A 57671-nucleotide genomic window follows, 5' to 3' on the forward strand; every position below is an offset into this window, starting at 1 on the left:
CATTAGAAAAGGTCTATAGAATTGCTCTCGTAGCAGTTTTAGAGACCTTTTTCTTATATTTCTGGGGATTTGCTCATAGTTTAAGCTGAACACGTTTCTTGTCTTCACGCAAACTATGGATTTCCAGATATGATAGAAAGATTTTATAATGAAGTTATTGAAAGGTTGGATGTAAGATGGAGAAAGCAACTTTTGCAGGTGGGTGCTTCTGGTGTATGGTGACTCCGTTTGAAGAGCAGCCGGGCATTCATGGCATTGTGTCAGGATACACTGGAGGAACGATTCCCGATCCCACCTATGAGCAGGTTAAAACAGGAACTACAGGTCACTACGAGGTGGTGCAGATTACGTTTGAGCCTGAGCTGTTTCCTTATGAAAAGCTGCTCGAATTATATTGGCCACAAACAGACCCTACCGACGGGGAAGGTCAATTTCAGGACCGGGGCACACAGTATAAACCCGCAATTTTTTATCATACAGAGCAGCAACGTGAGCTTGCGCAACAGTCCAAGGAGCAGTTGGCACAAAGTGGACGCTTTGATAAGCCAATTGCAACGGAGATCCTTCCGGCTTCGATTTTTTATCCAGCAGAGGATTATCATCAGGATTACCACAAGAAAAACGTGAAGCACTATAAGGAGGATCGGGCTCAATCGGGCCGTGATGAATTTATTGATAAGAACTGGTAAGCGGCTTTAACATACGTTTCTACGCACGATAAGGCAGATTAGAGAGTATTCCATGGTCTGCCTTATACATATTTAGACGAGGTTACTCACACAATGAAGGGACAGAGAAGGAGGCTGACCCGCAATGAGTACACGACGGAAGCTGCACATGAGAAATATAATAAAAAAGGCTTTAAAGGCATCTCGCGCTCGGAAAGAGCCAGCTTATGTACCTGTATTCCATTCAAGCTCCAAAATACGAAGAACCGTAGTTCTCTGTATTTCGGTATGCATGTTATTCATGGTCTGTAGTACTGGTGTTGCAGAAGCAATAGACAAACAGGACGAGCGGCAAAAGATGGTTGCTGTCATTATTGATGATCTTGGAAACAACATGAAAGGGACTGAGCAAATTTTAAATTTGCCCGTTAAGATTACCGTTGCTGTGATGCCCTTCCTGCCTACAACCAAGCAGGACGCAATGGAAGCACATAAGCGCGGTCATGATGTCATCGTCCATCTTCCAATGGAGCCAAAACAGGGAAAGCCCGAATGGCTTGGGCCCGGAGCAATTAAGGCTAATATGACGGATGAAGAAGTGCGCGCGAAGGTGACAGCAGCCATTAAGGATGTTCCTTATGCGATAGGAATGAACAACCACATGGGTTCCAAGGTCACTTCAGATAAGCGCATTATGTCCATAGTTCTTGATGTTTGTAAGGAGCATGGACTATTTTTTGTCGATAGCCGTACTAATTATTGGTCAGTGGTGCCTGAACTTGCCGCTAAAAAGGGAATGCCTCCGGTACGCAATAATGTTTTTCTGGATGATGTTCATACCCTCGCCCATGTGAATCGGCAACTTACAAGAGTGGTTGAATGGCTGGATGAGCACAATACCTGCGTAACAATTGGGCATGTCGGCGTGTCGGGCATGTACACGTCCTCCGCTCTTCATTCGTCGGTTCCCAAGCTAAAGGAGCAGGCCAAATTTGTGGGTATTAGCGATTTGGTGCGAGCTGTATGGGGATGGACGGGAGACCCAGCCATCAATACTACCATGCCGTCAGATGTGCAATAATGCCTTCGGCAATAGCTCCGGCAATGCTTTTTTGGCCACGATCCTCAGAAAGCATAGCTCTGTCCTGTTCGTTACTGATAAATCCGGTTTCCACAATGACAGCAGGATGCTGGATTTTATTCAAAAGATAAAAGGGTTTTCCGTACACTGTTTTTCTATTCATGCAAAATAAGCGGTTTAATGAATGCTGAATCCGTTCAGCTAACAGATAGCTGCTGCCTTCATCCTGATACAGCACAATGGGTCCCCGTTTTTCGGCACGTTTGGTCCAATTGACATGCAGGCTTACAACCAAAGCGGTGGGCAGTTGTTCTGTTAGGCTTTTACGTTGGGCGAGGTCTTTAAGATGCCGGGATTTGGACTGTAGCCAACGGTTGTCGTCACTCAGTGCGTAATCCTTGTCCCGATTCAGAACAGCAGGATATCCCTGGGATCGTAAAATCAAGTACAGCTTTTGAGCAATGGCGAGATTGATGTCTTTTTCCAAAATTCCTTTGTGACTTGCTCCACCATCCACACCGCCATGACCTACATCAATCAGGACAACGGGCTTGGCAAAAGCGTGATAGGACGAATGTACGTTGGGCGGAACATCTGTATACTTGTTCGGTTCGTTACTTTTATCGTCGGGCTGAGCAGCTATATAGGTAAATGGGGCAAATACAGCACTGCAAAGGATGCATAGACTCAATCCCAGCCTTGTCAGCCCTATCTTGTTTAACTTTTTATTCCGCACGTTCTATTCCTCCAGTGGACGAATTGATTATTTACTGATTGAAGATAGTATGTTCCATTTAAGGGAAACCATGCATAGTTATTCCCACAAGGGTTAGACCTTTTGGAAAATGAGCAAGCTAGTTGTATCTGCACCTAACGTGTAAATCCGATATTTCCAAGCAACGTAAATGGAAAGGATGGGCGCAGATTGAAGGAGGTCATGGAGGATGGCGAAGAGTGACGAACTGGTGACGTATATTACGCAGCGGATTGTTCGCTATATGGAAACGCCGCGTGATGTTCGGCGCAGTCAAAAACAAGCCAGAGAGCCGTGGGGGAGCAAATGGTTTGGCATGTTGCCTCTCGCTCTGAAAATGTGGATGAAATCCACACGCAGAGGGCGAAGGGAGCGACATTAAGCTCGCCAAAGAGACCACAAGAGGCATAGGGTATGCCATTTTGAGGTCTCTTTTTATGTTGTAGAGATCATTCCGAATCATTATCATGTTTCTTTATAACTAGGAGTCCAAACGATAGAATTCGCCAGCTGATAATAACTTTTTTAATGGTACAAATCGGGAAAGTCCATGATGGTAAGTTAACGCATATAAATTGGATTGGGACGGATGATCTGGGGATATCCAGGACTGATACCCACTAATAGATAAGGGACCTCCAAAGGCAAAATTGATACCTGTGGCAGAAAATATAATACGCAGCGAAATACTCAGTGTATCCATAAATTGGCCTGTGTTACGGACGGAAAGCTTTTGTTTGGGTTGAAGCCACCCCAGGTCGTCATAGGGATCGAAAGGAGCAGACAAGACCGTAACCGCCTGCGCCTGTGTTTTCAAAAAGGGTACAGATGAAGAGAATGCGTTGTTTTGGAGCTTATGTTTCCAACTCCCATCTGCCACTTCTACAGGTAACGGATCGCCAGTTAGAGCATCAATACATATTTGGCTGCCTGTAGAGGAACGCACCAGCCAGTAGGCTAGTAGCGGTTCCTCATACATAGGTGTGATTTGCAGCTTGTCGATAGATGAAAGATCGGTTTCTGTGAGCGACACCAGAGATTGGCGAAGTACATCCATACTATAAGGTCCACCTGGACCATTCCCATATTCGTTGAGTTGATATGCGCCATTTGAGTCTGATCCGATAATCAGGTAGCCGATGTATTCTCCTGCGCGGTTTACTTGAACGAGCCAACTATGGGTTCCAGGTCCGAGCGGATGATAGCTCAGCTCAGCATCTTTCCACAAGGAAAAAGGGGGTTGGGACGATAAGGATTGTACCTTGTTGTCCGCAGCTTGTTTTACGCCCGTAGGTACGCCTTGCTCCTGTGTAGGAAAACTTGCTGAAACGTCATCCTGGGAAGGGGAAGGAGTAGCAGGACTCGCGGATTCCAATGGAGGAACCCGCGAGCTATCGTTGTAAAGAGACTCCGAGTTTAAATTGTTGTCTTGAGCGACTGAGGGAGCCGCATGAATGGAAGTGAGCGGACAGACTGCGGACAGGCCGATCAGAACAGCTGCGATCATACCTATGCTATAGTGCCCGGAATGACTCTTCTTCAATGGTATCCACCTTTCTGTCGGCTTGATTGCCCGACGGAGGCATTCTTTTTTATCCAGCATACAGCCTGTCCCATAAAAAGACTGCTGCACCTTGTCGGCGTAAATGTCATATCCAGGTTCGCTTTTTGCTGTCGATACATAGGGGACATGTTTAACCAAACTTGTGGTTACAGCAGCGGAAACTGATGTAGGCTGAAGCAAGATGTTACAAGCTGACGATATCTCTGCAACTTTCCTGCGAAGGAGCGAGAGATATCGGTTACCGCAGATGAAATATCCCGCAGTTAATGGCGGATACGAGTACCTTTGGCTCATATTGCCATACCATTTCTTTACGGCGGGCTTGATGCTGCTCGGATATGGCTTCTTTTTTTTCCTCTTCCTCTTTCTGCTCCTTGATTAGATCTTCGTAGTAGTGGTCAATGACCTCCAATTCCTCGCGCAATCGTTCCTTCGCCTGCTCAGCCCAACCATAGTCTTGCTGACGGAGTTGTTCAGTGAGGTAGCTTTCAAGCGAGGTGGAAGCTTCCGGGACAGATAGCTTGGCAGGCTGTACATGCATATTGCCCGCCAGCAGCGGGCTGAGCTGCCGGGTTTCGAGCATGGCGCCAAAATCGGTTACAATGGTGCCGCTTTTGAGCGAAATACCTAGCCAATGAAGTTCCTCACGCTTCAAATCGCAAGCGAATTCAATTTTATAGCAGATGCTGAGCCAAGCTTCATAGACTACGGGAGAGCGGGCAGACAACTGACGGGCATCAGGCTGCTCAAACAAATAAACATATTTTCCTCCATCCCGTGCGGCTTCAAAAATTTGGTGCAGCCGACGGCTTCCATATCGAAGCTCCTCCTGCAAAATACGTCCAGGTCCCAATTGTGGTAACGTCGGTACATGACCGAAGTAACGCCCCATGACCTGATCTTGTGCTGCGTTGCCTGATGCTGGAGTTGGGGGTGTATGGTCCGCTAAACGTTCCTGTTCTGTGCGATAGGCTTCCCCATCAAAGATGAAGGTGAAGGACATCGTCTGCGCTGGAACGCCAGTACGCTCCACGTATCCCCAATAGTAGGGCCGGTTTGTTAAGGCTTTATCCGCTTCTGGAGAAAGCTTGACGGTTACATGGTGGGGTGACCTCTCAATGACACTGCATCCGGTAGCTTCCAGATAGGTGTGGACAAAACGCTGGACTTGCTGTGCATCCATGGTCAAACTAGCGACCTCCCTTCACACTGCGTCGAGCTTTACCCGGAGGAACCGTATTGCCTGCTAAGCCTAATAAGTTCTCGGTGTTTGGCTGGTCTGTGCGCAGTTGTTCCATTTCCTGTTTGATGGAATCCAGCGAGTGGCCCAGTTTTTGCATTTTTTTGCGAATTTCATCATCGCTACTGGATTCAAGCATGATTTTATACAAACTTTTTTCAATGGATTCTTTCTTCTCAAACTTCTCCAGAATAACGTCCAATCCGCCAATGACCATCTCAAACATATTTATTTTTTCATGCAGCAGATGTAGGATATGCTCCTCAATCGTTCCGGTTGTGGACAAGTTGAAAATATTAACATCATGCGTCTGTCCAAGTCGATGCACCCGTCCGATCCGCTGCTCCACGCGCATGGGGTTCCACGGTAAATCGAAGTTAATCATATGGTGACAAAATTGCAGGTTAATGCCTTCACCACCCGCTTCGGTGGCAATCATGACCTGAATGCGCCCACGGAACAGATCCATCATCCAATCCTTGCGTCCACGGTTCATACCGCCTCGGTAAGGAACAGCAGATAGGCCACGGTCACGGAAATAGTTCAGCAAATACTCCTGTGTGGCTCTGTATTCTGTAAAAATGATCACCTTTTCGTTCATCTGACGGATAAGCTCGAGCGCCTTTTCTGCTTTGGAATTGGCCTTGATCGCTTTAATGTGTGCAACCAAATCCCAGACACGATCGCGTAGGGGAGAGTCTGGAGCCATTTTTTTAGACAAATTGACCAGCGTCACGAACACAGCGTCCCGGCTGCTGCACACTTCCCGTTGAAGGGTAACGAGAGACAGCATGCTACTTAAATTTCCGCCATTCGCCTGGTATTGCTCTTTGACAAAAGAGGTTACCCCATCGTACAGCGCTTGCTCTTCCGGCGAAAGTTCCAAGTGAATATTGGAAACATTTCGTTTGGTGAATTGAACTGGGCCTTCTCCGCGACGATTGCGGATCATGACTTTAGACAGCTCATCCTTGAGCTGATCTTCATTTTTGGGCAGACGTTTATCTACAACAAAGTTGGCTGAAAAATCGCCATGTCTTCCCAATTGACCGGGCTTGAGCAGTGTAATCAGGTTAAACAGCTCAGACAGATCGTTTTGTACAGGTGTCGCTGTCAGGAGCAAACAATATTTTTTACGCAGCTTCATAATGAACTGGTAGTTGGATGTCTTTTTATTTTTCAGCTTATGGGCCTCGTCTATAATGAGCAGGTCATAATCGGTATCTAGCAGGATGTTACTATGGGGCTCTCGCTTGGCAGTATCCATAGAGGCCACGACAACCTCGGAAGACCAAGAATACGCTTTTTTCTGGGCGACAGCGGGAATACCGAATTTGCTGTTCAGCTCACGCACCCATTGTAGGACCAGGGATGCGGGTACAAGAATAAGCACTTTGGAAGCCAGCCCGCGAACCAGATATTCCTTTAGGATCATTCCAGCTTCGATCGTTTTGCCCAGGCCGACTTCATCGGCAAGAATGGCACGTCCGGACATTTGAAACAGTACCTTCCGAGCGGTATCCAGCTGATGGGGTAGTGGAGTGAGGTCTTGCAAATGCTGTAGACATTGAAGCTCATCGAAGTTCGGCACCAGTTTGACTTTTTCTGCCTCAATGGCCAGCTGATACAGATTCCAATCTCCCCAAGGGCCACCTTTGCGTAGGCGTTGGTCCAGCTCATCCTGCCAGCTTCGATCAAATTGCACCGGAACAGGCAGTGGCGCTTGATTGTGTATGTGCGGGGAACTTGTCGATTTGGCTTTCATGATGATTCCCTCCCTCCTGGTAGTAGCACAGTTGAAGCTCTTGGTTCTGTCACATACGTGGCATCTATTTTTGCACAGATCGTAGATGTAGTATGGACGGAAAATGATATCTTCATAACAGGAGGGATGAAATCCTTTAGCTGCCTTCCATTAACTTTTGGAGTTTGCTTTCCGTTGAGGTTTGCGCATTGGGGGTGTAGATACTGCAACGGAGATCAACACTGCCTTGTACCTGAAGAGAAGTTAGGTCAAATAGCATTTTGCCAGCCTTCGCATGACGAAATTCAATGAGCACCTCCGGTGCAGAGCTTACTTCGCTCTGATTCCAAAGCTCGTTAAACTCCGGGTAGGCCTGGCTCATATTTTGTATAAATTGTGCATACCAGGGATCTGTCACGTATTGCCCGTAATAAGCGCGGAAAATAGCAAGGAACCCCTTTACAAAGTGTTCCCAATTCACAGCTAGACTTTTAAACTCCTTTTTGGTGAATAGCAGTTCAATCATATTGCGTTGCTCATGTGGTAGCTCGGCAAAATCCATAAAAACATGAGCAGCAGCGGCGTTCCAGCCGACAATATGACAGCGCCGATCTGAAATAATAGCAGGGCAGTAGTGTAGCTCTTGTACGATCTTTTGCAGAGAGGGGGAAATGACGGCTTGCTCTGCAGGAGCAGGAAGGCTGTGAGACCCAGCCTCGATCGCCAAATCATACAAATATTTGCGCTCGTCTGTGTTCAACTGCAATGCGGCAGCAATAGCATCCAACACAGAGGCGGACACCTTAATATCTCGTCCTTGCTCCAGCCAGGTATACCAGGTCGTACTGACACCAGCCAGCTGAGCGACTTCTTCTCTGCGCAAGCCTGGTGTTCTCCGACGTGATCCTTGGGGGAGACCGACCATATGTGGGTGTAGGCGGGCTCTTTTTGTTTTTAGAAAAACAGATAGTGCTTCCAGACGTGCTTCCGTTTTCATAGGTATTTTCTCTCCATTCAATGGGTATATCCGAAGTGAGCCAATAAGGCGTGTACTATAGTAGTGTTCATTATACCAGGATAAACAAACACTTGTAATAGGATAAGACGAGGGTAAAATGAGGATTATAAGTAAGTCACCGAGCAGGAGGAATGAATAGCTTATGCAAAGAGTAGTGATAACAGGTATGGGTGTCGTTTCCCCACTGGGTAATGAAGTGGACACGTTGTGGAAGAATTTGCTGGAAGGCAATTCAGGTATACGTAAAATTGATACATTCGATGTGTCCGATTTGAAAGCACAAATTGCTGGACTGGTACAGGATTTTGATGCAGAAAAGCAATGGGGACGTAAAGATGCTAGACGAATGGATCGGTTTACTCAGTTTGCATTATATGCGGCAGAGCAAGCGCTCAAGGATTCCGGTCTGGAACTGGATCACACCGATTTGGAGCGTGTCGGTGTTTATGTGGGATCGGGAGTCGGCGGTTTGGATACGTTGGTGGACAATGTAGATGTACTGCTACAGCGTGGACCGGGCAGAGTTAGCCCGACGCTGGTACCCATGATGATCTCAAATATGGCTGCTGCTCAAATTAGTATCGCGTTTGGAGCGATGGGACCTACGCTTTCCCCCGTGACGGCTTGCTCTATTGGGAATACAGCAATTGGAGAGGCGTTTCGGACGATTCGTACAGGAGATGCGGATGTCATTTTTGCCGGTGGAGCTGAAGCAGCGGTGTCCCGATTGGCCTTGGCAAGTTTCGCTAATGCAACAGCCTTGTCCACACGTAACGAGGAGCCTTCGATAGCAAGCCGGCCGTTTGATCAAGATCGTGACGGTTTTGTCATGAGCGAAGGAGCAGGCATCCTAGTACTGGAGTCGCTGGAGCACGCTACCCGGAGGGGAGCGGAAATCTATGGTGAGGTCATCGGTTATGGAGCGAGTTCGGATGCTTATCACATGGTTGCACCGCATCCCGAAGGAACCGGAGCTTACTTGGCGATGAAAGCGGCCCTTCGTTCGGCTCACATCTCCCCGGAAGAAGTGGACGTGATCAGTGCCCACGCAACGAGTACAGCTGTAGGGGATACCGCTGAAACTTTGGCAATCCACAAACTGTTTGGCGACTATGCCTATCAGATTCCGGTTACTGCGAATAAGTCCATGCTGGGTCATATGCTGGGAGCTGCGGGCGGGGTCGAAGCGATTGCGCTTGTGCAAAGCCTACGGGAGGGCATCATTCCACCAACGATGCACCTGGACAATCCGGACCCGGCTTGCGATCTGGATTATGTGCCTCACGAAGCGCGCAAGGCTCTACTAAATATTGGGCTATCTAATTCTTTCGGCTTCGGTGGTCATAATGCGGTCATTGTGCTGAAGCGCTACGAATCATAATTTGTAAGGAGTTATTGAAACCTCAGGCATTCTATTCGGCTGGATAGAGTACCTGAGGTTATTTTAATTGAAGAATAACAGATTCATTTTAGATCCGGATTTTGCAAAATTCGATACTAGTGGCTCTGAAGTGCAAGATATAGACGAACTAAACCATTTCGATCTATATCTTGTTTATTGAAAGTCGCTCAATGGATTTTTGCTAAATCCCAAGATAAGAGATAGAGTAAGATGAAGGAATACGATGAGGAGTTCATGGCTTATTTTTATTAATGGTGAAAGGTTTTGAAAAAATGAAAATTGACCGATTGCTTTCTATCGTCATTTTGCTACTAAAGAAAAATAGAATACAAGCGAAGGAACTGGCTGATTTATATGAGGTTTCGATCCGGACGATCTATAGAGATATTGAAGCGATTAGTATGGCAGGTATTCCGGTGGTGACTTATCAGGGAGCCAATGGGGGGATCGGCTTGATGGAAGGATACCGCCTGGATCGCAGTATGTTGACGGATCATGATGTCAAGGACATTGTAATGGGGCTGCAGAGTTTGTCCTCGTCGTTGGGTGGCCCGAATGTGTCGCGGTTACTTCATAAATTTGAAAGTATTATACCAGAGTCTGGGAAAGAGCAATTTAGTGTCCATACCACACAGTTTATCGTCGATCATTCGGGATGGGGAAATCGGGCTGCGCAGGAAGGCAAATTGATAAAGGTAAAAGAAGCAATGAGCCAAGCGCGCACTGTCGCCTTTACCTATCGAAATGCGGGGGGAGCCATTACAGAACGGAATGTTGAACCGCATACGCTCGTTCTGAAAGGACAACAATGGTTTGTATATGCATATTGTCCCGATAGGGAGCAGTTTCGTCTATTCAAGCTTTCCCGCATGAGTGACCTTGTGGTTACAGAGACCGTTTTTGCTCGCAGGGATCTTTCTTATGAAGTGTTGCCGTGGAATGAGGGGCGGATGGAGGTATCCAGGGCCGTACAACCATTTACGCTACAATTTAACCGTAACTCAAGGCATCTGGCGGAGGACTGGTTTGGCGTAGAAGCATTGACCGAGCAGGAGGAAGGGATCTATACGGTCTCGGTCCCGTTTCCTGAGGATGCATGGGCGTACGGATTTATTTTAAGCCTGGGACCGGATGTGGTTGTCAAAGAACCAGCCCATTTGCGGGATAAGATTCATAAGATGGCGCTGCGTATTGCGTCTAATTACGAAGAAGTTCGGGAATCATAAAGGAATTCTTAGATTAAAGTAAAACAAACCTGACCCATAGTTGTCAGGTTTGTTTCGTTATACTGGTGGCATACCTGATATCAGATAGCGAAAGGGGATTTACGAGGATGGATAAAGCTTGTCAAAGTTGTGGGATGCCGCTGGAGCATGAGGACCAATATGGAACGGATGCACAACATCATAAAACGGATGAGTATTGCAAGTATTGTTACAAGGAAGGCGAATTTGTACAGCCTGAATTGACTATGGAGGGGATGATTCAGCAGTGTGTGCCTATCCTGGTAGAAGAGGGGATGCAGGCAGAAGAAGCGACTTCGATGCTGCGTAATTACCTACCGCATTTGAAAAGGTGGAGGTCTTTAGAGGATACAGAGCTTCAACTTGATGGACCCATTCGGGAGGAATACCGAGGTGAAATCCATTTAATTGGACTAAAAGCACGTACAAATAATCAGAAGGAACAAACATCTCACGGGATCATTCCAAACATGTGGGAACGTTTTTGGAGCGAGGGTGTGCCAGGTCGGATCAGGGGGCATGAAGGATCTGCTTCCGTCTATGGTTGCTATACTGACTATGAAAATGGAGCTTTGGGCGAGTATACATTCTTTATCGGGAAGGAAGCGGCTGTTGATTTCCAAACTCCTGACGATCTTGAAGAACTTGTTATTCCGGCTGCACGCTACGCCATTTTTCAGACAACTCAGGAACCCTCTTCTATCTTCCGTGTATGGCAGACGATCTGGGAGTGGGCTGCCACGGGACAAGGGGAGCGGACATACACAGGTGATTTTGAAGTGTATGGCAGTCCTGATGAACCTGTTTTGATTTATATCGCAATCAAGTGATGATTTTGTCGTGACAGAAGAGAACCACCCGGTCATTGTCGTGGACCCGGCGGTTTTTTCTGATTCAATCCATAGCATTCTCCCCATCAAGTTGAACGTCGGGTCACAGCCCAAAAGATGAGAGCCAGAGCACTGACACCAGCTCCTAATAGACACACCCCGTTCCATCCGGCATAGATGTACATATGAGTGGAAGCAATAGCCCCGGTGGCGCTACCGATGGAATAAAATATCATGTAGCCTGCGGTAAGTCGGCTCCGTGCCTCAGGGCGAACATTGAAAATCAAGCTTTGGTTGGTGACATGTACAGCCTGTACGGCCAAATCCAAAAGTATTACGCCAAGAACTAAAGCGAACAAAGAATGCTCGGTGTAGCGGATAGGTAACCAGGACAGCAGCAATACAACGAGTGCGATACCTGTCGTCCGTTGTCCCAAGCCTTGATCAGCAAGACGCCCTGCTCGTGCTGCTGCTAATGCTCCGGCGACTCCAGCCAGGCCAAAGGCTCCGATGGCTGTATGTGAAAGAGATAGAGGCGGGGCACTGAGAGGTAACACAAGCGAAGTCCACAATATGCTGAATGCCATAAAAATGAGCAATGCAAGGACAGCGCGAATGCGTAGAATTCGTTCTTGCACGAACAACAAGATAACCGATCGGAGCAGCTGCGGATAGGAAAGTGTCGCACTCGTGGGTTCGTTCTTTGGCAACACCCGCAACAGAGCTACAGCCATAAACAGCGTAAGTATAGCAGAAACAAGGTAAACTGAACGCCAGCCTGCCAGATCAGTTAATACACCGGCCACGGTTCGTGCAAGCAGAATGCCGATAACGACTCCACTGGTCACCAGACCTACGACCTTACCCCGTTCAGTCGGATTAGCCAAGGTAGAGGCGAAAGCCACGAGTGTTTGAGTAACTACAGCCAGCAGTCCAACCATTGCCATTCCCATAAGCAGTATTGTACGAGTAGGAGCAAAGCTAACCACGCTTAATGCCAGCACGGACAGTAGCATTTGCCCAGCAATCAGCCGCCGTCGATTCAAAAGATCGCCAAGCGGGACGAGCAGCAATAAACCCAATGCATAACAAATTTGCGTGATGGTAATGACCATGCCTACCGATGAGTGCGTAATGCCAAATTCATTTGCCAGCGCATCCAGCAGTGGCTGTGCATAGTAAATGTTAGCGACAGCGAGCCCGCAGGCTATGGCAAATAGGAGTGCCACAGATCGGGACAGGGAGGGAATGGGGGCTGTTTCGGTAGCATTTGCTACCGTTTGATGAGGGAGGAGTACCGCTTTTTCTTCTGACGTCTTCATTTTCACATACCACATCGCTTTCTGTAAGTTACATACCGTTAAGTATAATATACCGATTGGTATGTAATTAATTTAGGTCAATATAACTCGTGCATATATGTTATGTCAAGAGTTTATCCTGTACATATTTGACAGTTCCTTTTCGTAATCATACAATCCTAATATACTGAACGATACGAAAAGAAGGAGCTGCTTATGGTTCGACCACGGGAATTTGATGAAGATCAAGCGTTGGATGCAGCGATGCAAATTTTTTGGGAAAAAGGATTCGAGGCTACCTCTTTAAGCGATTTAACCTTAAAAATGGGAATTCAGCGTCCTAGCATTTACGCTGCTTTTGGAGACAAGAAGCAATTATTCGAAGCCGCGCTGCGCAAATATACGCAATCTCATGCAGCTTGTGTAAGGGCTAAACTGCAAAATAGTTCATCTGTAAAAGAAGCATTTTACAATTTTTTTGGAGGAGTGGTGGCAGAAGAGTACGAGGAGGGACCCAATAAGGGATGCTTTTGCATCAACACGATGGTAGAATTAGCCCCTCATGATGAAAAATTCGAAATTTTAACTAGAGAACATCAAATGTATCTTTCTGCTGTCTTTCAGGAGACCCTCGAACGTGGTATTCAATCTGGGGAGCTTGAGGCGACTATGGATGCACGGGCTTTAGCGCATATGTTGGTCTCTTTGTTAATCGGGATTACCGTGATGATGAAATCACGCCCAGAGCGTTCTTTTGTGGATCATGCGGTTGCGACCGCACTTATGTTGCTGGATGGGAAATAGAGATGAAGGGAGGGGAGCGTGGATGCCACAGATAAAGGCCGTTCAAACCCCGATTGGAGTATTGTATGGACGAGATGCGATCTATTTGGACCATGTGCATATGAATTATTCGAAGAAGGAGCTGATTTTAAAGGGAGAGATTAATGGGGGGCTGGCAACGGAAGCAGCAGATGATTTTGTGCCTTATGAACTGATATTTACAGAAGTCTACTACTTCAACATGATTGAATTGGACGTCGCTTTGCACATGTCTGAACGGGAATATACGCAGGGCAGCAGCTTTGATGAGCTTATAGATACGCCGTTATTAGCTACAGTAGCAAGCGCACGGGGGAAAAATCTAAAGCACTATATGTTGAAAACCTATGACGATATAGTAGAAATTGCCTGTAGAGACTATAAGATGACTATATAAACGAGTTGATTTTTAGAAGAGGGAGAGGATCAATGGATACCCAAATTGAACTATTGAACGTGACAATACGTGTGTTGCAAGGGGATATTACCCGTTGTAAGGCGGATATTATTGTCAATGCAGCCAATACAAGCTTGCTGGGTGGCGGTGGCGTAGACGGCGCGATTCATAGGGCTGGCGGTCCGGCTATCTTAGAAGATTGTGTAAGTATCAGAAACAAGCAGGGTGGATGTCCCGTAGGAGAGGCAGTTTATACCACAGCTGGCAAGCTGGATGCCCAATATGTTATTCATACCGTCGGCCCTGTGTGGAATGGTGGCGACCATCGGGAAGAGGAGCTATTGGCGAAATGCTACCATAATACACTCCAATTAGCTTTAAAACTGAATGCACGAAGCATTGCCTTTCCGAATATCAGCACAGGCATCTACCGTTTCCCCAAAGAAAAGGCGGCGGATATTGCTATACAGGAAGTGACACGTTTTGTACGTGAACATGCCGGTTTGAATGAGATTATTTTTGTTTGTTTTGATGCGGAAAATGCTCAGTTATACAGCCGTAAGTTACAAGATGGTGTTAAGGATATTCAAAAAGATACAGTTGAAGAGAGAATACATGAATAGAAATTAGGGGGGGATCATGAATGCATGAGGAGCAAAACCAGGAACATTGGCCGGTGTGGGCTACGGAGCCTGTAAAAATAGTGAATCCTGATCCTGCCTGGTCAGAGCAGGGCCTAAAGATCATTCACCAGTTGCGGGAGTTATTACTGCCGTTTAAGGTGACGGAAATCGAACATATAGGAAGCACGGCAATTCCCAATCTTTCCGCTAAGCCCATTATTGACATAATGGCAAAATTAGAATCTTGGGATCAACTGGAACAGATCGTGTCTACTTTACAACCAGCAGGCTGGAACTATGTTCCGCCTGAATTGGACGGTCGGGAATGGAGAAGATTTTTGGTTAAAGTGGAACAGGATCAAAGAAAGGGACATCTGCATCTCATACTGAAATCTGATGAGCATTGGGATCGGCAGCTATTGTTTCGGAACCGACTTCGTGAACAGCCTGAGCTGATTCAGCAATATGATGTATTAAAAAGGCGGCTGGCGATGGAAAATCAGCATGATCGTGAAGCGTACACGGATGCCAAGACTGATTTTGTGCAAAACGTTCTGAATATCGGACATCCTAAAGACTAGGACGACCGGACATTCCGGGTACTTTCCGACCAAGCGCTGAAGTCTCCGACATTTGTTATTGCCGTGTAGGGGAATGGCCGGAAGGCTTGCCAGCACACCAGAAAAAGCTTATTCAGAAGCTGTTACAGTAGGGTTCATCCAGTACTCATGTTCATTTCAAGATAGGAAAAATCGCATTTACAGGCGCTTCAAAAATGCGCTAATGCGCTCTAAAGCCATTTCCAACTGATCTCGCGATGATGCATACGAGCAGCGGATAAAGCCCTCGCCGCCTGAGCCAAATGCGGAACCGGGTACAGTAATGACTCCTTCTTCTTCCAGCAACCGCTTGGCAAACTGCTCTGAGTTTAACCCTGTGTGCATAATGGAGGGAAAAGCATAGAAGGCACCGTTTGGTTCGTGACATGGCAGTCCTGTCTGACATAGGCCTTCAACGAACCATTTTCTACGCAGATTGTAGGACTCCATCATACGATCTTTTTCCTCCAGCCCGTTACGCAGGGATTCAATAGCGGCAATTTGCCCGATAATAGGAGCGCACATGGCGGTATATTGATGAATCTTCAGCATAGCTGAAATCAACTCTCTGGGGCCACACACATAGCCGACCCTCCAGCCTGTCATCGCAAATGCTTTGGAAAAGCCGCTGATGAGCAGGGTGCGCTCTTTCATTCCTGGCAGAGCAGCGAAGCTTACATGCTTCTGTCCATAGGTCAGTTCAGCATAAATTTCGTCTGATATGACGACAAGATTATGCTCCTCAACCAGGCGGGCAATCGGTAGCCAATCCTCATAGGTCATCACCCCACCCGTTGGATTATTCGGGTAACAGAGAATAAGCACTTTGGATCGTGGAGTCAGCTTGGCTTGAAGTGCCTCAGCTGTCAGCTTGAACTGCTGATTCGCAGAGGTTTCAACCGTTACGGTATGTCCTCCGTTCAGAAACGTGATGGGCGAATACGAAATATAACATGGAGCCGGAATGAGTATTTCATCGTGTGTTGAGATGAGGGCGCGTAGTGCCAAATCTAGGGCTTCACTGCTGCCAATGGTAACCATGATTTCATCTGTCGGGTTGTAGGATGTGTTGAAGTTGCTCTCCAGATACCCGGCAATCTCCTCACGAAGCTCAGGAAGACCGGCATTTGGTGTGTATGATGTTTTGCCATTTTCCAGTGCTGTGATACAGGCCTTTCTGACATGTTGAGGGGTTACAAAGTCGGGTTCACCGACACCAAGCGATACAATATCTTTTCTGCCTGTACTATATTCGAAAAACTTACGGATGCCTGAAGGCGGCATTTCCCGTACAGCTGGAGTCAAAAAATCGGTTATAGATACTACTGTCGATACATTTGTCATGATGATTTCCTCCTTTTTGAAAAACAAAAAAACCCGCCCCTGTAAAAGGGACGAGTTTATACCCGTGTTACCACCCTAGTTTCATTCCATAGGAAATGACACTCTGTTCACGTATCCATCAATACGTGTTCCGGTTAACGCTGGAAAGGCGGCAGAGCTTACTTCAGGTTCAGCCCGCTTCTCAGAGATGGCGTTCGGCTACCCTCGGAATGTTGGCTTTCACCTGCCCCAACTCTCTGCAAATCCGCTGTATAGCTTACTCGTTCTCGTCATTGAAATTTGTTACTGTATCAAGTTAGGTGTAATTATAAGCACAACATTTCAGGATGGCAAGTCTTTTTTTCATAAACTTTAAAGACATATCATCATTATTGACGACTGGAAAATAACGTATATAGTGGTATCAAGGGGATTGTGCCCCAGATTTCAATGTGTTATATGACTATATTGCCAGAGAGGAATGGTATCCATATGAACGTATTTGAACGCTTTAGCGATGAAGTTTTGCCGGCGGATTGGAGCTGGATCAATGAGCCGACAGAATGGAGATTTGATGATACCAAGTCTTTGCAAATTTTTGCACCTTCACAGGCAGATTTCTTTAGGGATCCGTCCGGCGCAGCGACTAAATCGTCCGCACCCTTTTTGCATACAACGCTTCAAGGTGATTTTACAATATGGACGAGGGTTCGTGTTGATATGAAGCAGCCTTATGATTCAGGATGTTTGATGATAATGGCGGATGATACCCGCTGGGCTAAGCTGTGTTTTGAATATTTCGAAAGCATTCCATCTATTCTTAGTGTGGTCACTCGGGATACATCTGATGATTGTATCTCTGGGGCGATGGACGTGTCCAATCCGTATTTACGAGTGGCACGAGCTGGAAATTGCTTTGCATTTCATTATTCATCAGATGGTCAGCATTGGAAGCTGGCGAGATATTTTGGGATGAATGTTCCTAACCAGCTAAAAGTCGGAGTTGTTGCTCAATCTCCCGTGGGGGAGGGCTGTGCTGTTACCTTTGATGCCTTGACGATAACAAACCATGTATCTGAGGACATACGAAACGTGGAGTAAACAGACAAAGACCCTCTTTCTTAATATGAAAGCGTTATAAAATTAGGATTAGAAAAGACGTATATACGCAACTCAGGCAGGAGGTAGATGGAAACTTGCTGTTAAGAAGGAAGGGTTACAAGCTGCCCAGTTTGTTGGGAGTGCTGCTTGTAGCTACGTTGGGCTGTTTCGGGCTCATTATGTATTTACAGTCCACAAGCGGAACGAGGATGTATCAATTTCTGTACTGGGATATATTCCTGGCCTGGGTTCCGGTCTTTATCACTCTCGGCATGATGGCTTTATCCAGACTGCGAAGTACAAAAGTGAGGAGTATTCTTTTATTTTTCTCTTTAATTGTATGGTTGTTTTTTCTGCCGAATGCTCTCTATTTGGTGACTGAGTTACTTCATGCGTTTCGTTTTTACGATGTGAATCCTGATACACGTTTTTGGTTGAACACCCAATTTTGGTTAATCTTATTTACGTCTTTTTCAGCAGCAGGGCTTGGCCTTTTTCTTACATCCCTTTGTGTGTTGGTGATCCATCATATGCTGAGGAGGATTTGTTCAAAGGGGCTCGCATGGGCTGTAGTTTTGGTGTTGTTGTGGCTGGACAGCATAGGCGTATATATAGGCAGATTTGCTCGCTGGAATAGCTGGGATGTGTTGTTGCAGCCACTGGTGCTCCTTACGGATATTTGGAGATGGGGAGTATATGCTGGACCTAGGCTTCATTTGCTGTCCTTTTGCTGGCTGGTGTTTGGGATAGCAGTCATTTTTTATTTATTGATCTATATCTCTTTAAGTGAGGATCAGGATGTTTAGGCCGAGGACATGTATTCCATGAATACAGGCTTCGGCCTATTTTTACATGTGGCGAGTCAGGAGTTGGCGTTGTCCTCCCCATGCACATCGTAAAGCACGCGCACAAGCAGATCCTGACTGAAATTCCCGAATCTTTTGCCAAAAATAGTGAGTCCTCCTTTGTTTTCTGATTCATCGGTTACAGATAGACGGAGTGTAATGTCGCTTTTATAGTTAAGGTTAATATCATCTATTGTGACCTCGGAAATGCGGCACCCGTCAATGAAGCTGCCTTGTTGATTGATGCGAATTAATTTGAGCATACCATATTGATTCAGATGCGGTGGCCACCAATCTGGATTGAGAACCCCCGGCACTTCTCCAAAATCTCCGGCGCTGGTCCAGTGCCCAATAGGGATACCGTTAATGTGAAAACAAATGTCGGAGGGATATTCCTCACAATAGCAGGGTGCTTCTGAGCCCAGTTCTGCGGAGAATTGAATTTCTTTAAAGGATTGATTCGCTTTCAGATAGTTGGGGATACGGTATTCCAAAAAGCCCTCAGCCATCCAGATCATTTCCGATTCCAGCCGCCCGGGATCTGCAAAATAGCGTGGATCATCAAAATCGCCGATAATGCTGTCTCGGGTCACCAATCCACAAGTGGGGGACGCTTGATAGTTACTATAATGACCTACGCGAATCTCAACCTCATACACATTTTTTTGTTCTCTACTGCGCAAATCTACCATCAGTTTATCCTTGTTCAAATAGCACATTTTTCGGGTGCCGTGCTTGCCGCTCACGGTATTGATCTCCACAAGGCCGCATTCTTCCAATTTTCGAATATGCATTGTAATGGTACCGTTGCTCAAATTAAGTTTGTTAGCAATGTCATTCATACTTTGTCCCTGGTAGGCAAGTAACTCGAGAATTTGAATGCGGATTTCTGAACCCAGTGCTTTAAAAATATCTAATCCTGACATTAAGTCCTTAATATAAATCATAGCTATAGACCATCCTTATCTATAAAAATTGTGATGTAAGCGCTTATATATTTACTTTGATTTATGTTAAAATAAAATCAAAAAGAAGTAAACTGCTTTTTTGTAAATTTTTTTTACTAAATAAAGAGGGGAGCAAATTAAACTCCGAATTAAGAATTACTTCAAAAATAAATCGTACTTAAGATTTATCACTGATTATTTCGATAAAAGTTAACTTAAATACGATTTAATTTTGCTTTCCATGTTACTCTAATCTATGTTTTATAATTATTTAAAAAGATTGAAAAATACATTGACGAACCGAGGAAAGGCATGCTATATTTTGTTTGTAAACGAATTCATTATTGATAAAGTAAAATGTTAATTATATGGCACATGAGAGGGATGATAATCACAGCGGCAATCAACAACGGGTTGTGTACCGCACAGTTAAAGATTAGGCCGAGTGGTATAAAGTTATTTTAACACTAAATGTATGCGGTTTCATTTAAATTTAGGAGGGGTCGCGTTGATAAAGAAAAAAGGTTTTGCAATAACAATGGTTGTTCTGTTGTTAATGGTGGCTGCACTGGCTGGTTGTAGTGGGGGAAGTTCCAGTAGTGATGGAAGTAAGGAACTGACATTCATGTTCCGTGGTGGCACAGATGAACAAAAGGCTTATAAGGAAGTAATCAAGAAATTTGAAGCGGAACATCCTGGCGTAAAGGTTAAAATGGTCGTGACTGCAGCAGATCAATATGCCACAAAGCTTAGAGCTGCAATTACAGGAAACAATCTTCCAGATATCTTTTACTTTGCCCCTGGAGATGTGAAAGCTTATGTAAACAGTGGGGTGTTGAAGAATCTAACGCCTTACATTGAGAAGAACAAGGATATTAAACTGGATAACATTTGGAAATACGGTGTGGATTTGTATCGCTATGACGGTAAAATGGCCGGCCAAGGAGATATTTACGGTATGCCGAAGGATTTAGGTCCATTCGCACTCGGCTACAACAAAACGATGTTCGAAAAAGCGGGCGTTCCCTTGCCTGACAAAGACAAACCGTATACATGGGATGAATTTATCAAGGTTAGCCAAGAGTTGACCAAAGATACCAATGGTGACGGCAAGCCAGATCAATACGGTACAGGCTTTAACGTTCAGTGGGCATTGCAAGCCTTTGTATGGAGTAATGGGGCTGACTGGCTGGATGAGAGCAAAACTAAAGTAACGATTGATGATCCGAAATTTGCGGAAGCTCTTCAGTACTTTGCTGACATGCAAAACAAATATAAAATCACACCTGGTATTGAACAATCACAAACATTGGACACATACCAACGTTGGATGAAGGGCGAAATGGCATTCTTCCCGGTTGGTCCTTGGGATATGAGTACATTTGAAAAACTGCCATTCGAATATGATTTACTGCCGTTCCCAGCCGGGTCGACTGGCAAATCAGCAACATGGATCGGTTCTCTGGGTATCGGCGTTTCCTCTAAAACAAAATACCCGGATGAAGCTGTTGAACTGGTTAACTATCTGACGACTTCTAAAGAAGGAATGAAGCAGCTCGTAGATGCCAAGGTACAAATTCCGAATCTGCTGGACATGGCTGATGAATGGTCCAAAGATACGAAAACCAAGCCTAACAATAAACAAGAATTTATTGATATCGTAAATGACTATGGACGCTCATTACCAGGCAACTATACGTATAATGCAGAATGGTACGATATTTTCTTCACAGATATTCAACCTGTGCTGGATGGTAAAATTACGGCGGCAGATTATGTGAAACAAGAACAACCGAAGATGCAGAAACTGCTGGATAAAGCGGTGGAGCAAGAGAAAAAATCACAGAAATAATGCGTAAATAGAGGAAAAAAGGATGATGTTAGTGGCTGAATATCATGCTGCTAACATCATCTTCATTCCAAATTAGAAACAGAGGTGAGCCCTGTGATAACCAAATCTAATCTCTACCGCAAAGAGAAGGTATATGGATACTTATTTATTCTTCCACCTATTCTCGGTCTGCTAATCTTTACGTTATTCCCGTTTGTCTATTCATTATACGGCTCTTTTACAGACTGGGACGGATTGGGACAAATGAACTTTATTGGTCTCGACAATTTTAAAGATTTATTTAGCGATGAGCTCTTTTATAAATCGATGTACAATACTCTTTTCTTAATGCTAGGTATTCCAATCGGTCTTGTACTAGCTTTACTGCTGGCACTAGGTTTGAATCGCAAGATTCCAGGTACGACAACATTTCGTGTGATTTACTATATCCCGGTTATTTCTTCGTTGGCTGCCGTTTCTATTATGTGGAACTGGGCATACAACGGGGACTATGGTTTGGTGAACCAATTCCTCGAAATATTCGGTATTAAGGGTCCTAACTGGCTAATGGATAAGGATACGGTCAAACCGGCCTTGATCCTCATGACCGTCTGGAAGGGTCTCGGATATACGATGCTGCTATATTTGGCAGCCCTGCAAAGCGTATCTCGCTCTTATTATGAAGCAGCAGAGCTAGATGGAGCTAGCGGATTCCAAATGTTCCGCAATATTACATGGCCAATGGTGAAACCAGTAACTTTTTTCCTGGTCGTAACTAATATCATTGGTGGTTCGCAAATCTTTACTGAAATGAACATTATGACACCTACAGGGGGTCCGGAATACTCATCCGCCTCAATCGTCTTTTATATTTGGGACAAGGCATTTAAAAACCTGCAAATGGGATATGCCTCCGCGATGGCTATGATTCTCGGCATCTTCATTTTTATCGTAACTTTGATTCAATTCAAAATGAATGAAAAATCGTCCTTTGATGGGGATTGATTTTCGCGGAAAGGAGTGAGTCTGATTATGTCCCATAGTCAAAAAACGAAAGTTACCAATATCATTATCTTTATTGCACTAGCGATTGGAGCGATTGTGATGATCGCCCCGCTGCTTTGGATGCTGTCCACTTCAGTGAAAGAAAAGCAGGATGTCTTTGCTCTTCCACCAGTATGGATACCAGAGGTGTTCCAGTTTGGCAAGTATAAGGAAATTTGGGAAGCAGGGCCTTTGTTAAGCGGAATCAAGAACAGCGTGATTGTAGCTGTAAGTGTTACCGTTGTAGGTACCTTTACATCCAGTGTGGCGGCTTTTGCATTTGCTAAGCTGAGATTTCCCCATAAAAACAAACTGTTTTTGGCACTCATCGCATCTATGATGATTCCATACCCAACGGTTATGATTCCACAGTTTATGATGTTTTCCAAACTTGGCTGGGTTGATACACTTTTGCCTCTGATCGTTCCGGGTTTGTTCGGAAATGTAGTTATGATCTTTTTCCTGCGGCAGTACTTGCTTAGTGTACCGGATGCCATTATCGAAGCTGCGAAAATTGACGGAAGTTCTTATTTCCGACTCTATTCGTCGATTACGTTCCCGCTCATTAAGCCAGCAGTTGCGGCACAGCTTATTTTATGGTTCATGGGGATTTGGAACGATTATTTGGCACCGATTATTTACTTGAACTCACCAGAAACGCAGACACTGCAACTGGTTATCGCGAATTTCAATGCGACTTACGCCATTCAGACGGACTATCCGCTTATAATGGCAGCATCAATAATAGCCTTGTTACCTGTACTGATTATATTCTTGATCTTCCAGAAACAAATTATTGAATCGGTTGCTATTTCGGGTGTCAAAGGTTAATTGACACTTGGAGGGTACGCATGAATGATGTAAGGCAGTTACAATATGTAATGGGTAAAGGAAGGAGGAGAATAACAGTTATGGTTATGCTGCTCATGCTGGGTCTATCTGGCTGTGGGGATAACACTCCGGACCCTGTGTATCCGCAGGCTCCGCCTCCCGATCACTTGTATGATCAAAGTACGATTAACGATGAACAGCGCTGGACCATTAACAATGCACATGACCCGGCGATTATCAAAACAGATCAAGGCTATTATGTCTACTCAACGGATGTAAAGACAGGTGGAGAATTGAGACCCGGTGTCATGGTACGCAAATCGACTGATCTGATTCATTGGAATTGGGTGCAGTATGCACTCCCCGGCATTCCAAAGGAAGCAGAATCGTGGTCATCGGCAACCAATCTGTGGGCACCGGACGTCATCAAGATGGGTGATACCTATCGGATGTATTACTCTGCTTCTACCTTTGGCAGCACACGGTCTGCGATCGGATTGCAGACATCCAGCTCCCCGGAAGGCCCTTGGAAGGATGAGGGGCTGGTCGTTAAAACGAAAGAGCATGACAAGCTGAATGCGATTGATGCCAATCCGGTGCTGGATGCAGAGGGTAATCCATGGATGGTATACGGCTCTTTTTTCGGCGGTATTTATATTACACCGCTTGATCCCCAGACTGGAAAGCTCAAAGAATCTGGCTATGGTAAAAATATCGCTGCCAGAGATCGGGCAACTGAGGACGGTGCTGTAGAAGGACCATACATTGTGTACAATCCAATGTTCCGTAAATACTACTTGTTCGTCTCGTATGATTCTTTGTTTGAGGACTACAATGTTCGCGTTGCCCGTTCAGATTCTATCACAGGCCCTTATGTGGACATGAATGGACATGATATGGCAGATACCAACTATTTGCCTCAATACGAGATTGGAAACAAGGTATTGGGCGGTTATCGGTTCAGCGAAGGAGAAGGCTGGGTTGCGCCAGGTCACAATTCTGTCCTGAAGGACGGTGCGGATTATTATATTGTACATCATGCGCGAGGAGAAACGGACAAGAGCTGGCCGTACCTGCATGTACGCAGAATATTGTGGACGACAGAGGGCTGGCCGGTCGTCTCTCCAGAGCGCTATGCCGGCGAAAAGGAGCAGGATATACCCAAAAGGCTATTATCCGGCAACTGGGAGCGCATCGTGATAAAGCAGGAAGTAGACGGCCAGGTGGAAGCTGAACAGCTCCGTCTAGAAGATGGAGGGCGGGCAACCAGCGGTTCTCTTGAAGGTCACTGGAGCTTTGATGGCAGGCGTACTCTAACAATGGATTGGAGCAATACATCCGAAGGAACTAAGGAAGAATTGTTATTGCTTCCTTCATGGGACTGGGAGCTTGGTCGCCATACTTTAATTTTCACGGGTATGAATGAAAAGGGAATTTCCATTTGGGGAAAGCGTATCAGCGATTAATTGTATGAACTACATACTACACATAGAGGAGAGAATAACCATGAATCAAACTGTACCCTTTAATAATCCGGTCATTGAGCAACGGGCAGACCCTTGGATTTACAAGCATAGTGACGGATACTATTATTTCACCGGATCTGTACCAGAGTATGACCGCATTGAGGTTCGACGAGCAAGTACTATTCAAGGCTTGAGTACAGCAGAGCCTGTCGCAGTGTGGCACAAATATGAAACGGGCCCGTTAAGTGCGAACATTTGGGCACCGGAAATTCATTATATTAACGACAAATGGTACATTTATTTTGCAGCAGCTCGTACAACGGAAACGAAGGAAGGCCTGTTCGACCACCGGATGTTCGTGCTTGAAAATGATTCAGCTAATCCTCTGGAAGGGGAATGGGTGGAAAAAGGACAGATCAAAACCCGTTGGGAGACGTTCGCTCTTGATGCGACAACCTTCCAGCATAATGGAGTTTTGTATTATGTGTGGGCTCAGAAGGACCCTGACATCGTCGGTAATTCCAATCTGTATATTTCCGAAATGAGCAATCCATGGACGTTGCGCGGTGAGCAGGTGATGATCTCCACTCCTGAATATGATTGGGAAATCATCGGTTTTAAGGTGAATGAAGGAGCAGCGGTTCTGAAACGGAACGGGCGGATCTTTATCAGTTATTCAGCTAGCGCCACAGACCACAATTATTGCATGGGTCTGTTGACGGCAGATGAGAATGCGGATTTACTTGATCCGAAATCATGGACGAAATCACCTGATCCGGTATTCTGCACCCATGAGGAAACAGGACAATTCGGGCCAGGTCATAACAGTTTTACGGTTGCTGCTGATGGTAGCGATGTAATCGTATATCACGCCCGGAATTACAAGGAAATTACAGGCGACCCGCTGTATGATCCGAATCGTCATACACGTGTGCAGCCGTTCTACTGGAAAGAAGATGGAACACCTGATTTTGGTATTCCAGTACCAGATGGCGTTTCTGTTGATAAATAAGCGAAATCTATTATAGATGGTTGACGTGTTGCACAGCGGCACTTTAACTTTCTAGAAATCATAGGGGATTATGATTCGGCTGCGTATAACAAGAGTAATGAGATATCTTCTGAGCCTTCAGGCTGGAGGATATCTTTTTGATTTTGGGACGGCATGAAGGACTCTTTTCAAAAACTTCGATTTCTGCTATATTTAAATCGTAATATTTACGAATTGATCAAGGAGTGGAAATCTCGTGAACGAACGGATCGATCCGTTTACCGTTAAAAAGGTTGAATACCTGCTGAATGGCTATATTGCCCTAAAGGTGCCAGGCTACGTACGTTCTGACGTGCGCTCATTTATCAAATAGAGGATAACTGTTTGATCTTGATGGAGGAAAGGCCTTCTAATGAAACTGAGTTGTGGGATCGCACGGACATTGTCCAATTTCGCTGGGAAGAAAATCATTGGCATGTATATGCCCGGCAAGAGGCTGAAAGCTGGCAGTGTGTGAAAGAGATTGCACCTAATCCGTGCTTTGAAGAACAGCTCGAACAGGTAGAAATAGATCATGCAGGTATTTTTTGGACAGGTTAACGAAGTCCAGAATGATAAGTTCGGAAGATGGAGGTAGTGGGAGTCGTGTCGTTAAACTGTATATGGAAATAAACAGGCTGACCGTAATTCCTTATATGGAAGTTACGGTCATTTGTTTTGTCTGATGTGGCACTGTCTAGTGCACTTGAGGGTTATGTATGCGTTTGGAAAGTATGTCAAGCGGTTGATTGATACAAATGTTTAATATTTTCCACGAGGTGGAAGTTACAAATGTATGGTAAAGTGTAGTATATACAAGGTTTTAATCCAAATGTCTTATTCAAAGTCTCCTGTGCATACCGAATCCGAATCACACGAGGTGAGAAAAATGTTGCAATCGTTAAAAGCCATTGCTAATTACAGGAAAGAAAATGATCTGGCCTGGGATACACCGACTTGGTTAAAGCTGCTTGTTTCGGCTGAGGAGCGTATTGTAAATTTGGAACGCATTCGATCTATAGGTGAGTTAAAGGATGCCAATCCTGTACTGGATTACGTGGAGCGTACGTTGCTTATTTTGGACGGACTTCCATTGTCATTCTGGGTTAAAGAGCTACTGGAGGATGTATTGGTATGGTCTGAGACAGCCAAAGGAGGCACAGTCCGCGAACGGCTACGCTGGCAGCATGAGGGTATTAATTTATTTGTACATAATATCGGATCCTCCCAACTGTATGTCAGACAGGCCCAAGCGGAGTCCCCTGCTTACCCGCGCAATAGCATGACCCGAATTCTGATTGAGACGCATGGATTGATCGGGCAATATATACGGGGGGAAATTCCTTTTGCTGAAAATCGACTGCTGCTTGAAATTACTCGTAAAGGCTGGCTAAGCCCTGAGGAACTGGAGCTTGTTTTACGGGCCCTGAACGAGTGTATTATCGCCGGGGTGGAACCTGCATTATGGGATCAAGTACGCAGTGAAGTGGAGCAGCTGATCGGCTGGATTGCATGGGATAACGCACCTGTAGTCTGGAGTGTAAAGGAGCGACTGGAAAGGTTACGGTCGGTTTCCATTCATGAAGGGGAGCCGTTCGAGCAGGCTTACACAGAACTAGAGCGGGAGTTGAATGTAGAGAAGGCGCTGGCTCCGTTGGAGAATCGGACACTTTGGTATGTAGAATCAGCTTTGCAGGATTTTTCACTTCAAGAACTGGTAAAGGTATTTTTACTCACATTAAGGGATGGCACAGGGCAGGAACAGCCTGCGACCGTTCGCCATATCAGTTTCGAATCGCTCATGAATACGATGTACTATGACTATCGTGGTGTCAAGAAAATTAACGTATATAAAAAACGAATGATAGAAAAATATTTAAGTGCACTGTCTTGGCAGGACATTTCAAAAGGAAAACGGAAGCATAATCCTCATTTGAGTGTGATCGTAGAGCATAAAGAAGAGCTGCCGAGTACTGTATTTTTTAATTTTGTATTTTCATCTGCGGCTGAGAAACTGATTGACTTTTGTATTGAGGCAGAAAAAACGCCTCTGTATGACAAAGCAGTCCTGCTGCTGTTCGATCTGTTCGGATTACGGCGCGATGCGTATGATCGCTTTCACAATGAGGAAACGTACCTTACAGATATGAACCAGACCGTAGATTACAAAAGGGTCATTTTAGATTATGTGACTGGAACCCGCATACTGGATATTGGACCCGGCGGGGGTGTACTGCTGGATCTGATCGAACAGGAAAGACCAGATGCGAAGCCATTAGGTCTTGATATTTCTGTAAATGTCATTGAGGCACTTAAACGTAAAAAGCAATTGGAGCGCCATCGTTGGGATGTCATCAAAGGGGATGCGCTTCAGTTAGAGGAATATGTGGAAACGGAGAGTATGGACACGGTCATCTTCTCTTCAATTCTTCACGAGCTCTATTCCTACATTGAACGAGATGGGATTCGGTTCAATCCACAAACAGTGGAGGCAGCTCTGCAGAGCGCCTATCGTGTGCTTGCACCCGGCGGGCGTATCATCATTCGTGACGGGATTATGACCGAACCAGTAGAGCAGCGCAGACGAATTCGATTCTTGGAGCCGGATGGAATGGAATGGCTGATACGGTATGCGCAAGATTTTGCAGGTCGCCACATTGAAATAGAGCGTGTGGGGGAGCATGAGGCTGTTTTACCAGTGAACGATGCGATGGAATTTCTCTATACCTATACATGGGGAGCGGAAGCCTATGTGCATGAAGTGCAGGAGCAGTTTGGTTATTTTACCCCGTCACAGTATGAAGAGTGTATTCGTAGCACACTTGGATCACAAGCGATTATCCGCGTGAGCCGTCATTATTTACAGGAGGGCTATGCCGAGGCGCTGTCCAGACGTGTTGAGTTCATGGATGAGCAGGGCCAGCAGGTTTCTTTGCCAGACAGCACCTGTCTGATCGTGATTGAGAAGCCGAATAATAGGGTTGGAGTTGCTGAATGATTTTTAAATTGAACAAGAGAATGCCTTCTGATTTGTGCCAAGCACGATTAGAAGGCATTTTTTAGAAAGCTATGCATTCAAATATGACCGTGCAGCGTATACAGAAGCCAAAGGACCATTCATTCGGCAGGTGGTTGAGCGGGCGAAGCTTGAAAGATATAGGTAGGGACAGATGAATTCTTAGTCGCATGAACAAAGTGGGGGAATGATGAAGAATATGATGCTTGATGCACAGCTAACGCCGAATGGTTTAAAAGACAGAATGCTACTACTGTCAGCGCTGGACATTATATTGTCTCCAGAAGATTGGTTACGCACGTATCGTATGCGGTCTGAGTGGTCTGGTGATGTGTGCCTGGGTGAGGTAAACAATGGCGCTGGAGATACGATTCATATGCTATGGACGGGTGAAGGTGTGCTGCTGAAGGGGTTTGACCATGAATCCCCTGTAAGTTCTCATGCGAGAGACGATTATGAAGTCTGGCCGGGCATATATGACGGTGTGCCTGATGATATGATGGAGCTTTTGGAAGATGAAGCACTGGAGAAAGAGGACGTTACCTTTTGTATGTGGAGGGAAGCGGGAGATAAAGAGTGGCGTATGGGCAACGCGAACTTTCCTGAGGGATATGACGATGGCTCATCCTTTTTGTTGGGGAAAATTATAGTTACACCGGAGGAATATCAGGATTGGGCTGAGAGTTACTATGAGTTGCCGATTTCTCTAGGGGTGGTAAGCCAGATTTTCAACGGCGTTCCGATCACTGCACAGATGATCTCTGCGCTTCATCCACAGCGTAACGTTACGGAAGCGATAAAGGAGCTAAAGCAGCTTAGCGTTCAAGTGCATGAAAGCTAAGAATACAGATTTGTTTTTCTTGACAAGTTTTGTATATAATACAGGAGAAATGCTGGGTTAACCACCTCGAATTAAAGGAGCTGTGTTGAAGATGTCCAAACGTTTGATTCCTTACATCACGATGGATGGAAATGCAAAAGAAGCAATCGAATTTTATAAAGAGGCATTGGATGCTCAACTGCTTTTTATTCAAACCTTTGGGGAAATGCCGGAAAACCCCGATTTTCCCATTCCCGCAGAGGTCAAGGAACGTGTGGGACATGCTACCCTTAAAGTGGGTGAGACAGAGCTCATGTTTTCTGATACCTTTCCCGGGTCACCGTTTAGCCGCGGGAATCAGGTGAGCATCTGTATTACAACCGATAGTGTGGAGCAAGCTCAAAAAATGTTTAATGCTCTACAGCAGGGAGGACAGGTGGGAATGCCTTTGCAGGAAACCCATTTTAGTCCAGCTTATGGGAATGTAACAGACAAGTTTGGTGTCACTTTTCAAATGTTCACTGAGGCTCGGTCTTAAGAAATGTAAAACGGCTCGATTCCGCTACTTTAGCGATCTGGCCGTTTTTTTTTCGTGTATGCCCTCGTGCTCAATTCAATAATTATTTTAATATTGTTGAAATAGAAACAAAAATATACTATATTGTATTGTTAATGCACCAACTGGTGGGAGGACAGGCCATGAACAAAGAAGAACAGGTCATAGTGGGTTTCAGGGACTTATTTAACAAGATGGTTTGGCTTAATAAAGATAAGATGGAAAACAGCCTTAAGGGTTATAAGCCTTCTGAAGTACATTGCATCGAATACATTGAAAGAAATGCAGATTCCAACGTGACAAAACTTGCGGAGTCCCTTTATATGACTACCGGTGCCATAAGTAAAATAACTAAGAAGCTTATAAAAAAAGGCATTATCGAAAGCTACCAGAAGCTGGATAACAAGAAAGAAGTCTATTTTAGGCTTACTGAGGAAGGGAAAGTAATCTATAACATCCATGAGGAACTGCACAAAGAGTTTCAAGAGCGGGATAAAGCCGTATTTGAGCAGGTAACCGAAGAACAATTTAACAGTATGATTAGCTTCTTGGAAAAGTATAGTAGGCATTTGGATGCAGAAATAAAAAAACAGGGTATAGATATTAAGACGGAATAAATTTGAATAATGAAAATCAAACCATAGGCAGCCGGGCTCTATTGAGAACGGGCTGTATTTTTTTTGTTATTATTTTGTTGCCGAGGAAGCAAAATTGTGATACGATGTTTTTGCTTCCAAGGAAGTGAAATCGAAACCTTTAAGGGGAGAAATGAAGTGTTCAAATGTAGATCACACAATGAACAGAACACAGAACAAACCGTAGATAAACACGCTTTAATATTCGGCCTTATCTCTGTATTTCTTTGCGGAATAGGCTTCAGTATCATAACACCTGTCGTCCCATTCTTAGTGCAGCCTTATACAAGCAGTCCGGGAGAACAAGCTATAGTTGTTACGCTGCTGACCTCTGTTTATGCATTCTGCGTGTTTTTTGCGGCTCCCGTACTTGGAGCTTTGAGCGACAAATATGGCCGTCGTCCATTGCTCTTAGTATGCCTTTTGGGTTCCGCAATTGGGTACTTGGTTTTTGGCATAGGAGGAGCTCTATGGGTACTATTTGCTGGGCGCATCATAGAAGGGTTAACAGGCGGGAGCATAAGCACGATCTTCGCCTATTTTGCAGACATCATTCCTCCAGAAGAGAGAACCAAATACTTTGGATGGGTGAGTGCGGTTGTAGGTGTAGGCACTGTCATTGGGCCAACTCTAGGCGGATTACTTGCCAAGTTTGGTTATTCTGTACCCATGTATTTTGGAGCAATCATAACTTTATTGAACGTTGTTTATGGATTCTTTTTTATGCCTGAGAGCCTTGACAAGAAACATAGACTGAAAGAGATTACCTTTGTAAGACTGAATCCATTTACACAGCTTGCAAATCTGCTTTCCATGAAAAACTTAAATAGGTTACTTGTCTCTGCGTTCTTACTTTGGATACCCAACGGATCTTTACAGGCCGTTTTTTCACAATTTACAATGGATACTTTCAGTTGGAGGCCTGCACTAATCGGACTTATGTTTTCAATTATGGGTTTCCAAGACATCATTTCACAAGGTTTCATCATGCCCAAGCTTTTGATAAAACTTAATGATAAACAGATAGCCATTCTTGGAATGGTTTCGGAGATTATAGGTTACAGTCTTATTGCGCTATCTACTTTGTTCTCATTCTATCCTCTTTTTATCGCTGGAATGTTTATATTTGGTTTTGGTGATTCGATCTTTGGACCTTCATTCAACGGGATGCTCTCCAAGTCTGTCGATTCTAGTGAACAAGGAAGGATTCAAGGAGGTAGTCAATCTATTCAGGCTTTAGCAAGAATGATTGGGCCTATTATTGGGGGTCAAATCTATGTATCACTTGGTCATGCCGCACCCGCTTTTATGGGTATAATCCTTATAACAGCGGCAATACCAGTTTTATATAAGCGAACGCATGCTACCTACTTTCTTTAGGCAATAGGGTTTCAGAACTCAGGGACAAGTTCTGAAACCCTATTTGTTTACAGTTTTACGTAATTGTACTTATACGCCAAAATTAAAATCATCATCTGTCAGCGGCTCTACATTCATCGCCCGCACATAGCCGTTTCCTTTTTTAGAAAAGAAATCATGCTGCTTAGTATGGGTGCTGATGCCGTTGAATACAATGGGATTAACTTCTTCTTCTTCAAACAGTGGATCAAAGCCCAAGTTCATCATGGCCTTGTTGGCATTATAGCGCAAAAAGACTTTCACATCGTCTACGAGTCCAATAGGGGTGTAAATTTGCTCGGTGTATTGTTCCTCGTTGTTATGCAAGTAGCGCAGCAAGCCTACCAGCGTCTGGTAAAGATCACGTTGTTCTTCCTCGTCCAATTCTGCATAAATCTCCTGTGCCAGTACACCTACGTACACACCGTGAATACTTTCGTCCCGTAAGATCAAATCGATAATTTCTCCACTACATGTCAGCTTGCCCTGGCCCGCCAGATAAAGAGGATAGAAGAAGCCGCTATAAAACAAATAGCTTTCTAACAGCACCGACGCAGCCATCGCGAGATAGAGGTCTTTCGGTGTGTGGATATTCATATAATATTGACGAATGGTTTCTGCTTTGGTTTGGAGATGTGGATTTTCTTCCACCCAGCGGAATACACCGTCAATTTCTTCCGTGGAAGCTAGCGTTGTAAAGATGCTACTGTACGACTTGGCATGGATTTGTTCCATCATCGCCATAAAGCTTAGTACGGCTTTGCGTTGCAGTCCGTCCACATGCTCCATAATTTGCGGCATACCTACACCGCCTTGAATGGTATCCAGCAGTGTTAATCCGCCCAGCACCTTCATGTAGGCTTCTTTTTCGATATCACTGAGGGTTACCCAGGACATTTTATCGTCAGACAACGGGATTTCATCATCCGTCCAAAATTGCATGATGTTCTGGTTCCAGAACATCAGTGTAAAATCATCGTCCGAGCGATTCCAGTTTACGGCTTGTATACCTGTCATTGTTAGCATTCTCCCTTCAGCTTGCGAGATTCCCTAGAAACACACATTGAAATAGTGCAGGCGAATCATCGTATGCTTGACATACGGAAGCTGTATCCGCGAGGGTCTTGTCCAGCCCCGTAAAGGTCTGAACCACACGCTGGATACAGCTTCTAATGCAAAGCATCCATATCTATTTAAAATCTAATTTTTATACTACAGCTTGTTACCATTTATGCTTAGATGGAGCAGGTGAGGCACTCTTCCACAGACAGCTTTTTGGTGCGTGTGTAGTATAACGATTTAAGTCCTTTGTGTGCGGCGTACAGATAGCAACGTGCTAACTGACGCGTAGTCACGTCACTGTTCACATGAAGCACGGTCGAAATTCCTTGGTCCACATGCGGCTGGATTTCTGCAATCAGATCCAGCACTTTGAATTGGTCCATTTGATAAGCAGATTTATAGAAGAACACGTTATCCTTTTGCAAATAAGGCATTGGATAGTAGGTCGTCGAATTGGCATAGGTACGGGTTTCAATCTGCTCAACAATCGGCATAACACTGGATGTTGCATTTTGAATGTACGAAATGCTGGCAGTCGGCGCAATTGCCATACGATAGGCGTGGTACAGGCCATTTTTCATCACATCTGCTTTTAATTTGTCCCAGTCCGCTGTAGTCGGAACATAGATGCCCTTGAATAACTCTTGCACACGTGCAGTTGTTGGACGATAATCTGTGTTCAGGTATCGGTCAAAATATACGCCTGTCGCATAATCCGATTCCTCAAATCCATAAAAGCTTTGTCCAGCCGCTTTCGCGATTTCCATACTCTTTTCGATGGAATGATAGTTCATCGTCATGAAGAAGGTACGGACAAAGTCTTTTGCTTCATTGCTTTCATACGCAATTTTGTTCTTGGCAAAGTAGCCGTGCAGATTCATGACACCCAAACCGACGGAATGCATTTCACGGTTCGCTTTCGCGACACCTGGTGCATTAGCTACTTGGGTCATATCGCTGACCGAAGTAAGAGCAATCATACCCTCGTGAACGGATTCGCGGATTTTGCCATGCTCCATCACATTTACAATGTTCAGAGAAGCCAGATTACAGCTCACGTCCCGGCGGATAGTATCCTGTTGTCCGTAATCTGTAATTTCGGAAGTTTCCTGCAACTGGAAGATTTCCGTGCATAAGTTCGACATCTTGACTTGACCCACGTTTTTAAGAGCATGTGCCTGGTTCGCGTTACTTTTGTTCATGATATATGGATAACCAGACTCCAACTGAATCATGGCAATTTTCGTCAGCATGTCACGTGCGCTCATCGCTATTTTTTTCTTCACCCGATCGTCGGCGAGCAGCGTGTCGTACATTTCATCCAAATCCATGTCGTCCAGATGTGTTCCATAGGCTTTGAACACACTGTAAGGAGCAAATACATGCAGCGGTTCGTTATCTTGAGCCAGCTTGTAAAAGCGATTTGGCACCAGTAATCCAATCGAAAGTGTCTTGAGACGTACTCTTTCGTCAGCATTGATTTTTTTGCTATCCAGGAACTCCAGCACGTCCCATCCGAAAATGTTGTAATAGGCTGCCCCAGAGCCTTTGCGTTGCCCCATTTGATCTGCGTAGGAGAAGCCGTCTTCCATCAGCTTCAGCACAGGCATAATGCCTTTTGCTGCGCCTTCTACGCCTTTAATCGCTTCGCCGCGTGCCCGCAGCTTCGACAGGTTAACGGCAACACCGCCCCCGATTTTGGACAACTGCATGCAGGTGTTCAGCACATAGTTGATCGAGTTCAGGGAGTCGTCCATTTCGAGCAGGAAGCAGGATACCAATTCCCCACGGCGGCTTTTGCCTGCATTCAGGAACGTTGGTGTCGCTGGCTGGAGACGTTGCTCCATCATCGAGCGAGACAACAGGCGTGCCGTATCGGCGTTACCGCGTCCTAAATGCAGCGCGACAGCAGCAACCCGGTCAGGGTAATGTTCCAGATAGACTTTACGGTCGTTACTCTTCATTGCATAGTCGGTATAAAACTTGGATGCTGCCATATAGGAAGGAAATTTAAAATTATAGCTATGAGTGATATGGAAAATATCATTAATTTCGTCAGCCGTGTAGCTGTTATAGAAATTTTCGTAATAATCATTCTCAATCATATACAGCACTTGAGCGGCTGTGTCAGCAAACTTCAAACTCCGTTCCTGAACTTCCTTCATAAACTCTGCTACAGCCTCTTGGTCTTTTTCCAATTGGAAAAAGCCGTCTGTATCGCGTTTCATCAACATGTTGTTCAATTCAATATGCCGCAACTCGGCTCACCTCCTGTTTAAAACGCTCTACATCTCCGAACGTTCCAGATAATTCAAATTTACTAATCACGGGGACATTATAATGATCGGCAATCAAATCCGCACTTTTGGCAAATTTCTCACCCCAGTTACGGTTGCCGCTTGCAGCTACACCAACAAGGTTTTGAGCATTCTTTTTCAAAAAGGAAGATACCCTCTCAGGTATCTGCCCAAACCCAGTTGTATATGTAATAAGTACGTAAGGTTCTTCTATAGTCATTTGCTCCTCGATCTGAACCGCTGGAAGCTTGAGCTTGTTTATAAATCTTTTTACATTGCCGGTCTTGGAATCATATGCAATCAGCATGGTATGCAACCTCCTTAAACATTTAACGAAAAAAGAAAACGGCATTGCCTGGGATCTATTATAGATGGAATCCCTTGCTGGCTGCGCCATTTAAGATTTTTGACTCTATATTTACATGTATTTTCATACCTGTATCTTCAAGATATCGGGCATAAATACGTTTTTTACACTATATTTAGAGTACATTCTCTATTTTATATCTATATATAGTTTTGTCAATCGGTCTAGAGGGGATCAGAGGACCCAGATCGGGTAGAAGTCCAAGCGGGGTGCGGAAAAGAGCGAAAGAACTTTTTTTTCGTAAGTATGTTAAAAAAGTATTGGAGTTTTTGAGGGTGAAGATGTACGATTTGTCAATGGGCAATTGAATGGAAAATTTACATTTTACTGTAGAAAGGATGAAGTGAATGGGAAGTGATTCTATGGAAGTTCAATCGTTTAATACGATCTTTTTTATCGTATTTGGACTCATTGCTTTTGTAATGATTATGGGAATTGTCAAAACGATCGGAGCGGGCCTGTCCAATCAAGCAGCCGAACGGGTACAACGTTCATGTAAGGTTGTGGATAAACGGACGAGAGTGCGTGGGGGATCAGGCGATTTTTCAGCTTCGACCTATTATTATATCACCTTTGAGTTTGACGGGGGTGAGCGTAAGGAGCTGGAGGTGAAGGATAGGGACTTTGGTATGATTGTGATCGGGGATCGTGGGGAGCTTCATTATAAAGGTACACGTTTTCTGGAGTTTGTGAGAGTAATGGAAGCATAAAGGTGCTTAAACAAATACATAATCGGAGGGAAGATTACGATGCCGCATATCATTGGAAAACGAGTTGTATTGAGAGAATACCGTCAAGAGGATATACCAGATATCCGAAAATGGGTCAATGACCCGGAAATCACACGTGGTTTAAGCGACGTGTTTATCTATCCGCATTCACAGGTGAATAGTGAATCTTTTGTACAGATGATGATTGACGGCAACCCCGAGATCAAAGGTTTTGTCATTGCGCATAAAGACACCCTGGATTATATCGGACAACTGGACTTATTTAAAATCAACTGGGTGAATCGGCATGCCACCCTTGGAATTGTGATCGGGCGTGACGGTGATCTGGGCAAAGGTTATGGACGGGAAGCGATCCGGCTGTTACAAAAATTTGCATTTCATACGCTGAACCTACATCGACTGGAGCTGGAGGTCTATGCGTTCAATGAACGTGCACACCGTTGCTATTTGGCCAGCGGCTTCAAGGAGGAAGGGCGGCTGCGGGAAAAGCTATTCAGGGAAGGGCGATACTATGACATTATTCAGATGGGGATTTTGCGAAGTGAATATGAGGCTGCACAGCAATCGACGGAATCCTGAGAGTGCAACCTCATAAGCTATATTACTCCGTCAGCTTTCTTCAATTTTTTATGAGTGAAATCACGGGGACTACGCTCATCCTTTTTTTATTAGCTAAAGGACTTTCTTTGCAGAGTGCGAACTTCTTACTGGTTGTATTCTTTGTAAGTATTTTTCTGTTTGAGATACCTACTGGGGCTATTGCAGACAAGTATGGAAGAAAAATCTCTGTTATTTTGGGACTTTGTTGTTTTCTAGCCTATAGTGTATTGTTCGTTTCGACAGATCATATCGGGGTGCTTGTGTTTGCGCAAGTCTTTGGAGGTCTGGCTATATGTTTACAATCAGGTTCGTTGGAATCATGGGTTGTGGAAAATAGTGATAAGCCCATGGAAGTTCTTTTTACAATCTCTAACAGTATACAGTACATTTCAGGATTTATTTGTGGTCTGTTGGGGGCCTTTCTCGCAACTTTTAACTATTCACTTCCATGGGCGGTTAGCATTTTATCTATTATTGTATGCATTTTTCTATGCTTCTTTTATATGGATGAGGAGAATGTGGCTCATCGAAAGACGTCCACTACCCGCATTAAAACGATTATCGGAGAAAGTGTCCGTATCGGTTTTGAAAATAAGTCTATCTGGATTGTGTTTATGATTGACTTATTTATCAGCTTTTCAAACTCGGCTGGAAATACATTTCAACAGCCACGTCTGGTGGGCCTTTCCGAACAAGGGATTTGGATTATGGGGTTTATCAAGGCAGGGTATTCACTATGTATGACTTTGGGAAGCTACCTGGTTCGAAAGCTAGGCGCACGATACAGTGATGTACATATACTCATGTATGCTTGCGGCATGATTGGAGTATGGCTCATTTTTGCCGGTGCGTTCAACACATTTTATCCTGTACTGCTTACCTTTTTGATCTATGAAATGGGGCGCGGCATGTACCCGGTTGCCAAACAAATTTTTCTGAACAAAAGAATCTCTAATGAGTATCGTTCTACACTACTATCTCTGGATTCTGCGATTTCACAATTAGGCATGTGCATAGGTTTAATCATGACAGGGATCATCAGTCGTAATTTTACGGATTTGTCTTCCGATCAAACACCTATTCAAATATCTTGGGTAATGTGTGGGGGGATTGCGTTGATTCCTATCATCTTATTGTTTTACGTCAATCGTGTATCAGGGAAAAGTAATTCTTGGAAAGAAAAAGAAACCAAACAGAATATGTAATAATAGTTAATGTAGAAGGGCTGAACAGCATGGTCTGTCAGCCCTGTAATATTTCATTAAAAAGGCAAACCCTATTTTTCGCCGTACCACAGTTTCAGCCGATTTTGAATTAGGCCAGTATAGATTTCTTCAGCCTTTGGCACACCCGCCTGATCCAGCTCTTGGAGCATGCGGTCATACACAGCGTCGAACTGATCTGGCTTGGCGAGTACGGCCTCAGGAATGCGTTTGCGTACAATGTCCTGCGACTTTTGATAAATAACATTGTAATTCGTATTGGTCGGAACAGGCATGTTGTAGGCAGCCCCCCACTCTTTTACCGGAAAATCTTTTTCGTTCGGGAACAGGTCTTTCCACGTATGGGCTTTGTATGCCTGAAGGGACTCTTTCTCGGCTTGACTATAATTTTCGGTAATCATCTCCGGATAATTGGTTGTGTAATAATTGCCCGAAGGGTCCTTTACGCTATCGCCGTAATGTGGCCCCCATATCCAGTACAAACCGATACCTGACTCTCTGCTAAAAGAAGCGTTATCCGTGTTCTTACGTTGTTGCACATCCGCCGGAATGACTCGTTTGCCATTCTCTACGTTGTAATGCTGGCCTTCAATTCCCCAATTACGTAAAATTTGTCCTTCGTCGGAGGCCAGAAAATCCAGAAACTTGATAGCTCGCACCGGATTTTCACATGAGGTTGTAATTCCGATCCCGGATGCGGTATCGAAGCCGATGGGCTGGAGGGAATGGTCCTCGTATTTCTCATTTAAAGTGACTGGAAAATGGGCGTAAGTGAATTCATCCTTACCTGCTGCTTTGAGCGCATTTTCGGCATCTTGATAGTTCCATTCCTGATCAATGAGTCCGATGACACGGCCTGCGGCAATTTTGGACTTGTACTGATCACTTTTTTGCACAAAAGTATCCTTATCCAACAGTCCCTCATTGTACATATGGTTCAACCAACGGAAATATTCACGTTCTTCTGGGCGCTTGTAGTGAAGAATGGCTTTGTGTGTTTTAGGATCAATATAATATTCGCCATCGTCGGGTCCACCTGTAGCAGTAACAGCCGGGTTTGTCACTGTAATTTGAATTTTCCAGTCCTCGGCATCGAGTGATAGGGGGATGGTTCGCTGTCCATTGGTGGTTGGATATTTGGCGACATAATCTTTAAGTGCTTTTTCAAAATCTTGAACGGTGCGGATTTTAGGGTATCCGAGCTTCTTAAGTGCCTGGTGCTGGATTTCGAAGCCGGCTTGTGCATCAAACGCAATGTGATCCACACCCAGATTGGTCGGGATCGTGTAGATGGCTGGATCTTCACTACTATATTTAATACGATTAAAATAGTCTCCATACACTTTCTTAATGTTAGGGCCGTATTTGTCAATGAGGTCGGTTAAGTCAATGAGTGCCCCGGCATCGACTAACTTGCCAATGTCTGATTTAGGGTACACGAGATCTGGATATTCTCCGCTCGCTGCCATTAAAGCAAACTTTTCCTCGCCTCGACCATTGACAGCATGTTCGGCATTTAGCGTAACGCCCGTTTTCTTGATAATTTCCTGTCCGACAGCATCCTTCATGTTGTTCCAGTTAGAGCTGGAATCACCGCCAAAGAAAGTAAATGTAATGGGACTGGTGTCATTAGGATCTTCCTTTTCTGCCTTACCGTCTGTTCCATTCGCACAGCCCGTTGTAACGAGCAGCAGCAAAGACAGGAGTAGAATAGAGCTCTGTCGTACCGACCTGTTCATGAACATTTGCAAATCCCCCTTAATAAGTATGATTTACACAATGTAAGTGCTTTCAATAGTAAATTGTAGGAAATAAAGAACCTCACGTCAAGTCATTTATAATTGTTTGTTATGCAGTTTGTTTTTTTATTAAGCAAACATATTTTAATGAAAAGTGTGGATTTGTGTAAATCCATCGTTTGATGATCTAAAACAAAGTATGCTACGATGGTACCAGTTTATAGGCATACCTGTATATTTAGAAGACTAAGGTAGAAAAAGATTTCGAATAGGGTTGGGTGAGGAGATGCGTGGAAAAGTAACATTACAGGAAATTGCGGATGCGGCGGGTGTTTCAAAGTTTGCTGTTTCGCGTGCACTGTCAGGCAAACCCGGTGTAAGTGAAGAGACGAGGGCGCTGCTGGTTAAGCTTGCTGCCCAGATGGGCTATTTTCGCAGTCATCCCAAAATGACTGGGATAGAGCCTCGGGACACAGATGCCAGAGAATGGTCGGGTACGGTGCTGGTGTTATTTCCAAATATTCGGCACCAGAACAGGGAATCCAGGTACTGGGGACCTGTATTTGAAGGGATTTCCGAGCGTCTGAACCGTAAGGGGATGGATATGATCACGTTAACGGAGCCCTCGACTGAGGATATGTTTTCTCTACTGAACCCGGAGGCGATTAAAGGGATTATCACAGTAGGGACAATTTCAACTTCGTTGTTGCTGAACATTTATCGGATGGGTATTCCGGTCGTCATGGTAGATCATTGGGATTCTGCATTTTTAAGTGATACGGTGTTTACAGATAATCGCACATGCATGAGTGAATTAATGAAGGATTTGCTGTGTAGGGGCTATACCCGCTTTCAGTTTGTGGGTCATATTGATGACGCTCACAGTTTCTACGAACGCTGGGAAGCTTGTCGTTCTACACTGGAAATGAGCGGAGTAGAATTGCGACAAAATAAAGCCCTTCTTCACGGAGGAGCGCAGGCGCTTGCTGAGGAAATGGACAAGTTGTCTGAGGACAAACTGCCTGAGGTTTTTGTATGTGCTAATGATGTGACTGCTGCGCAGGTCGTGGATGTGCTGAAAGAAAAGGGGATTGACGTTCCGAGGCGTTGCGGAGTGACCGGGTTTGACGATACGAATGAACAAATGCCAATTTATGCCACGGTGAGAGTGGATAAGGAATTGCTGGGAATGCGTGCAGTGGACCAATTGTTGTGGCGCATAACGAACCCGAACTCGCCTGTCGAGAAAAAGCTGCTACATGCTGAGCTATTCATACGGGAAGTTCATGCACCCCGGATCAGTCGGGAAAATGATGACCGTGAGCGTCCCATCAGCACAATCACATATAGTTAATGTCCAGATACGTGTGTGACACCATACATCGTGAAGACAAAGGAGGTCGCTTTTAGCCTGTTTGGGGCAGAGGGCGACTTTTATTTTGTATTTTGTCACTTGTTCCAAAAAACAATTGACTACTTTGTTAGCTTAATGTTATTTTTGTTATGTTACTGACGAATCCAGATGTTCCCAATCATGCTTATAGGGAGGCTTGTGACGATGGTTAATGTGATAGGGTTGGATGGCTGGAGGTTTAGAGAAGCACAAAGTGATGAGTGGCTCAGCGCGAAAGTGCCGGGTTGTGTGCATACCGATCTTTTACGACATGGCAAAATTCCTGATCCGTTTATGGGTATGAACGAGATGGAGGTACAGTGGATTGATAAGCAGGATTGGATATATGAAGCCCATTTTGAGATAAATGCAGATCAGCTTCAATGTCAATGTGTAGAGTTGGTGTTGGAAGGTCTGGACACATACGCGGATGTAAAAGTGAATGATCAATCTGTCTTGTCAGCCAATAATATGTTTCGAGTATGGAGACGGGATGTGAAGGCAATGGTTCAGCAAGGGGAAAATCGGCTAGAAATCAGTTTTCGTTCTCCGATTGCTGAAGATGTACCCAAGCTGGAAAGCTTAGGTTATGGACTCCCTGCACCCAATGATCAGTCCGAAATAGGTGGTTTGTCCGATAAAAAGGTAAGCGTTTTCGCACGTAAAGCTCCTTACCACTATGGTTGGGATTGGGGACCGAGGCTGGTGACGAGCGGTATCTGGAGAGAGGTTCGGATCGAGGCTTGGTCCGGTCTGATCGTGAGAGACTTGTTTATTCGACAGGACGAAGTGAGTTCGGCAGGGGCTAAACTCATGGCAGTGGTAGAGATCGAAAATGCAGATGAGATTAGAGATACCGAGTTGCGTATTTCTGCTGACGGCAAAGTGTGGTCCAAGCCAGTTCGGCTGCTGAAGGGGAAGCAGACAGTGGAGCTGGAGCTGGAGATGAAGAAGCCGAAGCTGTGGTGGTGCCGTGGACTGGGGGAGCCGCATCTATATACGTTTGTGGCCGAATTAGTGGAACAAGAACAAGGAGCTGTAATCGCGGAAAAATCAGTAAAAACGGGACTGCGTTCCATCCGTCTTGTACGGGAACGGGATGCAGCAGGAGAGAGCTTTTATTTTGAGCTGAACGGAATTCCGGTGTTTGCAAAAGGGGCTAACCATATTCCGAATGACAGCTTTGTCACTGAAGTTACGATGGAACGATATCGGTATGAAATTGCCAGCGCAGCCGCCTCGAATATGAATATGTTGCGAGTGTGGGGTGGCGGTATATATGAACAAGACGTATTTTATGAGCTTTGTGATGAATACGGTTTGCTCGTGTGGCAAGATTTTATGTTCGCTTGCAGTATGTACCCAGGCGATGAAGATTTTATAGACAATGTGGCACAGGAAGCCGAGGACAATATCAAGCGGCTGCGTAATCATCCCTGTATTTCCTTATGGTGCGGCAACAATGAGATCGATTCTGCGTGGGCGCATTATGAAGAGAATGGAGGCTGGGGCTGGAAAAAGAACTACACACCTGAGCAACGGGAACGCCTGTGGAATGATTATGAAATGCTCTTTCATCGGATTCTACCGGAGGCGGTACGCACCTGGTCAGCGCAGACAGCATATTGGCCCTCCTCCCCGCTAATTGACCTGACGAGGGATCGGAACCAGCATGCCCATCGGTCTTCAACTGCAGGCGATGTTCATTATTGGGGTGTATGGCACGCGTCTGAGCCGTTTGAGAATTATCATGTACATGTGGGCCGTTTTATGAGTGAATATGGTTTTCAGTCTTTTCCTGAATACAAGTCCGTTCGTACTTATGCGGAAGAGAAGGATTTGGAACTGGAATCTGCGGTGATGCTGGCACATCAGAAGAACGGTGCGGGCAATCGTCTGATTAAAGAATATATGGAGCGGTACATGCGAGAACCAAAGGATTTTACGGGTTTTCTTCCCATGAGCCAAATTTTACAGGCAGAAGCAATGAAAGCAGCTATAGAGGCGCATCGTCGTCACAAGCCTTATTGCATGGGAACATTATACTGGCAAATGAATGATTGCTGGCCCGTTGCCTCCTGGTCGAGTATGGACTATTTTGGTCGTTGGAAGGCGCTCCAATATACGGCTAAGCGTAGCTTTGCCGATGTGTTGTTGAGTGCAACAGATACAGAACAGGGGAATAAGGCACTACATCTGGTCAACGATACACTAGAGCCGATATCAGGTACGCTGCGGCTGACGCTTTTGCATATCCGAAGCAGCCAGGCTGTTCGTGAAGAGAATGTTAAGGTAAAGCAACCAGCAGGTGGTGCAGGAATTGTACATATACTGCCTATCGACAAATGGCTGAGTGGCCTGAACCGTGCGGAGCATATGCTGGTCGCGCGTCTGACGCAGAATGGTGAACAGGTGATCTCCAGTGAAATTTATTTTGCAGACACGAAAGAGATGGATTTACCGCAGGCAAAAATTGAAGTGACAGAGATTCAGGGAAGCGAGGCTAGCAGATTCATGCTGTGTTCGGATGTACTTGCCCGACACGTGTGGCTATCGGCAGAGCAGGAAGGTATTTTCAGCGACAACCATCTGGATCTGGCTCCCGGTATTCCAAAAACAGTGGAATTTTTGGCTTTGCACAACGGTTCATCGGCATTTGTGGCAGCTGCGCCGGGTACATTGGCAGTACATTCATTAGTCAATTGGATACAAGGTTAGACAACAGTAAAAGCTTATCCGTCTTTAAGTAGATGATGGATAGGCTTTTTTTTATAATATAAATTTATTTTTGTGATATGTGGAGCGATTTCATAATGTTCATATACATAACAAAAGAAGGCTTGGGAGCTGAGTGATAATAGATCATTTGTAAGAAATTTATCTATTCAGCATCTAACTGTTGGAATATAAAAAAACATATGGGCGGCCGAGAACTTGTAGAGGAAATCCGTCAGTTGGGCTTTAGCAGGGTGGAGCTGAATTATAACATTACCCGGGAAATGCTAACGACGATTGAGCTTATGATTGAGCGGGGAGAAATCGGCATATCGAGTGTGTACAATACATTTCCTCATACACCAGATCCGGATTACGGCACGAATTCCGTTCTGCTCGGGTTTGACGATGAAACCAAGCGACAACGTGCGATAGAGCTGCTGGTGCAATCTGTGGAATATGCGCATCAGTACGGAGCAAAAGCGGTAATTGTGCATCCCGGACGACGGATGGCGAATGGCAGAGCGCAGCAACGGAATTTATAATGCCGTTAGCGGTATTATGCTAATTCATGCTGCCCGAATATTAAAACTACCGGAGCTACGCCTTTACCTGTGAGTGAAGTCTAAAACACAGTAAGCATCTATTTTTCGGGATGGGGTCGATTCCCAAAGAATAGATGTCTTTTTATGTTCATTTATGCAGAGGTGGAGCGCTTCCATTGAGCTTGAAGCCATTGTGGTGTACACTGTCCAGAACAGGTGTAAATTGGAACGTCAGGAAGGCAGGACGGTTACAAGGAGGGAAAGACACGTATGTATGCCCGTTTAAGATCGTTAAATTATCCAGTAAAACTTTATGTTTTTTTAACACTGGCCTTATGCTCCGTAATCAGTACATTGTGGATCATTAACGTGCGACTGCCCTCAGGGGGCCGCCCTTATCTTTTTATTTGGTGGAATATGATGCTGGCCTGGATTCCTATGCTGTTGACGCTGCTGCTTGATGTAGTGTATAGCTCGTGGAGGCGAGGAACGAGGACTTTTTTACTCTGGGTCACGGGGGCGGCATGGCTTTTCTTTTATCCCAATACACCCTATTTGATCACAGATTTGCTGCATGTATTCGCCAGATATCCGTTTCTCGGGGAGCAACGTTTCTGGGGAAATCCGTACTTTTGGAATCATGTATTGGGGATGCTGCTGGTAGCCATACTTGGTCTGACAATGGGATTTGTATCACTTGAATCCGTACGACAGTTGGTACAACGTGCACGTGGTGGGCTTGTTAGTTGGCTGTTTATGATGGCGGTACTCTTGTTGAGCAGCCTGGGTATTTATATTGGCCGTTTCTTTCGAGGGAACACATGGGATATTGTTTCTGCGCCTTCTCAACTGTATGCACAGGTATCTTCCATATGGGCAGACTCCTTGCAACGTACTCATTTTGTGGAGTTTAGCGGGATGGTATTCGTTATTTTGCTCGTCAGCTATGTATCCACGATGTGCGTAGTCTGGATGGGGAACAGCCGCCAGGACGAATGGCGTCGTTGGTGATTTTGTTGTAACTGAGTGGCTGAATATCATCATAAATATAAAAACAAAGGAGGAATAGCTACAATGAACGGACAGAATCGATCCGACATCTGCGCTGGTCTTCAGGTAGATATTGTACTTAAAAAGGATCAGCCTACCGGTAAGTTGACGCGAGGAACGGTGAAAGATATTTTGACCAATTCCCCACGTCATCCGCATGGAATCAAAGTGCGTCTGACAGACGGACAGGTTGGGCGTGTCAAACATATCGTAACGAACGAAGGCTAGAGCTTTGGGCTGAGGAGGAATGACGATGAACCAGGCAACGGCATGGTCTAAAAATGATCGCTACCCGCTTGTTTTACTTGTATTGCTGGCGCTTGCCCTAATTTGGTCTTTGATTCGCCCGGCGGATTATTTTACATGGGTACTGGAAGTTCTCCCAGCAGTTTTAGGAGCTGTACTGCTGGCGGCTCTGTACCGAAGATTTCGGTTTACCAATCTGGTATATACCCTAATCTGGCTGCACGCATTGATCCTGATTGTGGGCGGACATTATACCTATGCCGAAATGCCACTGTTCAACTGGATTCGGGACACGTTCGGACTGGAGCGCAATTATTATGATCGACTTGGGCACTTTGTACAAGGTTTTGTACCCGCACTCATTGTCAGGGAAGTGCTGTTGCGTAAAACGGCCTTGGGAAGCGGGAGCTGGCTCACTTTCCTCACGGTTAGTGTGTGTCTTGCGATCAGCGCTGTATACGAGTTGATTGAGTTTGCTGTAGCCAAGGCAACGGGAACAGCAGCAGAAGCTTTTCTGGGCACACAGGGGGATGTATGGGACACCCAATGGGATATGCTTCTTGCGTTCATCGGCGCTTTGACCGCAGTGATTTTGTTGAGTGGGGTACATAACAAGCTGCTGAAACAATTAAGGTATTAGCAAAGGTTTTTCTTCTTTTATCTGCAATTGTAGTTAGACGGGGAAATAGTTAAGCTGATGAAGGGTGGTTACAGAATGCGTGAAGGAGCATTTTCTAACCACCCTTTAGCACCTGTAGCTATGAAGTCCTCAGAGTTACATTCGCATCATGGGATGGCTGTCAAGATGGAGGGTCGCTGCGTCCATGTAGCTGTCCAGTAGCCGTTCAAAAATACGGTCCCATGTCTGCTCCAGACTGTAGGCTCTACCAGTTCTGGATATAGCATCGCGAAGTGAGGCATCCTTATACAACAGGTGTACAGCTTTGGCAAAGGCAGAGGCGTCCCCAGCAGGACACAATAGCCCCGTTTTTCCATGGATTAGATTATCTTTTACCCCGCCTTCATTGGCACCGACCACAGGTGTACCGCTCGCCATAGCCTCCAGTACTACGTTGCCGAAGGTTTCCGTGGTGGAAGGGAAGAGAAATACGTCGGCTGCGGCGTAGAGTTCAGCTAATTCCGGCCCTTTCACAAAACCAAGCCAGTGGAGTGCATGCTCCGGCACCCCTATATCCGCTGCAGTTTTGACCTTATATAATGGACCATCTCCTGCAATGACCAGCACAGAGGCTGCGCGGACGTCGTCAGGTAACTGGAGGTAGGAATCCAGTAACGTGTCTACCCCCTTTTCTGGTGCAAGCCTGCCCACATACAAAATAACAAATGCATCTGCATGAACGTCCCATTTCTTCCATACTGCATGACGGTCCACCTTTGGTTGAAATCGGTCGGTATCAATGCCTCTGCTCCAGATTTCGAGCTGCCCCATTCCTTTATTGCGCAACAATTCCATGGTTGATTGAGAGGGGACATATACCCTTTCGCAATGTCTATGAAACCAGAGCATGTATTTCCATAACGCAGGTTCAAGCCAGCGAAGCTTGTAATATTCAAGGTATTTATCAAAGTGGGTGTGATATGAGGCAACGAGTGGAATATGGTGTTTGGCTGCGTAGCTTGTTCCATACAGGCCAAGGTTAAACGGAGTAGCGACATGAATCAAATGCGGGGAAAAGGCTGACAGACGCTCGTTGATCTGTTTGGCGTTGGGGATCGCAAGTCTGCATTCCCGGTACAACAAAAAGGGAATACTTCGAAATCGCTCTACACCCGGCCCAGAGGGCAGATGATGGTCTGCCTCCGGTGCGAAGACGAGCGTAGATACTCCATGTGTCTCCAGATAGCCAATCCATCGTTCCAGGGTCAGAGCAGCGCCATTCACGTCAGGCGTATACGTGTCCGTAAATAATGCAACTCGAAGCATGCCTTCATTCCTCCTCCGCCATTCTCATTTATCCTATGACGTTCCAAGGGAGTCCGCTTGGAGGCTCCGGCTTTTATTGTGTCATGATTTTGTTTACGGGCCTGCCGGGTTTTGTAAAAGCTGGTTCGCAGACGGACGCTTTTCTCGAAACATCCTGTAATAGACGAGGGAGGACAAAATATAGAAAACACCTGTCATGCTAAATGTGATGGCATAGCCCCAGTAGTTGCCATAAGTTGTAACCAGATAGGCTTGTACAGGTCCCATACCTGCGGTGCCTAGCATCCAGGTCGTCTGGAGAATGGAGTTGGCAATGCCACGATTTTTATCTGACACACGTTCGACGAGAATGGCGGTTTGCAGCGGATTGGCTGCATTCATGAGCGCTTGCCTGAATAGAAAGCTGATCGAAGCGATCCATAGTACGTTTGTAAAGCCTGTAATGAGAAGGAACGGTAGCGAAAGCAGTTGGAAGCCAACTACAGCTCTGACTAGACCAATTCGGCTGCCGAGGGTAGGTCCGATCAACATGGAGAGGATGGTCATGAGCTGGCCGAGTGCAATCAGTAAACTCATTGCGCTGAGCGATACGGAGAAGCGGTTCGTAAAATACAAATTAAGATACGGGATGACCAGACCTGAACCCAGTCCAAGAAAAAACTGGGCCAGAACAAATTGTCCAATAACCCGGCGATCAGAAGAAGCAGTAGGTGTCTCCGAGGCAGGGATATCGGATGTAATGTACGGCGTCTGTACTTGTTCTGTTTGAGATGAAGATTCGGCAGGAGCTGGTGCTTCTACGGTTGCCGTAGTTTTTGTGATAAACAATAGAGGAATAAAAGCAGTCAATGTTGCCATTCCTCCAAGGAACAGAGCAACCCGCAGACTGGATAGCGGTGTGATTCCCCACGTCTGCAGCCCATCTGCAAGTACGCCACCCCTGAAGCTGCCCAGGACCTGAGCTGCCAATACAAGAGCCGAGTAATAGCTGAATATTTTTAAGCGTTGGGCTTTGCTTATGCTTTCTGCTAAAAAGGGCACAGCTAGTACCTGAATAAAGGCGGCGAATATACCTGAGATTATGGCAAATACCAACATGCTTGCGCTGGTATCTGTAAAGGTACGGGCGAGAAAGGCCAGGCCGCTGAATAATGCACCGATGACCAGCATATTTTTGCGGCTTGTCCGATCCCCCAAAAATCCGACCGGAATGAACAGCAACGCCGTCGCCAGCGCCTGCATGCTGACCACCCGGCCGTTCATATCATCATCAAAGCCAAGCCCTTGGATATACAGGTTATACAGTACGGAAAACATTCCCGTGCCCATCTGATACAGCAGATTGGCCATAAAAAACAATCGGATATTGCGTGGCCACTTTCGGGGCTCTTCTAACATTTTGCTAATCCATGACACGATGAGTTCCTCCTGTGACGTTGTTGCAAATAAGTTAATTCTGTTGATATGTATTCTATCAGGAACTGTACACTTCATAAATATTCCTGATCTTCGCTTGTTTTGGGTAATAATAAAGCATGGACTTTACATTGAATTTTCATTATAGTAATTCGGTATGAATAAATTTGAAAGGTAAGCAGGAGGGATGGCTTTGGCTTTTGGAGCACGGGTGTTGAAAACGGGAATTGCAGTGACGCTCGCCCTTTTTCTGAGCACGCTTTTGAACACCCATTCGCCTGTGGGGGCAGCGATAGCCGCTATTTTTGCCATGCAACCGTCGATATATAGGTCGTGGCGTTATTTCTTGGATCAACTCCAAACAAGCACACTAGGTGCAATCATGGCATTGCTGGGCGGAATGGTATTTTCGAATGAGCCGATTGCAGTCGGACTCGTATGTGTATTGGTACTTATGATATGTCTGAAAATAAATATGGCTGATACGGTTGGATTGACACTCGTGACCGTTGTTTCTGTAATGGAAGCCTCAGGGGACTGGAAATTTGCGGTGACTCGATTTGCGCTCACTTTGATTGGAATTGTGTCTGCTTTTGTCATCAATGTTAGCGTTTTTCCCCCGAAACCGAAAAGGCAGTTTATTAATCAGATTCAAAATGTCTTTAACAGCATGTCCTTGCTGCTGCGTACTGCTATTTCCGATGAGATTAAGGAGTCTGTCTTTAAAGAGGAAAAAGGAAATCTAGAGGGAGCCATTAAATCGCTGTCGGACAAATATCATTTGTTCGAGGAAGAGCAGAAGAAGCTCAAGCGCTCCAAGTTTAGTCAAACGAGACAAATGGTAGTATACAAACAAATGCTCGGAAGTTTACACAAAGGATATGAGGTACTGGATGCGGTGGAAAGGCACTACTTCCAGTCTTTACGGCCAAAGGGAACGGATGCTTTTTTTGACAGTCACCTGGAGTTGCTGATTCGTTTTCACGAGCACGCTCTACTGAAATTCGAAAATAAGCTAAAACCGAATGAGGACGAAAGTGAATTGTTCCAGCAGGCGAACGGCGAATTTATGAAGCATGCGATTACACGTTTTGACCATTGTCAGGAAGGAATGCTGCGGCTTTCTATTGTGGCTGCGGCGATGTACGACTATGGTCATCAGCTGGAGAGGTTGAGCAGATTGGCCGATCATATTCATCCTGTGGAAGAGAGCAGATAGGCGAATTTCCTAAAAGAAAAGCGACCGCATTCATCAATCAGATGAACGGTCGCTTTTTTATGTAATGAATTCAAGTATGTCAGAACAGGTTAATAGAAGGTTGCCAGAACGCACAAAAAAAGCCCGCTGGTTGCGAACATGGACTGAACTTGCTACAATAGAGAATGCTCTGTTTTATGGTAAAACCATATGCATAAATTGTGAGTTACACTTCTTTTTACATTATAGCATGCTTCAAAGGATTAGTCAATTTTCCCGGAGCAGGGGGATGCCGCGGGTATGTCCGGGTCCATAATAGAGCATAGTTTGTACGCAAGGGAGCCCTGCGTGAGCAGGAGGAAACGGAACAGGAGCGATGCCAGTGACTACTGAACAGCAATGGAATGAAGAACAACGAAGAGTAGAAGATGTGACCGCAGTAATTAGCGGGCGTATTCGGAAGCTAGAGACAGAGGTTGGTTCTGTGCGCGGAGATGTCGTCGATATGCGTAAAGACTTCTGGGATGAGGTAACGATCAATTTCAGTGAGGCGGATGATGTGGGCGAGACGTCCACCAGTTTGCGTCAGCAGTCTGAGATTTTGTCTGAGCGGGAACGAAGACACAAGCATTCCACAGAGGCGTTAGGTCGTTTGAAAAAGTTGCTTGATTCACCGTATTTTGCACGCATTGATTTTGCTGAGGAAGGGCAGACTGCGGAACGTGTTTATCTGGGGATTGCCTCCCTGCTTGATAATCAAGATGAGGAATTTCTGATCTATGACTGGCGCGCGCCTATTTCCAATCTTTATTACGATAACATGCCGGGTCCCGCTTCTTATAAAACTCCGGCAGGGGAGATGGATGGAGAGCTCACGCTTAAGCGTCAATTCTCGATCCGTGATGGACAAATTCGTTTTATGTTCGATACAGGGGTGACGATTGGAGACGAACTTCTTCAAGCCGTATTGAGCCGCAGCTCGGATGCTCAAATGAAAAGTATTGTCGCTACCATTCAAAAGGAGCAGAATCGAATCATCCGTGATGACCGAAGCCGTATGCTTATTGTTCAGGGAGCGGCAGGAAGTGGCAAAACCTCTGCAGCGCTTCAGAGAGTAGCGTATTTGCTGTATAAGTATCGGGATCGCTTGCGAGCGGATCAGGTCGTGTTATTTTCGCCAAACCCGATGTTTAACAGTTATGTTTCGACGGTATTGCCTGAATTGGGTGAGGAAAATATGCTTCAGGCCACGTTTCAGGAATATTTGGAGCGGCGTTTGGGCCGGGAGTTTCAGTTAGAAGATCCCTTTGAACAGCTGGAATATGTGCTTTCAGCGTCGTTACTGCCTGGGTATGAAGCCAGGATGGAAGGTATCCGTTTTAAATCGTCTAAGACGTTCTTACATGTGATTACAGGCTACAAGGCGTATTTGGAGCAGGAGGGCATGCGTTTTAAACCCATCCGCTTTCAGGGACGTGAGGTGGTTTCAGTAGAGCAGATGGCACGCAAGTTTTATGAATTCGACTCTACGGTGCGACTGGCGAATCGATTGGAACTGCTGCGGGATTGGATGCTTAAAGAGCTGGCCCGCTTTGGTAAGGAGGAATGCTCCGCTCCATGGGTGGATCAACAGATGGATCTGATGGAGCCGGAGGATTATCAGCGTGCCTATAACCGTATGCGCCGTAAATCCAAGAATAAGGGCGATACTTTCGATGATTTTGCACGTGAAAGAGAAATATTGGCACGTATGGTGGTCAGTGACCGCTTAAAGCCCTTGCGCAAATGGATTAAGGCGCTTCGCTTCGTAGATACGACCCGGCTCTACAGCGAGCTGTTTATGAACGAGACGCTGTTGAGCCAACTGGCGAATCATGCAGAGCTGCCCGTCAGCTGGGGTGAAATTAGTCGGCAAACCCTGCAACGAATTCAGGCTGGGGAGTTAGCGTATGAGGATGTAACCCCCTTTTTATATTTGCGTGAGCTGATGCTGGGCTTCCGTTCCAATAGCAACATCCGTCACGTGTTTATTGATGAGGCACAGGACTATTCCCCATTCCAACTGGCGTTCTTCAAGCGTTTGTTTCCACAGGCTAAAATGACGGCACTGGGTGATTTTAATCAGGCCATCTATGCCCATGCCTCGGTGCTTCAGGATGCAGAGCCATTGTATGACTTGTATGGTGCAGATCAGACCGAGATGATTTCCCTGACACGCAGCTATCGCTCGACACAGGAGATTGTGGAATTTACCCGGGGGATGGTCGCTGGGGGAGAGCACATTGTACCGTTTAACCGTAAGGGTGAGAAGCCTCTGGTAACCGAGGTGCGTTCACGTGAAAAGTTGCATCAACGGATAGCTGGGAATGTCACTGAATTGTTGGCAGAAGGCTATGAGTCCATCGCGGTGATCTGTAAAAATGCTGACGAAAGCGCGGCAGCCTACGAAGCGCTGGAAGGACAGCTGTCAGTGAAGCCAAAATTAATTAAGAAAACAACCCCCGCTTTTGAAAAGGGGATTCATATCATTCCAGCCTACCTGGCAAAAGGCGTGGAATTCGATGCGGTCCTGATTTATGACGGATCAGCGAAACAATACCAGCGTGAGAGTGAGCGTAAGTTGTTCTACACCGCCTGTACGCGAGCGATGCATTTGCTGCATATTTATAGCATAGGGGAGATTACACCATTCGTGAGTTTACGGGATACGTATACCCGCAATGTGGAAGAAAGTGATCGTGTTCTGTAGAGAGGATATTGGCAATCAGCTGGGGACAAATGCCACAGGAACCTTTGCGATGTTTGAATAGATATAGAGTTGGCTGGCATTATGGAGCGTATTCCAGTAACATAAGCAAATAAGCAAAACAGGTAAGAAGCATAAACGGAGGTTACAAACGTAATGGACATGAAGAGTGTATTTCAACGCCCGCCACTGGCGGAGTGTGTACCCGAGTTAGTAGCTACAGCTAGAGGGGAGCGCAAGGCATCACTGGTGATCCGCGGAGGAACACTGGTCAATGTGGTATCGGGCGAGTTGCTGCCGGGCATGTCTATTGCTGTGCAAGGTTCTCGTATCGCTTACGTCGGTAGGGACGTCAGTCATGCGATTGGTGAAGACACCATAATCATTGAAGCGGATGGCCGCTATATGGCACCGGGGTTACTGGACGGACATTGTCACATCGAAAGCACGCAGCTTACGGTAACTGAGTTTGCTAAGGCTGTACTGCCGCTGGGAGTGACGGGTGGTTTTTTTGACCCGCATGAAATTTCTAATGTACTGGGTCTAAAAGGGCTTCGTCTGATGTTGGACGAAGCCCGTACGACACCGCTGGCAGCTTACATGCAGGTGGCTTCCTGCGTGCCGTCCACAGGCCCGGAGCTGGAAACGACGGGTGCCTCCTTCGGCCCGGTGGAAGTCGCAGAAGCGTTAAGCTGGGGCCCGGATATGATCGGGCTGGGCGAAGTCATGAATTTCCCTGGTGTCGTCTATGGAGACGATGTGATGATCGGGGAAATTCAGGCCACGCTGCGCGCGGGCAAGGTGGCGGATGGCCATTTTACATGGGCCTCCGATGATTGGCGACTGCCGGTCTATGCAGCCGCGGGAATTTCGGGCGACCACGAGTGTGTCACGCCCGAGGATGTAGCTGAGCGTATCCGGCTCGGCATGTATGCCAAGATGCGGCAAGGTTCCGCATGGCATGATGTGGCCGAGACGATCCGCGCCAGCACGGAAATGGGTCTCGACACGCGCCGCATGATGCTGGTAACGGATGACCGCAGCGCAGAATCCTTGCTCCATGAAGGGCAGATGGACTTCGTTGTGCGTCATGCCATTGCACAGGGCGTCAAGCCCGTAACCGCGTTTCAGATGGCTACGCTGAATACGGCAGAGCGCTTCGGCGTGGCACGGGACATCGGCTCGATCATTCCGGGTGCGATTGCCGACATTATTTTGCTTGATGGCCGATTGGCCGAAGTGAATGTGACGGCTACCATCGCAGCGGGCCAGCTGGTGGCCGAGCACGGTCAAATGGTCGCCGATTGGGACGGATTCGTTTATCCTGCGGAAGTAATGGACACGGTCCATCTGGGACGAGAGCTGAGTGCAGCAGATTTCCGCATTGCGGCTCCAGTACAGGAGGGGAACGTACCCGTACGGGTGATTCGTGTTACGGAAAATCACGTGGACACGAAGGAAGTGCGGATGACCGTTCCGGTGCGTGATGGTGAAGTTGCATCAGATCCTGCGCAGGATTTGTGCAAAATCGCCGTTTTCGAGCGACATCATGCCAGTGGCAGTCACGCGGTCGCACTTGTGACAGGTGTCGGCTTCACTGAGCCGGCTGCGATTGCCATGACCGTCGCGCATGATAGTCACAACCTGCTCGTCATTGGTAATGATGACGAGCTCATGACCCAGGCGGCGAAGCAGGCTGTTGGTCTGCGTGGTGGCGTGGTGGTTGTATCCGCCTCGGGTGAGACACGCTTCCCGCTGCCTATTGCCGGGCTGATGTCCCCAGCTCCGTTTGCAGAGGTGGCAGCGCAGTCCGAAAGTATCAGCCGCGCGCTTCAGCAAGCCGGCTGCATGCTGAACAACGCGCTGATGACACTGTCACTGCTCGCACTGGTCGTTATCCCTGAAATCCGTCTGTCGGATCAGGGGCTTGTCGTCATCGGAGCGGATGGCATCCGCAAGGTATCTCTTTTCGTGGAAGAGGATGCTGCGGAAGTCTGATAGAACACGTCGCTGGGGGTTGTCCTGCAGGTCTGTCCAGACCTAAGGGATAACCCCTGTTTTTCATATACGAAGCCATAAAAGTTATCTTCGATTCCTTTATAAAAGTCAAGAAGAGGTGGGCAGATGCATCCCTATTATCGTTCACTAGAAAAAATGGCTCATCATGCCTCGATTATAGAGCAGGATTGGAACCGGTTTGTAGAGCAAACCCGTGTGAAGCATGTTCAGCAGGGAACGGTTCTCATTGAAGCAGGTGAGCTTGTGAAACATGCCTATTTTTGTTCAGAGGGATTATTCCGTTTATTTTATACATTAGCAGATGGCAGAGAATATAATGTCGGTTTTTCGCCAGAAGATGATTACGTAACCTCTTATGGGGCTATGATCCAAGAAGAAGCCTCCACTTTTTCGATTGAGGCAATGGAAGATTCGGTTGTCATTGAAATTCCATATCACGTATTGAAGGAGCTTATGGATACAAGCCATATGTGGGAAAGATTCGTGCGCAAGAGTGTAGAGAGACTTTACATTCGAAAAGAGGAGCGGGAACGCGAATTATTGTACCTCTCCGCTAAGGAACGTTATCACGCTTTTCTCCTAAAATACCCCGGATTGGACAAGCGAGTTGCCCAATATCATATAGCTTCTTACATAGGCGTCTCCCCTGTGTCACTTAGTCGTTTGCTGCGTAGTGATCCGCATTAACCTATGTTAATGCGAATTTGTAGACAAGCAGCGTACAATAACGATACATCATTCAAGCTTCACCAAAAAAAGGAGATAGGCATATGCGTTATATGATGATTGTATTATTGGAATTCTACCCTTCCTGGTTGGCTCTTCCTCGGGAGGAACGTCGAAAACATGCGGGGACCTTGCAGGCTACCATTCAAAAGTATAACGAACAGGTTCAGGTTCGGTTTTTTGATGCAGAAGCATTGCCTGGAAAGGACTACACCGATTTCGTCGTATGCGAAACAGAGGATATGAAGCAATATCACTATATGTGGGAAGAAATTCGCGATTCGGAACCGTATACCAAAGGATACATGAAGATTAAAGATGTAGTGATGGGTATGGAAAATGCATTTCAGTCCTATGAGTCAGAAATGTTACAGATGGAAAAATAACCTTCATTCCGCTTTCTATGTAAAATGAAGAGTTCATCTTATATACGGTTAATAAAGGCGAATTCCTGTGCTGCTTATGTTCAGCTGGGAATTTGCCTTTTATCTTTTGGAGACGAAAAAGTGTAACAAGAAAGAATCGCATTATACAACGGTATTACTTATAACCTTCAGAAAACCGTTCTTCCCAGCGGTCTCCATTAACTGATAAATGGATTTTCTTGCGGTATCGTTAAACAAATACCACTCATCATTCGATACGTCATGAATCAATGTCTCTGGGTAGCCTGTTAAAAGTTCAGGTGGATAAGTGTGAATTAAAGAATACATATCAAAACGAGCTAAGCTTTTCCCTTTTTGGCCTAAGAAATCGTATTGTGCATCTTTATAATAAGATCCAGGTGTGTCAAGAGTTAAGCTCCAAGAATAGTTTTCAGGTGCTTCGACCTTTTCACCTTTGCCTTTTGTGAAAATATTATAAATGGTTTCATTATATGCATTGCCATGAATTTGCTGAACTACGCCGCCCAAAGTCATACGGTATTCCTGTTGCAATGCTTTTACTTGTACACCGTTTATGAACAGTGGTTTAGTATCAACAATCACTGCAAGGTTGCTGTAATTGACATTGCAGCCAAACGTCTCTGCAATAAAACGAAGTGGAACATATATGCGATTGTTTTTCGTGTATGGTTTTACATCAAGCAGTATCTTTTCGCCGTTTTTCTCCGCTGTACTTCTATTTATTGCTAATTTCACTTTCATATCGCTTTTAGCGAGAATAACCTCGGAATTGGACCATTCGACGCTAGCCCCCAAACTTTCACTAACAACACGTAGAGGTACCATTAAACGGTTGTTCTTCATTTCGGGCTTCACATCGGATGTAGCAGTCACACCGTCAACTTTGATTTGATTTTCTGCTGCATAAGTAGTGGATGATGAAATAAATAAAAAGATTGCAAGAAAAACCCAGCAAAATGCTTTGTTCATAAATGATTGCCCCTTTTTTGATTAAATTTGTTGTGAAGTAACTTTTCCCCATATTAAGACGCGATTGGATAAAATTTGTTGTGCTATCTTGTCTGTTAACTTAACGTAACAACCTGTTTGTACTATTATTTAACTTCCGATATTTAC

The 57671-nt window shown here is 45.6% G+C and carries 51 protein-coding genes, 1 pseudogene and 1 other annotated feature; of the genes and pseudogenes, 37 read left to right on the plus strand and 15 right to left on the minus strand.

From position 1 onward, the window contains the following. Positions 1-176 precede the first annotated feature (176 nt). Positions 177-689 carry a peptide-methionine (S)-S-oxide reductase MsrA gene (gene msrA / locus MKX46_RS24575; protein ID WP_341071945.1) on the plus strand — a complete coding sequence of 171 codons (513 nt, stop codon included), beginning with the start codon at positions 177-179 and terminating at the stop codon, positions 687-689. Positions 690-813: 124 nt separating this feature from the next. Continuing rightward, positions 814-1749, plus strand: coding sequence for a divergent polysaccharide deacetylase family protein (locus MKX46_RS24580; protein ID WP_341071946.1), 936 nt, complete (start codon positions 814-816; stop codon positions 1747-1749). Here the strand turns inward: MKX46_RS24580 and MKX46_RS24585 are convergent. Next, a complete protein-coding gene (locus tag MKX46_RS24585) occupies positions 1724-2485 on the minus strand; it encodes an N-acetylmuramoyl-L-alanine amidase (RefSeq protein WP_340931893.1) in 762 nt (253 codons plus the stop codon). The genes MKX46_RS24580 and MKX46_RS24585 overlap by 26 nt on opposite strands. Positions 2486-2693: 208 nt before the next feature. Here MKX46_RS24585 and MKX46_RS24590 point away from each other — a divergent pair, with 208 nt between their 5' ends. Beyond that, on the plus strand, positions 2694-2885 hold the full coding sequence (locus MKX46_RS24590; protein WP_029516735.1) for a YqzE family protein: 192 nt from the start codon (positions 2694-2696) through the stop codon (positions 2883-2885). A 99-nt stretch (positions 2886-2984) separates the two neighbouring features. Here the strand turns inward: MKX46_RS24590 and MKX46_RS24595 are convergent, their stop codons facing one another. The 4 genes from MKX46_RS24595 to MKX46_RS24610 all read right to left on the minus strand — a co-directional run bounded on the left by MKX46_RS24595 (position 2985) and on the right by MKX46_RS24610 (position 8048). Then, complete coding sequence (locus tag MKX46_RS24595) at positions 2985-4046, minus strand: hypothetical protein (RefSeq protein WP_341071947.1); 1062 nt, start codon at positions 4044-4046, stop codon at positions 2985-2987. Positions 4047-4305: 259 nt separating this feature from the next. Then, the gene (locus MKX46_RS24600; protein WP_029516737.1) at positions 4306-5256 is read right to left on the minus strand and encodes a YqhG family protein; all 951 of its coding nucleotides are present in this window, start codon (positions 5254-5256) and stop codon (positions 4306-4308) included. A gap of 1 nt (position 5257) precedes the next feature. Next, positions 5258-7072, minus strand: coding sequence for a DEAD/DEAH box helicase (locus tag MKX46_RS24605; protein WP_069011346.1), 1815 nt, complete (start codon positions 7070-7072; stop codon positions 5258-5260). 136 nt (positions 7073-7208) lie between these two features. Then, the gene (locus MKX46_RS24610) at positions 7209-8048 is read right to left on the minus strand and encodes a helix-turn-helix transcriptional regulator (RefSeq protein WP_023988057.1); all 840 of its coding nucleotides are present in this window, start codon (positions 8046-8048) and stop codon (positions 7209-7211) included. Positions 8049-8211: 163 nt separating this feature from the next. Between MKX46_RS24610 and fabF the strand changes: the two genes are divergently transcribed. From fabF to MKX46_RS24625, 3 genes are all read left to right on the plus strand, one after another. Further along, positions 8212-9450, plus strand: coding sequence for a beta-ketoacyl-ACP synthase II (fabF, locus tag MKX46_RS24615; RefSeq protein WP_029516739.1), 1239 nt, complete (start codon positions 8212-8214; stop codon positions 9448-9450). A 293-nt stretch (positions 9451-9743) separates the two neighbouring features. Further along, the gene (locus MKX46_RS24620) at positions 9744-10697 is read left to right on the plus strand and encodes a helix-turn-helix transcriptional regulator (RefSeq protein ID WP_029516740.1); all 954 of its coding nucleotides are present in this window, start codon (positions 9744-9746) and stop codon (positions 10695-10697) included. 107 nt (positions 10698-10804) lie between these two features. Next, positions 10805-11545, plus strand: coding sequence for a zinc ribbon domain-containing protein (locus MKX46_RS24625; RefSeq protein WP_029516741.1), 741 nt, complete (start codon positions 10805-10807; stop codon positions 11543-11545). Between the two features lie 86 nt (positions 11546-11631). On the opposite strand, the gene MKX46_RS24630 is transcribed toward MKX46_RS24625, so the two are convergent. After that, on the minus strand, positions 11632-12867 hold the full coding sequence (locus MKX46_RS24630) for an MFS transporter (protein ID WP_341071949.1): 1236 nt from the start codon (positions 12865-12867) through the stop codon (positions 11632-11634). Between the two features lie 195 nt (positions 12868-13062). Here MKX46_RS24630 and MKX46_RS24635 point away from each other — a divergent pair, with 195 nt between their 5' ends. From MKX46_RS24635 to MKX46_RS24650, 4 genes are read left to right on the plus strand one after another with little or no spacing between them, the layout of a single operon-like run. Continuing rightward, positions 13063-13650: a TetR/AcrR family transcriptional regulator gene (locus MKX46_RS24635; RefSeq protein ID WP_029516743.1), complete on the plus strand. Its 588-nt coding sequence runs from the start codon at positions 13063-13065 to the stop codon at positions 13648-13650. Between the two features lie 22 nt (positions 13651-13672). Beyond that, a complete protein-coding gene (locus MKX46_RS24640) occupies positions 13673-14065 on the plus strand; it encodes a hypothetical protein (RefSeq protein ID WP_029516744.1) in 393 nt (130 codons plus the stop codon). A gap of 32 nt (positions 14066-14097) precedes the next feature. Further along, positions 14098-14688, plus strand: a complete 591-nt coding sequence (locus tag MKX46_RS24645; RefSeq protein WP_341071950.1) for an O-acetyl-ADP-ribose deacetylase — start codon at positions 14098-14100, stop codon at positions 14686-14688. 20 nt (positions 14689-14708) lie between these two features. Further along, positions 14709-15269 (plus strand): GrpB family protein, encoded by a 561-nt coding sequence (locus MKX46_RS24650; protein ID WP_029516746.1) that lies wholly within the window; start codon positions 14709-14711, stop codon positions 15267-15269. 177 nt (positions 15270-15446) lie between these two features. Here MKX46_RS24650 and MKX46_RS24655 read toward each other — a convergent pair whose 3' ends face one another. Next, positions 15447-16631, minus strand: a complete 1185-nt coding sequence (locus tag MKX46_RS24655) for an aminotransferase class I/II-fold pyridoxal phosphate-dependent enzyme (RefSeq protein ID WP_029516747.1) — start codon at positions 16629-16631, stop codon at positions 15447-15449. 43 nt (positions 16632-16674) lie between these two features. Beyond that, positions 16675-16913: a binding site (T-box leader), on the minus strand. Between the two features lie 189 nt (positions 16914-17102). On the opposite strand from MKX46_RS24655, the gene MKX46_RS24660 reads away from it, so the two are divergent. Both MKX46_RS24660 and MKX46_RS24665 read left to right on the plus strand, forming a co-directional pair. Further along, complete coding sequence (locus tag MKX46_RS24660) at positions 17103-17711, plus strand: DUF1349 domain-containing protein (protein ID WP_340885031.1); 609 nt, start codon at positions 17103-17105, stop codon at positions 17709-17711. Between the two features lie 95 nt (positions 17712-17806). After that, positions 17807-18517: a DUF1361 domain-containing protein gene (locus MKX46_RS24665; protein ID WP_165147743.1), complete on the plus strand. Its 711-nt coding sequence runs from the start codon at positions 17807-17809 to the stop codon at positions 18515-18517. Positions 18518-18573: 56 nt separating this feature from the next. On the opposite strand, the gene MKX46_RS24670 is transcribed toward MKX46_RS24665, so the two are convergent. Next, positions 18574-19503 carry an ArsR/SmtB family transcription factor gene (locus MKX46_RS24670; RefSeq protein ID WP_029516749.1) on the minus strand — a complete coding sequence of 310 codons (930 nt, stop codon included), beginning with the start codon at positions 19501-19503 and terminating at the stop codon, positions 18574-18576. Between the two features lie 508 nt (positions 19504-20011). Here MKX46_RS24670 and MKX46_RS24675 point away from each other — a divergent pair. The 11 genes from MKX46_RS24675 to MKX46_RS24725 all read left to right on the plus strand — a co-directional run bounded on the left by MKX46_RS24675 (position 20012) and on the right by MKX46_RS24725 (position 32112). Further along, on the plus strand, positions 20012-21355 hold the full coding sequence (locus MKX46_RS24675; RefSeq protein WP_250244585.1) for an ABC transporter substrate-binding protein: 1344 nt from the start codon (positions 20012-20014) through the stop codon (positions 21353-21355). Between the two features lie 93 nt (positions 21356-21448). Further along, complete coding sequence (locus MKX46_RS24680; RefSeq protein ID WP_013309768.1) at positions 21449-22339, plus strand: carbohydrate ABC transporter permease; 891 nt, start codon at positions 21449-21451, stop codon at positions 22337-22339. 27 nt (positions 22340-22366) lie between these two features. Continuing rightward, entirely contained in the window at positions 22367-23209 is an 843-nt protein-coding gene (locus MKX46_RS24685; protein ID WP_029516751.1) for a carbohydrate ABC transporter permease, read from the plus strand. 80 nt (positions 23210-23289) lie between these two features. Further along, positions 23290-24675, plus strand: a complete 1386-nt coding sequence (locus tag MKX46_RS24690) for an arabinan endo-1,5-alpha-L-arabinosidase (RefSeq protein ID WP_029516752.1) — start codon at positions 23290-23292, stop codon at positions 24673-24675. Between the two features lie 40 nt (positions 24676-24715). After that, positions 24716-25687: a glycoside hydrolase family 43 protein gene (locus MKX46_RS24695; protein ID WP_341071951.1), complete on the plus strand. Its 972-nt coding sequence runs from the start codon at positions 24716-24718 to the stop codon at positions 25685-25687. Positions 25688-26059: 372 nt separating this feature from the next. Next, complete coding sequence (locus MKX46_RS24700) at positions 26060-26266, plus strand: DUF3024 domain-containing protein (protein ID WP_341071977.1); 207 nt, start codon at positions 26060-26062, stop codon at positions 26264-26266. Between the two features lie 328 nt (positions 26267-26594). Next, the gene (locus MKX46_RS24705) at positions 26595-28703 is read left to right on the plus strand and encodes a class I SAM-dependent methyltransferase (RefSeq protein ID WP_340885033.1); all 2109 of its coding nucleotides are present in this window, start codon (positions 26595-26597) and stop codon (positions 28701-28703) included. A gap of 208 nt (positions 28704-28911) precedes the next feature. Next, positions 28912-29562 carry a hypothetical protein gene (locus MKX46_RS24710; RefSeq protein WP_341071952.1) on the plus strand — a complete coding sequence of 217 codons (651 nt, stop codon included), beginning with the start codon at positions 28912-28914 and terminating at the stop codon, positions 29560-29562. A 91-nt stretch (positions 29563-29653) separates the two neighbouring features. Next, positions 29654-30079, plus strand: a complete 426-nt coding sequence (locus tag MKX46_RS24715) for a VOC family protein (protein ID WP_039270073.1) — start codon at positions 29654-29656, stop codon at positions 30077-30079. A 161-nt stretch (positions 30080-30240) separates the two neighbouring features. Continuing rightward, entirely contained in the window at positions 30241-30714 is a 474-nt protein-coding gene (locus MKX46_RS24720) for a MarR family transcriptional regulator (protein ID WP_341071953.1), read from the plus strand. Between the two features lie 156 nt (positions 30715-30870). After that, a complete protein-coding gene (locus tag MKX46_RS24725; RefSeq protein ID WP_341071954.1) occupies positions 30871-32112 on the plus strand; it encodes an MFS transporter in 1242 nt (413 codons plus the stop codon). A gap of 69 nt (positions 32113-32181) precedes the next feature. On the opposite strand, the gene nrdF is transcribed toward MKX46_RS24725, so the two are convergent. The 3 genes from nrdF to nrdI all read right to left on the minus strand — a co-directional run bounded on the left by nrdF (position 32182) and on the right by nrdI (position 35796). Next, positions 32182-33147 (minus strand): class 1b ribonucleoside-diphosphate reductase subunit beta, encoded by a 966-nt coding sequence (nrdF, locus tag MKX46_RS24730; protein ID WP_029516760.1) that lies wholly within the window; start codon positions 33145-33147, stop codon positions 32182-32184. A 218-nt stretch (positions 33148-33365) separates the two neighbouring features. Next, positions 33366-35450: a class 1b ribonucleoside-diphosphate reductase subunit alpha gene (gene nrdE / locus MKX46_RS24735; RefSeq protein ID WP_029516761.1), complete on the minus strand. Its 2085-nt coding sequence runs from the start codon at positions 35448-35450 to the stop codon at positions 33366-33368. Beyond that, complete coding sequence (nrdI, locus tag MKX46_RS24740) at positions 35437-35796, minus strand: class Ib ribonucleoside-diphosphate reductase assembly flavoprotein NrdI (RefSeq protein ID WP_016819181.1); 360 nt, start codon at positions 35794-35796, stop codon at positions 35437-35439. The genes nrdE and nrdI overlap by 14 nt, the downstream gene beginning before the upstream one ends. Before the next feature lie 422 nt (positions 35797-36218). On the opposite strand from nrdI, the gene MKX46_RS24745 reads away from it, so the two are divergent. Genes MKX46_RS24745 through MKX46_RS24755 form a run of 3 tightly spaced genes read left to right on the plus strand, consistent with a single transcriptional unit; the run spans position 36219 to position 38392 of the window. Beyond that, positions 36219-36566 (plus strand): DUF2500 domain-containing protein, encoded by a 348-nt coding sequence (locus MKX46_RS24745; protein ID WP_412178735.1) that lies wholly within the window; start codon positions 36219-36221, stop codon positions 36564-36566. Between the two features lie 39 nt (positions 36567-36605). Next, a complete protein-coding gene (locus MKX46_RS24750) occupies positions 36606-37166 on the plus strand; it encodes a GNAT family N-acetyltransferase (protein ID WP_029516763.1) in 561 nt (186 codons plus the stop codon). Positions 37167-37168: 2 nt separating this feature from the next. After that, entirely contained in the window at positions 37169-38392 is a 1224-nt protein-coding gene (locus MKX46_RS24755; RefSeq protein ID WP_341071955.1) for an MFS transporter, read from the plus strand. A 71-nt stretch (positions 38393-38463) separates the two neighbouring features. Here the strand turns inward: MKX46_RS24755 and MKX46_RS24760 are convergent, their stop codons facing one another. Further along, entirely contained in the window at positions 38464-40155 is a 1692-nt protein-coding gene (locus MKX46_RS24760; protein ID WP_340955125.1) for an ABC transporter substrate-binding protein, read from the minus strand. A 280-nt stretch (positions 40156-40435) separates the two neighbouring features. Here MKX46_RS24760 and MKX46_RS24765 point away from each other — a divergent pair, with 280 nt between their 5' ends. The 6 genes and pseudogenes from MKX46_RS24765 (at position 40436) to MKX46_RS24790 (ending at position 46738) form a co-directional block, all read left to right on the plus strand. Beyond that, the gene (locus tag MKX46_RS24765; RefSeq protein ID WP_039270191.1) at positions 40436-41503 is read left to right on the plus strand and encodes a LacI family DNA-binding transcriptional regulator; all 1068 of its coding nucleotides are present in this window, start codon (positions 40436-40438) and stop codon (positions 41501-41503) included. Between the two features lie 204 nt (positions 41504-41707). Continuing rightward, positions 41708-44260, plus strand: coding sequence for a beta-mannosidase (locus tag MKX46_RS24770; RefSeq protein WP_341071957.1), 2553 nt, complete (start codon positions 41708-41710; stop codon positions 44258-44260). 200 nt (positions 44261-44460) lie between these two features. Next, a pseudogene (locus tag MKX46_RS24775) lies at positions 44461-44760 on the plus strand (sugar phosphate isomerase/epimerase); the annotation flags it as partial. Between the two features lie 312 nt (positions 44761-45072). Continuing rightward, the gene (locus MKX46_RS24780; protein ID WP_029516768.1) at positions 45073-45813 is read left to right on the plus strand and encodes a DUF1361 domain-containing protein; all 741 of its coding nucleotides are present in this window, start codon (positions 45073-45075) and stop codon (positions 45811-45813) included. A 63-nt stretch (positions 45814-45876) separates the two neighbouring features. Beyond that, entirely contained in the window at positions 45877-46080 is a 204-nt protein-coding gene (locus MKX46_RS24785; protein ID WP_341071958.1) for a YwbE family protein, read from the plus strand. 25 nt (positions 46081-46105) lie between these two features. After that, a complete protein-coding gene (locus MKX46_RS24790) occupies positions 46106-46738 on the plus strand; it encodes a DUF2238 domain-containing protein (protein WP_025721732.1) in 633 nt (210 codons plus the stop codon). Positions 46739-46873: 135 nt separating this feature from the next. On the opposite strand, the gene MKX46_RS24795 is transcribed toward MKX46_RS24790, so the two are convergent. Together MKX46_RS24795 and MKX46_RS24800 are read right to left on the minus strand one after the other, a co-directional pair. Next, positions 46874-48043, minus strand: coding sequence for a glycosyltransferase family 4 protein (locus MKX46_RS24795; RefSeq protein ID WP_341071960.1), 1170 nt, complete (start codon positions 48041-48043; stop codon positions 46874-46876). 93 nt (positions 48044-48136) lie between these two features. Continuing rightward, positions 48137-49459, minus strand: coding sequence for an MFS transporter (locus tag MKX46_RS24800; protein WP_445671748.1), 1323 nt, complete (start codon positions 49457-49459; stop codon positions 48137-48139). Positions 49460-49646: 187 nt separating this feature from the next. Here MKX46_RS24800 and MKX46_RS24805 point away from each other — a divergent pair, with 187 nt between their 5' ends. The 5 genes from MKX46_RS24805 (at position 49647) to MKX46_RS24825 (ending at position 56534) form a co-directional block, all read left to right on the plus strand. Continuing rightward, positions 49647-50678, plus strand: a complete 1032-nt coding sequence (locus tag MKX46_RS24805; protein WP_175405266.1) for an FUSC family protein — start codon at positions 49647-49649, stop codon at positions 50676-50678. A 355-nt stretch (positions 50679-51033) separates the two neighbouring features. After that, entirely contained in the window at positions 51034-53406 is a 2373-nt protein-coding gene (gene helD, locus MKX46_RS24810; RefSeq protein ID WP_209018282.1) for an RNA polymerase recycling motor HelD, read from the plus strand. A 153-nt stretch (positions 53407-53559) separates the two neighbouring features. Then, on the plus strand, positions 53560-55401 hold the full coding sequence (locus MKX46_RS24815) for an adenine deaminase (RefSeq protein WP_069011364.1): 1842 nt from the start codon (positions 53560-53562) through the stop codon (positions 55399-55401). Positions 55402-55527: 126 nt separating this feature from the next. Beyond that, a complete protein-coding gene (locus tag MKX46_RS24820) occupies positions 55528-56109 on the plus strand; it encodes a Crp/Fnr family transcriptional regulator (RefSeq protein ID WP_029516774.1) in 582 nt (193 codons plus the stop codon). Between the two features lie 83 nt (positions 56110-56192). Then, complete coding sequence (locus MKX46_RS24825; RefSeq protein WP_029516775.1) at positions 56193-56534, plus strand: darcynin family protein; 342 nt, start codon at positions 56193-56195, stop codon at positions 56532-56534. 141 nt (positions 56535-56675) lie between these two features. On the opposite strand, the gene MKX46_RS24830 is transcribed toward MKX46_RS24825, so the two are convergent. Further along, positions 56676-57524 (minus strand): copper amine oxidase N-terminal domain-containing protein, encoded by an 849-nt coding sequence (locus MKX46_RS24830; protein ID WP_341071961.1) that lies wholly within the window; start codon positions 57522-57524, stop codon positions 56676-56678. Positions 57525-57671: the final 147 nt, after the last annotated feature.

The sequence above is a fragment of the Paenibacillus sp. FSL P4-0113 genome, from assembly GCF_038009305.1.
Classification (GTDB): domain Bacteria; phylum Bacillota; class Bacilli; order Paenibacillales; family Paenibacillaceae; genus Paenibacillus; species Paenibacillus polymyxa_D.

Excerpts from the sequence above, each read along its gene's own strand:
- msrA (WP_341071945.1), top strand. The coding sequence starts at position 177 with ATGGAGAAAGCAACTTTTGCAGGTGGGTGCTTCTGGTGTATGGTGACT.
- MKX46_RS24580 (WP_341071946.1), top strand. The coding sequence starts at position 814 with ATGAGTACACGACGGAAGCTGCACATGAGAAATATAATAAAAAAGGCT.
- MKX46_RS24590 (WP_029516735.1), top strand. The coding sequence starts at position 2,694 with ATGGCGAAGAGTGACGAACTGGTGACGTATATTACGCAGCGGATTGTT.
- MKX46_RS24605 (WP_069011346.1), bottom strand. The coding sequence starts at position 7,072 with ATGAAAGCCAAATCGACAAGTTCCCCGCACATACACAATCAAGCGCCA.
- MKX46_RS24610 (WP_023988057.1), bottom strand. The coding sequence starts at position 8,048 with ATGAAAACGGAAGCACGTCTGGAAGCACTATCTGTTTTTCTAAAAACA.
- fabF (WP_029516739.1), top strand. The coding sequence starts at position 8,212 with ATGCAAAGAGTAGTGATAACAGGTATGGGTGTCGTTTCCCCACTGGGT.
- MKX46_RS24620 (WP_029516740.1), top strand. The coding sequence starts at position 9,744 with ATGAAAATTGACCGATTGCTTTCTATCGTCATTTTGCTACTAAAGAAA.
- MKX46_RS24625 (WP_029516741.1), top strand. The coding sequence starts at position 10,805 with ATGGATAAAGCTTGTCAAAGTTGTGGGATGCCGCTGGAGCATGAGGAC.
- MKX46_RS24630 (WP_341071949.1), bottom strand. The coding sequence starts at position 12,867 with ATGAAGACGTCAGAAGAAAAAGCGGTACTCCTCCCTCATCAAACGGTA.
- MKX46_RS24635 (WP_029516743.1), top strand. The coding sequence starts at position 13,063 with ATGGTTCGACCACGGGAATTTGATGAAGATCAAGCGTTGGATGCAGCG.
- MKX46_RS24640 (WP_029516744.1), top strand. The coding sequence starts at position 13,673 with ATGCCACAGATAAAGGCCGTTCAAACCCCGATTGGAGTATTGTATGGA.
- MKX46_RS24645 (WP_341071950.1), top strand. The coding sequence starts at position 14,098 with ATGGATACCCAAATTGAACTATTGAACGTGACAATACGTGTGTTGCAA.
- MKX46_RS24650 (WP_029516746.1), top strand. The coding sequence starts at position 14,709 with ATGCATGAGGAGCAAAACCAGGAACATTGGCCGGTGTGGGCTACGGAG.
- MKX46_RS24655 (WP_029516747.1), bottom strand. The coding sequence starts at position 16,631 with ATGACAAATGTATCGACAGTAGTATCTATAACCGATTTTTTGACTCCA.
- MKX46_RS24660 (WP_340885031.1), top strand. The coding sequence starts at position 17,103 with ATGAACGTATTTGAACGCTTTAGCGATGAAGTTTTGCCGGCGGATTGG.
- MKX46_RS24670 (WP_029516749.1), bottom strand. The coding sequence starts at position 19,503 with ATGATTTATATTAAGGACTTAATGTCAGGATTAGATATTTTTAAAGCA.
- MKX46_RS24685 (WP_029516751.1), top strand. The coding sequence starts at position 22,367 with ATGTCCCATAGTCAAAAAACGAAAGTTACCAATATCATTATCTTTATT.
- MKX46_RS24690 (WP_029516752.1), top strand. The coding sequence starts at position 23,290 with ATGGTTATGCTGCTCATGCTGGGTCTATCTGGCTGTGGGGATAACACT.
- MKX46_RS24695 (WP_341071951.1), top strand. The coding sequence starts at position 24,716 with ATGAATCAAACTGTACCCTTTAATAATCCGGTCATTGAGCAACGGGCA.
- MKX46_RS24700 (WP_341071977.1), top strand. The coding sequence starts at position 26,060 with ATGGAGGAAAGGCCTTCTAATGAAACTGAGTTGTGGGATCGCACGGAC.
- MKX46_RS24705 (WP_340885033.1), top strand. The coding sequence starts at position 26,595 with ATGTTGCAATCGTTAAAAGCCATTGCTAATTACAGGAAAGAAAATGAT.
- MKX46_RS24710 (WP_341071952.1), top strand. The coding sequence starts at position 28,912 with ATGAAGAATATGATGCTTGATGCACAGCTAACGCCGAATGGTTTAAAA.
- MKX46_RS24715 (WP_039270073.1), top strand. The coding sequence starts at position 29,654 with ATGTCCAAACGTTTGATTCCTTACATCACGATGGATGGAAATGCAAAA.
- MKX46_RS24720 (WP_341071953.1), top strand. The coding sequence starts at position 30,241 with ATGAACAAAGAAGAACAGGTCATAGTGGGTTTCAGGGACTTATTTAAC.
- nrdF (WP_029516760.1), bottom strand. The coding sequence starts at position 33,147 with ATGACAGGTATACAAGCCGTAAACTGGAATCGCTCGGACGATGATTTT.
- nrdI (WP_016819181.1), bottom strand. The coding sequence starts at position 35,796 with ATGCTGATTGCATATGATTCCAAGACCGGCAATGTAAAAAGATTTATA.
- MKX46_RS24745 (WP_412178735.1), top strand. The coding sequence starts at position 36,219 with ATGGAAGTTCAATCGTTTAATACGATCTTTTTTATCGTATTTGGACTC.
- MKX46_RS24750 (WP_029516763.1), top strand. The coding sequence starts at position 36,606 with ATGCCGCATATCATTGGAAAACGAGTTGTATTGAGAGAATACCGTCAA.
- MKX46_RS24760 (WP_340955125.1), bottom strand. The coding sequence starts at position 40,155 with ATGTTCATGAACAGGTCGGTACGACAGAGCTCTATTCTACTCCTGTCT.
- MKX46_RS24765 (WP_039270191.1), top strand. The coding sequence starts at position 40,436 with ATGCGTGGAAAAGTAACATTACAGGAAATTGCGGATGCGGCGGGTGTT.
- MKX46_RS24770 (WP_341071957.1), top strand. The coding sequence starts at position 41,708 with ATGGTTAATGTGATAGGGTTGGATGGCTGGAGGTTTAGAGAAGCACAA.
- MKX46_RS24780 (WP_029516768.1), top strand. The coding sequence starts at position 45,073 with ATGTATGCCCGTTTAAGATCGTTAAATTATCCAGTAAAACTTTATGTT.
- MKX46_RS24785 (WP_341071958.1), top strand. The coding sequence starts at position 45,877 with ATGAACGGACAGAATCGATCCGACATCTGCGCTGGTCTTCAGGTAGAT.
- MKX46_RS24790 (WP_025721732.1), top strand. The coding sequence starts at position 46,106 with ATGAACCAGGCAACGGCATGGTCTAAAAATGATCGCTACCCGCTTGTT.
- MKX46_RS24795 (WP_341071960.1), bottom strand. The coding sequence starts at position 48,043 with ATGCTTCGAGTTGCATTATTTACGGACACGTATACGCCTGACGTGAAT.
- MKX46_RS24805 (WP_175405266.1), top strand. The coding sequence starts at position 49,647 with ATGGCTTTGGCTTTTGGAGCACGGGTGTTGAAAACGGGAATTGCAGTG.
- helD (WP_209018282.1), top strand. The coding sequence starts at position 51,034 with ATGCCAGTGACTACTGAACAGCAATGGAATGAAGAACAACGAAGAGTA.
- MKX46_RS24815 (WP_069011364.1), top strand. The coding sequence starts at position 53,560 with ATGGACATGAAGAGTGTATTTCAACGCCCGCCACTGGCGGAGTGTGTA.
- MKX46_RS24820 (WP_029516774.1), top strand. The coding sequence starts at position 55,528 with ATGCATCCCTATTATCGTTCACTAGAAAAAATGGCTCATCATGCCTCG.
- MKX46_RS24825 (WP_029516775.1), top strand. The coding sequence starts at position 56,193 with ATGCGTTATATGATGATTGTATTATTGGAATTCTACCCTTCCTGGTTG.
- MKX46_RS24830 (WP_341071961.1), bottom strand. The coding sequence starts at position 57,524 with ATGAACAAAGCATTTTGCTGGGTTTTTCTTGCAATCTTTTTATTTATT.